At 53.9% G+C, this 57,671-nt stretch carries 47 protein-coding genes and 2 pseudogenes (1 of these 49 running past the window's edge); 28 read left to right on the forward strand and 21 right to left on the reverse strand.

The window, feature by feature from the left end; genetic code table 11:
* Together ACJJU9_RS18850 and ACJJU9_RS18855 are read left to right on the forward strand one after the other, a co-directional pair.
* On the forward strand, nt 1–2,465 hold the 3' portion of the coding sequence (locus ACJJU9_RS18850; RefSeq protein WP_407729289.1) for an STY4851/ECs_5259 family protein. The gene continues 856 nt to the left of window position 1, outside the view; only the last 2,465 of its 3,321 coding nucleotides appear in the window; its start codon lies beyond the left edge, outside the window; it ends in the stop codon at nt 2,463–2,465.
* Nucleotides 2,466–2,474: 9 nt separating this feature from the next.
* Nucleotides 2,475–8,741: a DEAD/DEAH box helicase gene (locus tag ACJJU9_RS18855; RefSeq protein ID WP_407729290.1), complete on the forward strand. Its 6,267-nt coding sequence runs from the start codon at nt 2,475–2,477 to the stop codon at nt 8,739–8,741.
* A gap of 128 nt (nt 8,742–8,869) precedes the next feature.
* Here ACJJU9_RS18855 and ACJJU9_RS18860 read toward each other — a convergent pair whose 3' ends face one another.
* Both ACJJU9_RS18860 and ACJJU9_RS18865 read right to left on the reverse strand, forming a co-directional pair.
* Nucleotides 8,870–10,027: a hypothetical protein gene (locus tag ACJJU9_RS18860; RefSeq protein WP_407729291.1), complete on the reverse strand. Its 1,158-nt coding sequence runs from the start codon at nt 10,025–10,027 to the stop codon at nt 8,870–8,872.
* Between the two features lie 96 nt (nt 10,028–10,123).
* Nucleotides 10,124–10,978, reverse strand: coding sequence for a tetratricopeptide repeat protein (locus ACJJU9_RS18865; protein ID WP_407729292.1), 855 nt, complete (start codon nt 10,976–10,978; stop codon nt 10,124–10,126).
* Nucleotides 10,979–11,072: 94 nt separating this feature from the next.
* Between ACJJU9_RS18865 and ACJJU9_RS18870 the strand changes: the two genes are divergently transcribed.
* Complete coding sequence (locus tag ACJJU9_RS18870) at nt 11,073–12,116, forward strand: helix-turn-helix transcriptional regulator (protein ID WP_407729293.1); 1,044 nt, start codon at nt 11,073–11,075, stop codon at nt 12,114–12,116.
* Between the two features lie 133 nt (nt 12,117–12,249).
* On the opposite strand, the gene ACJJU9_RS18875 is transcribed toward ACJJU9_RS18870, so the two are convergent.
* Complete coding sequence (locus ACJJU9_RS18875) at nt 12,250–14,208, reverse strand: DUF262 domain-containing protein (protein WP_407729294.1); 1,959 nt, start codon at nt 14,206–14,208, stop codon at nt 12,250–12,252.
* A gap of 895 nt (nt 14,209–15,103) precedes the next feature.
* Between ACJJU9_RS18875 and ACJJU9_RS18880 the strand changes: the two genes are divergently transcribed.
* The 3 genes from ACJJU9_RS18880 to ACJJU9_RS18890 all read left to right on the forward strand — a co-directional run bounded on the left by ACJJU9_RS18880 (nt 15,104) and on the right by ACJJU9_RS18890 (nt 17,110).
* A complete protein-coding gene (locus tag ACJJU9_RS18880) occupies nt 15,104–15,730 on the forward strand; it encodes a helix-turn-helix domain-containing protein (RefSeq protein ID WP_407729295.1) in 627 nt (208 codons plus the stop codon).
* 15 nt (nt 15,731–15,745) lie between these two features.
* On the forward strand, nt 15,746–16,636 hold the full coding sequence (locus ACJJU9_RS18885; RefSeq protein ID WP_407729297.1) for a zinc-ribbon domain-containing protein: 891 nt from the start codon (nt 15,746–15,748) through the stop codon (nt 16,634–16,636).
* Between the two features lie 252 nt (nt 16,637–16,888).
* Complete coding sequence (locus ACJJU9_RS18890) at nt 16,889–17,110, forward strand: hypothetical protein (RefSeq protein ID WP_407729298.1); 222 nt, start codon at nt 16,889–16,891, stop codon at nt 17,108–17,110.
* Nucleotides 17,111–17,176: 66 nt separating this feature from the next.
* Here ACJJU9_RS18890 and ACJJU9_RS18895 read toward each other — a convergent pair whose 3' ends face one another.
* Nucleotides 17,177–17,323, reverse strand: a complete 147-nt coding sequence (locus tag ACJJU9_RS18895; RefSeq protein ID WP_407729299.1) for a hypothetical protein — start codon at nt 17,321–17,323, stop codon at nt 17,177–17,179.
* Nucleotides 17,324–17,855: 532 nt separating this feature from the next.
* On the opposite strand from ACJJU9_RS18895, the pseudogene ACJJU9_RS18900 reads away from it, so the two are divergent.
* From ACJJU9_RS18900 to ACJJU9_RS18940, 9 genes and pseudogenes are all read left to right on the forward strand, one after another.
* Nucleotides 17,856–20,230, forward strand: a pseudogene (locus ACJJU9_RS18900) (TOTE conflict system archaeo-eukaryotic primase domain-containing protein).
* 126 nt (nt 20,231–20,356) lie between these two features.
* Entirely contained in the window at nt 20,357–21,487 is a 1,131-nt protein-coding gene (locus ACJJU9_RS18905) for a hypothetical protein (protein WP_407729300.1), read from the forward strand.
* Nucleotides 21,488–21,498: 11 nt separating this feature from the next.
* A complete protein-coding gene (locus ACJJU9_RS18910; RefSeq protein WP_087675343.1) occupies nt 21,499–21,732 on the forward strand; it encodes a hypothetical protein in 234 nt (77 codons plus the stop codon).
* 823 nt (nt 21,733–22,555) lie between these two features.
* Nucleotides 22,556–23,245, forward strand: coding sequence for a Tn7 transposase TnsA N-terminal domain-containing protein (locus ACJJU9_RS18915; protein WP_407729301.1), 690 nt, complete (start codon nt 22,556–22,558; stop codon nt 23,243–23,245).
* Nucleotides 23,230–25,125 (forward strand): hypothetical protein, encoded by a 1,896-nt coding sequence (locus ACJJU9_RS18920; protein WP_407729302.1) that lies wholly within the window; start codon nt 23,230–23,232, stop codon nt 25,123–25,125. The genes ACJJU9_RS18915 and ACJJU9_RS18920 overlap by 16 nt, the downstream gene beginning before the upstream one ends.
* A gap of 5 nt (nt 25,126–25,130) precedes the next feature.
* On the forward strand, nt 25,131–26,075 hold the full coding sequence (locus ACJJU9_RS18925) for a TniB family NTP-binding protein (RefSeq protein WP_407729303.1): 945 nt from the start codon (nt 25,131–25,133) through the stop codon (nt 26,073–26,075).
* Nucleotides 26,072–28,018, forward strand: coding sequence for a TniQ family protein (locus ACJJU9_RS18930; protein ID WP_407729304.1), 1,947 nt, complete (start codon nt 26,072–26,074; stop codon nt 28,016–28,018). The genes ACJJU9_RS18925 and ACJJU9_RS18930 overlap by 4 nt, the downstream gene beginning before the upstream one ends.
* A gap of 791 nt (nt 28,019–28,809) precedes the next feature.
* Nucleotides 28,810–29,091 (forward strand): hypothetical protein, encoded by a 282-nt coding sequence (locus tag ACJJU9_RS18935; RefSeq protein WP_407729305.1) that lies wholly within the window; start codon nt 28,810–28,812, stop codon nt 29,089–29,091.
* Between the two features lie 21 nt (nt 29,092–29,112).
* A complete protein-coding gene (locus ACJJU9_RS18940; protein WP_048367892.1) occupies nt 29,113–29,430 on the forward strand; it encodes a helix-turn-helix transcriptional regulator in 318 nt (105 codons plus the stop codon).
* Between the two features lie 12 nt (nt 29,431–29,442).
* Here the strand turns inward: ACJJU9_RS18940 and ACJJU9_RS18945 are convergent, their stop codons facing one another.
* A complete protein-coding gene (locus ACJJU9_RS18945) occupies nt 29,443–30,495 on the reverse strand; it encodes an MBL fold metallo-hydrolase (RefSeq protein ID WP_123749791.1) in 1,053 nt (350 codons plus the stop codon).
* Between the two features lie 229 nt (nt 30,496–30,724).
* Between ACJJU9_RS18945 and ACJJU9_RS18950 the strand changes: the two genes are divergently transcribed.
* Complete coding sequence (locus tag ACJJU9_RS18950) at nt 30,725–31,798, forward strand: diguanylate cyclase (protein WP_407729306.1); 1,074 nt, start codon at nt 30,725–30,727, stop codon at nt 31,796–31,798.
* Here the strand turns inward: ACJJU9_RS18950 and ACJJU9_RS18955 are convergent.
* Nucleotides 31,795–32,118: a DUF2025 family protein gene (locus ACJJU9_RS18955; RefSeq protein ID WP_048367896.1), complete on the reverse strand. Its 324-nt coding sequence runs from the start codon at nt 32,116–32,118 to the stop codon at nt 31,795–31,797. The two genes, ACJJU9_RS18950 and ACJJU9_RS18955, sit on opposite strands and share 4 nt — an antisense overlap.
* Before the next feature lie 186 nt (nt 32,119–32,304).
* On the opposite strand from ACJJU9_RS18955, the gene ACJJU9_RS18960 reads away from it, so the two are divergent.
* The 4 genes from ACJJU9_RS18960 (at nt 32,305) to alaC (ending at nt 35,905) form a co-directional block, all read left to right on the forward strand.
* Nucleotides 32,305–32,610, forward strand: a complete 306-nt coding sequence (locus ACJJU9_RS18960; protein WP_353231705.1) for a PepSY domain-containing protein — start codon at nt 32,305–32,307, stop codon at nt 32,608–32,610.
* Between the two features lie 192 nt (nt 32,611–32,802).
* Nucleotides 32,803–33,996 (forward strand): ATP-binding protein, encoded by a 1,194-nt coding sequence (locus ACJJU9_RS18965; protein WP_407729307.1) that lies wholly within the window; start codon nt 32,803–32,805, stop codon nt 33,994–33,996.
* Between the two features lies 1 nt (nt 33,997).
* A complete protein-coding gene (locus tag ACJJU9_RS18970; RefSeq protein WP_153350702.1) occupies nt 33,998–34,495 on the forward strand; it encodes an N-acetyltransferase in 498 nt (165 codons plus the stop codon).
* Nucleotides 34,496–34,696: 201 nt separating this feature from the next.
* Complete coding sequence (alaC, locus tag ACJJU9_RS18975; RefSeq protein ID WP_048385420.1) at nt 34,697–35,905, forward strand: alanine transaminase; 1,209 nt, start codon at nt 34,697–34,699, stop codon at nt 35,903–35,905.
* Between the two features lie 117 nt (nt 35,906–36,022).
* Here alaC and ACJJU9_RS18980 read toward each other — a convergent pair whose 3' ends face one another.
* Nucleotides 36,023–37,375: a GntP family permease gene (locus ACJJU9_RS18980; RefSeq protein ID WP_048367906.1), complete on the reverse strand. Its 1,353-nt coding sequence runs from the start codon at nt 37,373–37,375 to the stop codon at nt 36,023–36,025.
* Between the two features lie 85 nt (nt 37,376–37,460).
* Nucleotides 37,461–37,994 (reverse strand): gluconokinase, encoded by a 534-nt coding sequence (locus ACJJU9_RS18985; RefSeq protein WP_048367908.1) that lies wholly within the window; start codon nt 37,992–37,994, stop codon nt 37,461–37,463.
* 228 nt (nt 37,995–38,222) lie between these two features.
* Here ACJJU9_RS18985 and ACJJU9_RS18990 point away from each other — a divergent pair, with 228 nt between their 5' ends.
* Both ACJJU9_RS18990 and ACJJU9_RS18995 read left to right on the forward strand, forming a co-directional pair.
* On the forward strand, nt 38,223–39,254 hold the full coding sequence (locus ACJJU9_RS18990) for a LacI family DNA-binding transcriptional regulator (protein ID WP_153433131.1): 1,032 nt from the start codon (nt 38,223–38,225) through the stop codon (nt 39,252–39,254).
* Between the two features lie 143 nt (nt 39,255–39,397).
* Nucleotides 39,398–39,865: a hypothetical protein gene (locus ACJJU9_RS18995; RefSeq protein ID WP_153336834.1), complete on the forward strand. Its 468-nt coding sequence runs from the start codon at nt 39,398–39,400 to the stop codon at nt 39,863–39,865.
* Nucleotides 39,866–40,009: 144 nt separating this feature from the next.
* On the opposite strand, the gene ACJJU9_RS19000 is transcribed toward ACJJU9_RS18995, so the two are convergent.
* Both ACJJU9_RS19000 and ACJJU9_RS19005 read right to left on the reverse strand, forming a co-directional pair.
* Nucleotides 40,010–40,582 (reverse strand): methyl-accepting chemotaxis protein, encoded by a 573-nt coding sequence (locus tag ACJJU9_RS19000; RefSeq protein ID WP_241486389.1) that lies wholly within the window; start codon nt 40,580–40,582, stop codon nt 40,010–40,012.
* A pseudogene (locus ACJJU9_RS19005) lies at nt 40,562–41,329 on the reverse strand (PAS domain-containing protein); the annotation flags it as partial. The gene ACJJU9_RS19000 and the pseudogene ACJJU9_RS19005, both read right to left, overlap by 21 nt.
* A 391-nt stretch (nt 41,330–41,720) precedes the next feature.
* Here ACJJU9_RS19005 and ACJJU9_RS19010 point away from each other — a divergent pair.
* Nucleotides 41,721–42,173: a GNAT family N-acetyltransferase gene (locus ACJJU9_RS19010; protein WP_048385613.1), complete on the forward strand. Its 453-nt coding sequence runs from the start codon at nt 41,721–41,723 to the stop codon at nt 42,171–42,173.
* On the opposite strand, the gene def is transcribed toward ACJJU9_RS19010, so the two are convergent.
* The 3 genes from def to ACJJU9_RS19025 all read right to left on the reverse strand — a co-directional run bounded on the left by def (nt 42,127) and on the right by ACJJU9_RS19025 (nt 43,983).
* Complete coding sequence (gene def / locus ACJJU9_RS19015) at nt 42,127–42,666, reverse strand: peptide deformylase (RefSeq protein WP_048367913.1); 540 nt, start codon at nt 42,664–42,666, stop codon at nt 42,127–42,129. The two genes, ACJJU9_RS19010 and def, sit on opposite strands and share 47 nt — an antisense overlap.
* 2 nt (nt 42,667–42,668) lie before the next feature.
* On the reverse strand, nt 42,669–43,613 hold the full coding sequence (locus ACJJU9_RS19020) for a YihY/virulence factor BrkB family protein (protein WP_048367914.1): 945 nt from the start codon (nt 43,611–43,613) through the stop codon (nt 42,669–42,671).
* A gap of 178 nt (nt 43,614–43,791) precedes the next feature.
* Entirely contained in the window at nt 43,792–43,983 is a 192-nt protein-coding gene (locus ACJJU9_RS19025) for a CsbD family protein (protein WP_048367915.1), read from the reverse strand.
* A gap of 198 nt (nt 43,984–44,181) precedes the next feature.
* Here ACJJU9_RS19025 and ACJJU9_RS19030 point away from each other — a divergent pair, with 198 nt between their 5' ends.
* Nucleotides 44,182–44,562 (forward strand): hypothetical protein, encoded by a 381-nt coding sequence (locus ACJJU9_RS19030; RefSeq protein WP_407729308.1) that lies wholly within the window; start codon nt 44,182–44,184, stop codon nt 44,560–44,562.
* A gap of 152 nt (nt 44,563–44,714) precedes the next feature.
* On the opposite strand, the gene fadD1 is transcribed toward ACJJU9_RS19030, so the two are convergent.
* Nucleotides 44,715–46,406, reverse strand: coding sequence for a long-chain-fatty-acid--CoA ligase FadD1 (gene fadD1, locus ACJJU9_RS19035; protein ID WP_048367918.1), 1,692 nt, complete (start codon nt 46,404–46,406; stop codon nt 44,715–44,717).
* A gap of 361 nt (nt 46,407–46,767) precedes the next feature.
* Complete coding sequence (gene fadD2 / locus ACJJU9_RS19040) at nt 46,768–48,456, reverse strand: long-chain-fatty-acid--CoA ligase FadD2 (protein WP_273222993.1); 1,689 nt, start codon at nt 48,454–48,456, stop codon at nt 46,768–46,770.
* A gap of 199 nt (nt 48,457–48,655) precedes the next feature.
* Between fadD2 and ACJJU9_RS19045 the strand changes: the two genes are divergently transcribed.
* The gene (locus ACJJU9_RS19045; protein WP_407729309.1) at nt 48,656–49,600 is read left to right on the forward strand and encodes a lysophospholipase; all 945 of its coding nucleotides are present in this window, start codon (nt 48,656–48,658) and stop codon (nt 49,598–49,600) included.
* Between the two features lie 76 nt (nt 49,601–49,676).
* Nucleotides 49,677–50,147 (forward strand): MaoC family dehydratase, encoded by a 471-nt coding sequence (locus tag ACJJU9_RS19050; protein WP_048367923.1) that lies wholly within the window; start codon nt 49,677–49,679, stop codon nt 50,145–50,147.
* Between the two features lie 49 nt (nt 50,148–50,196).
* On the opposite strand, the gene ACJJU9_RS19055 is transcribed toward ACJJU9_RS19050, so the two are convergent.
* On the reverse strand, nt 50,197–50,664 hold the full coding sequence (locus tag ACJJU9_RS19055; RefSeq protein WP_048367924.1) for a PA2169 family four-helix-bundle protein: 468 nt from the start codon (nt 50,662–50,664) through the stop codon (nt 50,197–50,199).
* Nucleotides 50,665–50,871: 207 nt separating this feature from the next.
* Between ACJJU9_RS19055 and ACJJU9_RS19060 the strand changes: the two genes are divergently transcribed.
* Nucleotides 50,872–51,108, forward strand: a complete 237-nt coding sequence (locus tag ACJJU9_RS19060; protein WP_048367925.1) for a DUF3820 family protein — start codon at nt 50,872–50,874, stop codon at nt 51,106–51,108.
* 149 nt (nt 51,109–51,257) lie between these two features.
* Here the strand turns inward: ACJJU9_RS19060 and ACJJU9_RS19065 are convergent, their stop codons facing one another.
* The 3 genes from ACJJU9_RS19065 to zwf are packed head-to-tail and all read right to left on the reverse strand — an operon-like array spanning nt 51,258 to nt 54,110.
* Nucleotides 51,258–51,923, reverse strand: a complete 666-nt coding sequence (locus ACJJU9_RS19065; protein ID WP_390897356.1) for a bifunctional 4-hydroxy-2-oxoglutarate aldolase/2-dehydro-3-deoxy-phosphogluconate aldolase — start codon at nt 51,921–51,923, stop codon at nt 51,258–51,260.
* A gap of 17 nt (nt 51,924–51,940) precedes the next feature.
* Nucleotides 51,941–52,654 (reverse strand): 6-phosphogluconolactonase, encoded by a 714-nt coding sequence (pgl, locus tag ACJJU9_RS19070; protein WP_048367927.1) that lies wholly within the window; start codon nt 52,652–52,654, stop codon nt 51,941–51,943.
* Nucleotides 52,641–54,110, reverse strand: coding sequence for a glucose-6-phosphate dehydrogenase (zwf, locus tag ACJJU9_RS19075; RefSeq protein ID WP_048367930.1), 1,470 nt, complete (start codon nt 54,108–54,110; stop codon nt 52,641–52,643). Before zwf ends, pgl begins: the two co-directional genes overlap by 14 nt.
* 205 nt (nt 54,111–54,315) lie before the next feature.
* On the opposite strand from zwf, the gene ACJJU9_RS19080 reads away from it, so the two are divergent.
* The gene (locus ACJJU9_RS19080) at nt 54,316–55,176 is read left to right on the forward strand and encodes a MurR/RpiR family transcriptional regulator (RefSeq protein ID WP_173430580.1); all 861 of its coding nucleotides are present in this window, start codon (nt 54,316–54,318) and stop codon (nt 55,174–55,176) included.
* 89 nt (nt 55,177–55,265) lie between these two features.
* Here ACJJU9_RS19080 and ACJJU9_RS19085 read toward each other — a convergent pair whose 3' ends face one another.
* Together ACJJU9_RS19085 and ACJJU9_RS19090 are read right to left on the reverse strand one after the other, a co-directional pair.
* Entirely contained in the window at nt 55,266–56,129 is an 864-nt protein-coding gene (locus ACJJU9_RS19085; protein ID WP_048367934.1) for a D-hexose-6-phosphate mutarotase, read from the reverse strand.
* Between the two features lie 141 nt (nt 56,130–56,270).
* Nucleotides 56,271–57,620 carry a carbohydrate porin gene (locus tag ACJJU9_RS19090; RefSeq protein ID WP_407729310.1) on the reverse strand — a complete coding sequence of 450 codons (1,350 nt, stop codon included), beginning with the start codon at nt 57,618–57,620 and terminating at the stop codon, nt 56,271–56,273.
* Nucleotides 57,621–57,671: the final 51 nt, after the last annotated feature.

Here is a 57,671-nt window from a genome sequence, read left to right on the forward strand (position 1 = left end):
AGCTGGCCTTGCCAAAGGAACACTCATTTGACATTGATGCCCAGCAGCTGGCAAGTACTCGGCTCGATCAAGCCTATTACGAAGGTGAGCACATATTAGCTCGTGGGCCTGCGGTGTATGCCCAGCTGAACGAGTCGCGTCTGACGATCCGCTTCTCCAATCCATCAATATCAATAGAACGTCGCCGGCTAGGCGAACCTGTCACGCTGCGCTTACTCGACAATGGACGAGTTGTTCAATGTTACCAGTTCGACGGCAGCGAGTTGGATTACGAAGAAACGCCGTTAGTTTTTGAGCAGCGGGCTGATTGCTGGCAATTGGTCGGAACATCTTCTTGCGGTGTCGCTGGTGAGTCCGCACGTATTCGCATTCCGACCAAATTTAGTTTTTCGTCAGACGGCCTCGCACCATCGCTGCTGACTACCGACAAAGAGAACGGCCAGTGGCTGGATCTACGGGCCGATGTATCGCTCCAAAACGGCCCTGACCTCTATCGAATCGAATTAAATCAGAATCAAAACGAACACCGAAAACCCGCTCTGGCCGGTGTTCAGGGGCTCTATGACAGTAACCCAGGTGTTGTATATTTGGGTTGGCCACGACTGGAGTTGCCCGAAGACTATGAGTTTGGTTTGGGCGATATTCTAGAATTTGCCAATGGGCAACCCCTGGACACTCTTCGCCGTACCGGGCCCTTCGGTGTCGTTCGTTACACCTTGAAAAACCGCACGGGAAAAACGCTTTTAACACGACGCTTTGCCGTCCTACCCAAAGAATTCAGTACCTCGTTGCTTCCCGCAACCACTGAAAAACCTGCTCGATTGCAGGTTAAAGGTGCGCTCCAGCTTGACTTAAAAATCGACAGCTCGCTGCTAATGGCCAAGCGATTGGAGTCTGATCACTCCGCAACCACTTTCAGCCTTATTCATCGAACCGATACACCTCCTGCTGGTTTTACGCTGGAGATCGACCAGAAAAACAGCAATCAGCCACTACGACTTCGCCTCCCGTACCCGTATCAAGGAGCCCGGCTTATTGGACCAGACGACCGGCCCTCACGAGCACACGAACTTACGTTACCTGAGCTGATAGGTCATCGCATCGCATTGACCTCAGGGCAAACTCAAGGGCAAAGTTTCTACATGCAACTGGAACTGGTGTGCGAGGCGCTGCCACATCCAAAACGGCACTATGAGATCAAAGTAGGCTCATCGCCCACGCTGCTAAATTTATTTAGCTACCAAAATGACATGCTGCAAATGCTAGGAGCAGTCGACGAACAAGATGCGTTTATCAGACTCACCCTAGAAACCGAAAAGCGTGCGCTCAGCCTGAATATCAGACGGTACAACGGCCGCTTACAATGGGAAAGTCGAGACACATTCACGATCTGCGAAATAAGTAACGCGACAATTTTGAATGACACCGAAGTTGAAGCAATGTTGCTTTCTGATCCTAAACAAGCGCCAGTCAAAATTGAGGAACTCAAGAGCCAGGATGTTGGCACCGGGCGATTTATTTTACCCAACACCATGCAACGTGATGGTCCATGGCTAATCTATCCAGCCAAAGATAGTAAAACTCAATTTCGCCCGGCACTGTTCGTGTCGGCTTCGTCGATTACTGAAATTCAAGCTGAAGTTTTTTCCCTGCACAGAGCGACACAGGTTTTCCACCCAAAAAACAACCCAAACGCCATCAGCCAACAAATCACCGTCATGGCAAAAGAGTTCGGACACAGTGGTTGGCAATATTTAGCGGATTTGAAGCAACATTACGCGCACCTGCCGTTGTCGTCATTTGAAAGCTGGAAGGCACTGTCAAAGCAACCAGACGCGCTGGCATTCGCGGTGCTCCGACTAGAAATGGACGAAGCGTTCTGCGCTCGAATTCGCGATGAGTTGGCGGTGATCTGGGAAGCAATTCCTCTCCCCATTTGGTTCGAAGCGCATGCACGATTTTTACAAGGGCTGATAGCATGTGGCTTGCCGGAGATTCTTATCAAGAACCTTGAAACGAATCGCGCGGCCGTGTTGCGACTTGTGGTTTCCGGCTTTGATTATTTGGGCGACTACCTAAGTACTGGCAATAAAAGCAGTCTGACCAAAATCCCTCCCCAATTGGTGGTACCAGGCTGGAATCAAGCCTTACGCCAACAACACGCTACCGACAGACAGTGGCCTACCGATCTTACTGCGGAGTTGACTAGCTGGCTCCTTCAGAATCCGATACCTGAATTCTTGAGAGAGATTACCCCTGTTGGTTTCACTAAAGCGGTTTCTTACTTACCAATTTTTTTGGCGTATGTGACGGCAGGCAAAGCCACCCTAAATGATCTTCCTGTGCCGATGGCGTACCTAAAATTCGCCATTCGATTGGTTTCTGATTTTGACCGTCAGGGATGGTTCGCACCTACTCACGCACTGATGGTTTCGTATTTGCTAGCCTCCGAAGACGAGGCATAAGGAGTTCCGATGCGTTTTTTCACGGATTTAATTGAGCAAAGCCTTAACCGCACGCGGGAAGCAACCCTAGGTGTCCTAGGAGTTAACGAACCAGGGCTTCGCCGTCATCTGAACGAAAAAATGGTTGATGAATTGGGGGCCGATGGCTGCTTTTTGGCTCCGCCGGTTTTCGAACATACGTTTGGCTGGAAAGAGTCGGAAAAACGTCTTCTCGACTTAGAGGGGTCATTGCTCTCCAAAAGCCTGCTCAATACATTACAAAACGCCCATGCGTATGACTTTCCTAGAGAAGCACATCCCTATACGCACCAGCTTCAGGCTTGGCGAACGTTGCTTAACGAGAAACCTCGATCTGCCATCATTACCAGTGGCACCGGCTCGGGAAAAACAGAATGTTTCATGGTACCTATCCTTGAAGATCTAATCCGGGAGCGTGAGCGAAATCAGTCATCCTTGATTGGGGTGAGAGCGCTATTTCTCTATCCTCTCAACGCCCTAATCAACTCTCAACAGGAGCGATTAGATGCATGGACCCGTGCGTACGGTAAAGATATTCGGTTTTGTTTATACAACGGTAAAACTGAAGAACGCGAAGGGGTCATTCGTAAGATTCAAGAACAGAAACCCAACCAGGTTTTGTCACGGGAGCTTTTGCGCAAAGAGCCCGCGCCAATATTAATGACCAACGCGACAATGCTCGAATACATGCTGGTTCGTCAGGTAGACAATCCTATCCTGGAGATTTCAAAGCAACAGCATTCTCTACGCTGGATTGTCCTCGACGAGGCACACACTTACGTTGGTTCTCAAGCCGCAGAAATGTCCCTCCTGCTGCGCCGCGTCGTTCAAGCCTTCGGTAAAAATCCTGAGGAAATTCGTTTTGTCGCGACATCGGCCACCATCGCCGGGGGTGAGGCCGAAGAAAAGTTGAAACGGTACCTTGCAGATCTCGCAGGAGTGCGGCTAGAACAAGTCGACGTCATTGGAGGATCTCGTGTTTGGCCGGATATCTTGTTCGACTCGAAAGTCGAAAAGGCCTCGCTGGAGGTCGTGCAGGCTATCGAGGATGAACAAGAAATATCACCGACCCGTTTTGATGCTTTAGGACGCAATTCAATAGCACGCGCGTTAAGGCATGCGATTGTTAACTCGACGAAACCGTTAGATTTAAATGAATTACTGACGATACTGAAATCCGAATTGATGCCTGGTTCGCGGCTGGAGCAGCAACGGGAAGTGTTAGGTTGGCTCGATGTATCAACTGGCACCCGACGCCATAATGACGAACCGCCGTTTCTTAAGCTACGGACCCATCTTTTTCAACGAATGCTTCATGGACTATGGTCCTGCATAGACTCCAATTGCACTGCCAAATCTGCCAGTCTGAATGAATGGCCATTTGGCAACGTCTACGTTCATCAACGTGCACGCTGCGAATGCAACGCGCCAGTGTACGAATTAGGATTTTGCGATGACTGTAAAACTCCGCATTTGATTGCAGAGGATCGCAACGGGGTTCTTCACCAATTGAGCCCGTACGCAGGAGATGAGTTTTCTCTGAGCTACGAAAGCGGCGAAGAAGAGACGTCGCCTGAACGTGAGGTAACCGGCCCCACTACTAGTCGTACTTACGCACAACGTTTGGTAATTGCCGGGTTGCAGGTCGCACAAGATCCCTTTTTCAGCGTCAGCCTCGATCTCGACACCCACGGCTTATGTGCTACTAACTCAGCGCGCCCTATCAACATTACTATCGCTGAAGAGAAAGCGGCTTGCTGTAGTCACTGCGATCACGAACTTCCAAACAAAAAAAGCTTTCTGAGAAAAGCGTACCTGGGCGCTCCATTCTATGTTGCGAATGCCGTCCCGACGGTGCTGGAGTTTTGCCCAGATGCCGACAAAAAAGACAGCAATGAGCGCTCCCCAGAAGAATTACCCGGTCGGGGTCGCAAGCTAATTACGTTCACCGATAGCCGTCAAGGTACGGCACGTATGGCCGTACGCATGCAACAAGAAGCCGAGCGTTCGCGGTTGCGTGGCTTAGTGTTTGAAACGCTTCGGAACGTTCAGGCCAAAGCTGATGCGGAACCTAAAGACGTTCCTACTGGCAACTATGATCTGCTGATGCACCAGGCAGAAGGCTTAGAACAGTCGGGAATGGGTGTAATGGCGGCAGAGCTACGCAGACAAGCGGCCGCGCTACGATCCGGCAGCGCCCCACAAAAACGAATCGTCAACGTCGATTGGGCAAGCATGGTGTATGAGCTAGCGGCCTCCAAAGATGTTGAACAGTCAATCCTGCGTTACAACCGCTACGCCAACCCTGTCCTATTTGACGGGAGCCAAGGTGGCGCAACCATGGCTCGCTTACTTTTAGCTCGGGAATTTTCCCGACGCCCAAAAAATCAAAACAGTACGGAGACTCTCGGCCTCGTAAAAGTAACCTACCGAGGTCTCAAAGAAATTAGCTCTACACCGCCGATGTGGACGGAAACAAACGCGGTACCGTCGACAGGACCATTTTCGGCGCCTGAAACTCGCTTAACGCTTGAGGATTGGCACGACTACCTTAAAGTCGCACTTGATTTTTACGTGCGCGAGAACACCTTTATAAACATGGATCGCGACATGCAATCCTGGATGGGCAGCAGGTTCACCCCAAAATCGCTGTTCTCTCCAAAAACCGAGATGGAAGAAAGCACAACAGTAAAAAAATGGCCTCAAGTAAAGTCTGGAAATCCGCATCGGTTAGTAAAACTACTGGAACAAGCCACCGGATTGAATCGGACAGTCGCTACAGATGCGGACAAAATCAATGCTTGGCTAGAGGCGGCATGGTCTGCTCTAACACAGGCGCTCATCCTGGAGCCCGCAGACCCTGGGCATCGTCTGAAGCTAGAAACACTGACCTTTTCGCTATTAGAAGAGGGGTGGCTCTGCCCGATAACACACCGCATTTTTGACTCAACTTTTCGTGGGCTGACCCCCTATTTACCCATAAAGTTGCGTCCGCAAGACTATCGTTGCCAGAAGATCCAACTCGCCTCGCTAGCTAACCTCCAGATAGACGGTAGCGCCGTGGCCAAGCAATTGCAGATTCGTGCGCAGGTCTTACAAGACCCGGTCATACAGCACCTTCGGTCTGAGAATCTCTGGACCGATATCAGCGACCGTACCGTGGAAGGCGGATTTTACTATCGAACCGCAGAACATTCGGCTCAGCAGTCGGCCCAGAGACTCGATGACTATGTTGATCTGTTTAAGAAGGGTGATATCAACGTACTCAACTGCTCCACGACTATGGAGATGGGCGTAGATATTGGGGGCATCTCTGCGGTGGTGATGAACAATCTGCCGCCCCACCCTGCCAACTATTTGCAACGGGCCGGACGCGCCGGACGCCGTAGTGAGGCACGCGCGATAGCCTACACCTTATGTAAAGCGGACCCTCATAACCAGCGCGCGTTTGCACAGCCTAAGTGGCCATTCATTACCGCCATTCCCGCTCCCACCATTACTTTAAGCTCTTCTCGCATTGTTCAGAGGCACGTCAATTCGCTGCTCCTGTCTATTTTCCTAAAGTCAAAAACCGGTAGTGACGGTGACCGAACCAGGCTGACCCTTCAATGGTTTTTTGGCGGGGACGACTCACCCTGCCAGCAATTCAAAAGCTGGCTGACTAGTTGTCAGACCGAATTCGCAGACCCAATCAAACGCCTTGTCAGCGGAACCTGCTTAGATGGCTGCCTGCTCAGCACAATCTCAGCCGAGACTCAGGAAAGCGTACGTATTCTGGAGGACCGGTGGCTTGAAGAGGCTCGAAAGCTCAACGCTAAGCTGCAAGCGGCGACAGATTTACCGTACAAGAAAGCGCTAGAGCTGGAGAAAAAACGTCACGACGGTGAGTACTTGCTGCGCGATCTCGCGTCCCGTGCGTTCCTTCCAGGATATGGATTCCCTACCGATGTCGTGACACTCAATACCTACAATATTGAGGACTTCAAGCACCAGCGAACTCATCCTGAGAGTCGTGAAGACAGCATTTTCAACAACAAAGAGCTACCGTCTCGCGGTTTAAACATTGCGATCCGAGAGTATGCACCTGGGTCGCAAGTGGTAATCGATGGGAGAGTCTATCGTTCGGCAGGAATCAGTTTGCAATGGCATGCATCAGGCCAAGTAAACGAAGCACAAAAATTTGATATCGCCTGGCGATGCTCAAATTGTGGCGCGACAGGCGTAATCGAAAACGCCTACACCAACAGCTCCGAGCTAACGTGCTCACACTGCATGCACGCAATTCAACCAAACGAGCGCCGAACCGTCCTTCGCCCTGGCGGCTTTGTAACCGACTTCTATGAGTCCACAACAAACGACATCACTTCTCAGAAGTTCATCCGAGTCGAACGACCTCGCATCCAACTGACTGGCGAGACGATCTCGCTGCCCGACAAGCGGTGTGGTTTCGTTCGATTTGGTCACGATGGCAGTGTGTTCCATCATTCATCCGGTGAACACGAAAAAGGTTACGCCGTGTGCCTAACCTGCGGACGTGCAGATTCAATGCTCGCCTCCGGTGACATTCCTAAAAATCTCCTTCCAGATCAGCTACACCGGCCAGTGGGCGGGATCACAGGCAGTCGTAAAGAGTTCGACTGCCCCGGCACGGCAGTTAAGCCTAACCTGTTCTTGGGCTATCAAATTCGCACCGACGTCATGGAGCTTTACTTGAGAAGTCCCCAGACAGGCCTGTGGCTCGGAGATAGTCTGGCAGAGCAAACCATAGCCACGACTCTTGCCGTTGCGCTACGCGACGTAATCGCCGAACTCTTAGGTATTGCCAGCACAGAAATGGGCTTTGGTTTCCGTCTTGATCGCGATATCGAAAGTGGACAAGGGCGAACGGTCATTCAGCTGTTCGATGAAGTCAGCGGAGGAGCCGGGTTTGTCCTGGCTGGCTTAGCGAATACAACCGAGCTATTACGTAAAACGTTAGGGAAGCTGCATTGCCCGGTTAATTGCGAAAACGTCTGCTCGCACTGTCTTGCAGGTCAAGACAGTCGAGTGGAGCGAGAGGAGCTAGACCGTGGACGCACCTTGGAGTGGCTGACTGTGTCGGGCCTAATCGAACATTTAGACTTGCCCAGCGAGTTTGAAACTGTGGTGGGGGCTAGTTATTGTTCAACCGGCCCGATCCGCTATTTGTCCTCTGCGATCAATTCAGCGGATCGTGGTGAAAACGACACCTCTATTTGCCTGGTGATGAGGGGAGATGCAGAGGACTGGGACCTAGACCACCCTTACTTCCGTGAAAAGATCCTCACTTGGGCAATCGCTGACAAACTCAAGGTGAAACTGGCAATTCCTTCAGGAGCGTCGCTAAGCAAAGAACAGAAGAACACCCTCTTTGACCTGGCTAGCCTTGGGGTTGGGATTGAGGATATCGACAACACCCTCCCACTGATCAAGCCTTACCTAGTGGCTCAAATTCACTCCAAGTCGGGTATCAAGAGTCTTTTTAGCAGTGATGCCTCCGCTGCGATTCCCGGAGCCGGATGGCTGAGTAGCAACGACGGAATAGTATGGGCTGGAAGCGACTGTGTTTCTGCTTGCGGTGGTCAGTCTATCGACGTCCGGACCTGGCGCCAATTTGAGCAAGGTGCACGGGTCATCGAAATCACCCACGAACTTGACGGGCCTATTAGCAGCTTGCATAGACGTCTCGCTACTCTCATTGAGAAGCACGCACCCGAACTGACTGAGTTGATTGCCACGGACCAAGCAGCAGTGGTCAGCTATTCCGACCGGTATTTGAAATCTCCCTGGTCGTTAATGTTGTTAAGCGGTTTTCTTGAACTTTTCAAAAATGAAAAACTTGAGTCGCTTCGAATTCAAACGCTAGCATCCAGTGGCGATCAGTCCAGCAATCAAATTAGTCATGACTGGAGGTTTCAACCTGATCAAGAAGCACTTCTTAAGCTTTGGTTGGGTAGCCAGTTCTCTATCTCACCTGAAATTGAAATCAAAGAACGAAGCCGGGAGCTTCAACACGCGAGAGTGATAACAGTAGATTGGGTATCGGGTAAGCGCAGCAAAGTTTTCCTTGATCAAGGAATGGGATACTGGCGAGGTAGAATGCCGTATCGCGACCAGATGGGGTTTGACTTCCGCGCTAACCACGAGAGCCAAGCGCTACAAATGCTGGAGAAATATAAAGTGGCGCAAATGTGTCCTAGCGGTGAGTGGCCCACTTACATGAGCCTGCTCGTGAGCTAAGCCAAGCACCCAATGAGCCAGAGAACGGTGTCCACCTAAGACAAAGTGGACGCCACTTTTCTGTCTTCAAAGGCACTCGAAAATAAGGTGCGTCAAATTTCTTTAGGCCTAGACCTCTACTCCAGCTGTCACGTATGGGGTATGTCGAGGTCAACATAAGCGAACAACGGCAGGTCATACAGATCACCGAACAGCTGATAGATCTTCGCAGAGGCGTTGATCAGTTTTTTTACACTGCCAGCGTGATGCGTCAGGTTTATACGCTTATTGTGGTCCCGGCTCATCGCACTTAACGCATCATAGACCCGAGCATCCGGTACACAGCAGAACTCGCCTGGAATTGATGGATAAAGCTGACAACGCAACTCTCGCATGACCAGAGGGATCTTTATCAGCATGCTTTTCTGGCCGGTCCCCAAGCCTTTTAATGAACGCATAAAGTCGAAAAACGCAACGTATTGGCGAGTCGTGATCATGACGTCGATGGCACTTTTGATGCCGTCCCAGTTGTGGGCAAGGACTTTCACACTTGCGTAAACATCTTTCCTGAAACTGACCTGCTTCCTGGTGTCGGAATCGAGGCACTGACCTAAGGTCTGCACCATGGAGGCCTTACAGTTACTGCGCTCTATTTCGACAAACGCGTCGTTTGTCCATAAAGCGGGTGCGTCTTTGTGAGCCAGCTTCATCCAGGCCACAAAATAGACGGCATTCTCCCAAGGGCCTGTCCGAGACCACACCACCGCCAAGACAAACAGGAGAAACAGGAGAAACAGATCCTTCTCCTCTCGTAGGTCCAGCTTCAGTGAACGACCATCCAACAGAGGAATTTTGAAGTCAGCAACCCATCCTCGATAACTTCCAGCCTCGTTGAGGTTGGCATAGGCGAGGTTCGGCGACGCGGCCTTGAAGCGGTCGATCAGCCATGCGGCCGCATCCATTTCTTCATTTCCAGGCACAGTGATCGGGGGTGCCTGAGTCTGTTCGTAGCGCGGTTTGGAAATCACACTCAGCCCAGCGCAACGATACCCGGTTGATGGAAATTTCATTTCTACGCGGTCAAAACGACCAGAAGCAAGCAACTGATCAACCACTTGCGTTTCCGCTTGCATCTGGTCTTTTCGATTGGCTCCATTGGTTCTAATCCAATAATCCAACGAGTCCGGCTTCTTGTGATCGGTCAACCCTACTTTGATGGGACCCAATACCATGGAGCCACCCAACCCCTCTACTTTTGTAACCAAAGCATCAATGCTGAATGAGCCGCCATCTCTCAACGTAATCATTACGCGTCCTTAATTTTTTCATTTAAAACACTGTTGAATACTAGGGTCACCAGTGGATTTCCAGGTAAACCAGGGTTTCCCCTTACGAACCCTACCTCAACGTTCCCAGCACTCAAACGCGTCTCGCAGACCTTCGGCATACGAGGCCCAAAATAAACGCATACGTCCCTGAGGATCCGGCATGTACAGCGCATCCTCATAAAAATACTCCAAGGCATCAGCCGCTGCGGCATCACCGCTGAGCGCAGCTCGCTGCAACCAAAAAAGCCCCTTTGAGACGTGACGCGAAACACCATTGCCCTCTAGGTAACTCTTCCCAAGGCGTGCAAACGCCGCAATGTCGCCGGCACGAGCGGCTTTTCGATACCAACGAAACGCCTTCCGGTTATCGGCCTCAACCTGTGAAGCTTCACAAATGCCTTTTCGATCCCGCGCGTCGTAAAACCATGCGACCTCCAAAGCAGCCTCGCGGATCCCACCTTTAAACGCCTTTTTCAGCCATCGCTGGGCCATTTGCTCATCGACGGCGACACCTATTCCGTAGGTATACAGCTGCCCTAGATTGAAAAAGGCTTCAGATAAATCGTCCGCCGCAGCCAGCCGGAAAAGATGCAGAGCAATCGCTGGATCCTCGATCAACGTGCGCCCATCCAGCCATAACCAACCGAGGTCATTTAGCGCATCTGCATCATGTTCGAGCGCTGCTCGTCGAAGCTGCGCATATAGCAGGAGAAATGATTCTCGTGCCAAGGCCGCTTTTAAAGGATTCATGGCCTTCACTTCAGCGTATGACACCGCCCCATGACGCTCAGACATTTCAACAATCCGCAGAGTCGGCATGCCCAATCCCGCCTCCAGGCCCTCATGTTCACTGGATTCACGGAACTCCAGCATTTCAGGCTCGGGCAGAAAAGCTTCAAGTATGTTGACGACATTTGCAGGCTTGGGCATCGCCGTTTCTCGGCTCCGGCATCAGATTGATTTCTCGAAAGGAATCATCCACCCTCTGAACGACAAACTGTGTCGCAATAGAGGAAGCATGGAGATGTCAGGAAAACGCCTGGAAGAGAGGTTTCGCCTAGATCTACTCCTGGCAATGATTCCCACACGGGGCGGCACGGCAACGCCGTCCGGCTTGCGCGTGGCACAGTTCCAAGAAAGACTTCGAGCCCAGTCCATCGAGGTGGACGACCGGACGATTCAACGCAACCTCAAAGCCCTGCTAGAGGATAAACGCTACGGTGTTAAGCGAAAAAAAGAAGGTCGGGAATACGTGTATTGGGCCGACAAGGAATTGTCGAGGTTCGTGCTCAAACCCACTGACGCAATGAATTTGATCATGGTCATCGACCATGCCCGCCCGTACACCAGCCGCACGCTAGGCGGTAATCTTCAGGAGCTGTACGAGCACGCCCAGTCGATTTTGAACAAACATTCCCACCGACTGTATGACTGGACCAAGAAGGTGGTCAGCAACACCCGTTTTCTGAATTTACAGCCGGGATTGGTCGAGCCTCAGGTCTTCCAAACAATCCAGGACGCCTTGCTGGAGGGGAGCATGCTGGATGTGCTGTACCAGCCACGCGGCGCGCCATACCCCAAGCCTTACCGGTTGACACCATTGGGCCTGTCCTTTCAGGACGCCAACATCTACCTGTCACTCGTCGTGGATGGCAGAGACCCGGACACGCCTTATGCCTGGCCAGTACACCGTTTCAAATCCGCGAAAGCGGCAGGGTTTGAACCCGCTCAGGTACCCGCTGAGTACGACATTCGTAATACGAGTTCATTGAAGAGCTTGATTGGGCTGGAGAAGGAACACCCCATCCAGCTGGAGTTGCTGATCGATGAAAAAATGTTTCAGCGCCTGAGCGAGAACTGGCTCAGTCCGCAACAGCTTTTACAGCCCTACGACACGAAACGCTGGCACCTGAGTTGTGAACTGCATTTGAGCCAAGGGTTGCGACTTTGGATTTTGAGTCAAGGCGCCAGCGTTGAGGTTCTTAAGCCGTCAGTACTCAGAGGGGAGATCCTTGCAGAAATCGAACAAATGTCGGCGCTGTATCGTGTCAAAAGCGCGGATACCTAACGCTTGTTCTATCTACGCCGGACCGCGCCTGCACCACAGCAAACAACACGGGCAGAATACTTTCACCTTGCGGGCGTACCACCCCTCCCGCAAGTGGGTCCGGTACGCCCTTCGGCTCATTCAAACGCAACCCTCAGCTTTCTTCGTGCGCGGCGGCCGCTTCCCGCTGAATTTGCGCGTACCCAATGAAAGGCTTCAACGACCAACGTGCTTGGGCAAACTTGATGAACCGTTGCTCTTGATGGTCATTAAGCTCGCCATGAAGGTCGTGATAAAAATTGATCGTCCGCCTTCTGCCATCGAAACTTTCGATCAGCGAATGCGTGTCGAAAGCCATTTTTCGAACTTGATGAAGCTCTGTAGGCGGTTCTTCCCCCAGTCCCTCACAGTAGCGTGGAAGCTTGTCTTCCAGGTCATCGTTATTTCCCTGAATGTTCAGGCGCAGTTCCAGTAAGACAAAATTGCCTAGCCGGCGCCGCTGGTACTTATCTTGTTTACGGTTGTTCTCCCCCTCACGATTTCTATTTTCAGAAGCCCAGAGGTGCTCCACCGAGTAATAGTCTGAGGTTTTACCCTCCGAAACCCCGAGAAGGATTTTATCAATTTGAATCGTTTTTCGCGGTTGGAGCTTAGCCTCGTAGTTCATGAGGAAGTACCGCAAGCCACGCCATTTGTAAAAATCATCGGGGCTGTCAGGGTCCAGAGAGAAGGACTTAATAAACCGGTGATCCGCCGCTAGCCAATTGATAAAATTAACGAGCCGGTATTCCAACGCATCCTCATCGGTTTCCAAATGGATGCGCCCGACCTTAAGCTCTTCGGGGGGAAGCGCGGCCAAAAGCTCAGAGTGGTAGTAACGTGCCGCGTACCAGTAAAGATCGCCTTGTCCGGTGTCATTACGTGATGTCATGTTCCGCGCCATGTAGACCCGAAAATTAAGGATCTCCAATAACCGAAGCAGTTTATGCAGGCGCTCTCCCGAGCCCTGCAATTTGATCACCATCGCCAGGAACAGGGGCATAACCGACGCATGACGGGCCTGCGCCCGGATTTGATCAAGAATCGCCACCATCTCAGGCTCTAAACCTGCGTGATCACGTCCATACAGACGTTGATACCAGAGCGCGGCGGTTTTCATAAATTGCACAAAGGCGGCAATTTTTTTGATCACCGGCTCGCGGGGTAAATCCTCAGTCAGACAGCTGTCGAGGTTTACTCGCTTTTTCAGCTCATCATAACCGTATTGGCTATCGGTTTTATTCAGTTTGAAATGGACGACCAGGCAGTAACGAAGGAATGCACTTTCGTCGCCGGCTGAGGTTTTGCCTGCGATGTTCAAGGCCCTTAGGATTTCTGACCAATCCTGATCGATTGTGTCCCTAAGCGAAGCCGCAGAAAGCTTCACACAGCAGTAAATCAAATAGTTTTTAACCTTCTCCAACTCGCTAAGCGCTTTCCCCCTGTTGTTGATGACCTCGAACATGATCCCCGTTTCAGCATCTTCTTCAGGCGCGAACACCAGAAAACCGAGCCGGGACTCAAGGATTTCCCTGATCCGCTGCGGCTCAATTCCCAGAGCGATTTTGTCCTCAAGCCACTTCTTAATCGAACCTCTAGCGCCGAGTAATCGTTGGTGTGCCTCAAGTTTAATCGGACTGTTATCGAGATTGCCTTCAGCCATCACCACACGTTCGAAAAACAACCGTGTATCCGAGTTTAAGCGCAAGACAGCGCGATCATTGCCAAGCTCACCACGGCGTAAATACAGCGCGGAAAACGCTGCCCGTTCGTCGATAGGCAGCGACTCACAAAGCAGGTACAGAAAAATGGCAAGCGTGGTCAGCCGCTGCTGGCCATCCACGACGTGGAAGGCGTTGTCTGTCGCATGTTTCGGACGACTGAGGACGAGTGTGCCGGTGTAATGACGCAATGCGGCACCATCCTGCATCAGATGATCGACGTCCTTGAGCAGTTCATCGACCTGCTTTTTGTCCCACGCGTAGCCACGCTGATAATCCGGAATGGTGAAAAGTCGGTCCGAAAAGATGCTCGGCAGCGTCAGCAGTTGAGCGCCAAATCCTTGTGTGGTCATTGCGGTGTATCGCTCCTTGAATGGGGGGGCGCGCAGAGAGCGCGAGAGATCACGTGCCAACTCAACGCCATCAGTAACCTTAAGCCTGCTCGATCCGCCAACGACTGAATGATCGTTATAAGCAGTAAAATTGGCCCAGTTGAGCAAACCCGACGTGGAGGGCGAACCATGATGCCACTATGCCGCTATCGCACTCAGCGGTAAATTTTTATTACGGATAGGGCTCAAGTGTTCGCTAGACGCGGCGGCCAAGCGGCGACCAAAACGATTTCACACCAGCCCAACGTAAACCGGCATTGACCGTAAAACACCCCGCTTTGCGGTCAATGAGGTTCAGCCAGCCCACACCGGCAAAGGCGCCCCCATGACACACAACGCTGGCACCTGAGTTGCTAACTGCACTTGAGCCAAGGATTGCGGCTCTGGATTTTGAGTTAAGGCGCAAGCGTTGAAGTCCTCAAACCTTCAGTGCTAAGACGTGAAATTTATGCCGAAATCGAAAAGATGATGGCGTTGTATAGAGCGCAAGACGCACAGTCCTAGTGCTTTCTCGCTCCTCCTAATCAAGGCGTTACACGTGAACAAAAACAAACAGCTAGTGTCGGCATTGTTAAATGCCACGCCTGATTGAAGTAGGTAAGCAGCAACCCCGCCTACCTGAAAAACGCTCTGGAGCAGCTGTCTACGCAGAGCATGAGTCAGATTTCAGAATTTCCTCCAGATAACTGGGCACCTTCACGCAACCTCTGATGCTGGCCGTTTACGCAGAATGGCAACATCAGACATCCAACCTGCGGAATCAAGACGAGCCGATTATTGTCCTCTCACACGGACAAAATCCCTTGTGATGGCCTTTTGCCCCAAGTAAAGTCCTGCAACCAAAAGGGAGATTGCCATGCAGGGAACGGAGCCGAAGTCTACTGGTACGTTGAGCGCCACTGCGAATAGCTTTAGTCACAGTATTATTAGAGCAATGCTCGTGGCCTCTGAAGACGAAAATGGTGATCCGAAGAGGATGACTCAGATGGAGTTATCCGAGCGCTCAGGCGTGGCACGATCAACAATTGCTAAATATAGCGCCCCCGGTGATGTGGGGGTAATTAACCCTGATCTAACTACAATTTGTCGTATTGCTGACGCACTTAATATTTCCCCCGCATTCTTGTTAATGAGAACTGAGGATTGGAGCCATCTCGGACAAGGCGCCATGTACCTAACTACAGCGCTGAATGATCCAAAATTTCTTTCCACCGCCATCGCGCTTTCCAACTCGCGGTGTGTAAGTGCCGATGAGACGTCAATTGCTGGACTGAGGCTCGCAAACATCTTTGGACTCTATGACGAAGAGGGTCAACAGCCTGGTGGCCACGAACTCATTGATGCGGAAATACGCGCGAGAAAGAAAAGGACCAAAAAAGGAATTTTAGCCATGGCTGCGCTCCCTCCCATGGGAAAACTTAATAAATCCGCTTTGATTCCACTTCTCTCATTTTGCGCCATTTTAGGTGCGCACCTACAATAGTCACCGGAGACCACCATGAGCTTAGACTTTCTCTCGAAACCCAATGACCTCGTAGCCTTGCTCCAAGTTAGCGATGCTGAAGACATCCATGTTCTGGTTGACTATATTACAGATAAAGGCAAGGGGCGGATTGCCCTCGCTAGTGACGTATGCGCCAAGCTGACAACCGCTAAAGAAATGGGCAGGTATGATCGTTCTGATCTTGTTGATATCGGATACGAGATTAGACGCTTTGGGGGGAATACCCTGACCAACCTGTATCGCGATGCGCGCTGGGCATTGTTCGGGCACACAAATCCTATTTCCTCGGTTCTGGATAAAGTCTTGCCTGACTCATCTCCTGCGGTGGACTACGATGAGGTAGTAAGAGATGTCGCATCCAATCTGAAGGTCAACTTCAACAAGAACGACAGCTTGCTGATAATCGAGGACGGCATACTGAGGAAGCTACTCAAAGACTCCTTCGAAAAAATGTCGCCTGAAGAGCGTAAAACAGTCTTGGACGAACTGGGCGTTACTGACCTTTCACTTCTGGCACCGGCCGCTACAGCCGCGACTCTTCTTGCAGGAAAAATGGCTGGATTCGCCACATACAAAATCGCCCTGATGGTTGCCAACGCAGTTGCGAAGGCCCTATTAGGCAAAGGTCTCTCCTTTGCGGGAAACGCAATGCTTACCCGCAGTCTTAGTGTTGTCCTTGGGCCTGTGGGTTGGGTGGTAGCAGGATTGTGGACTATTGCTGACATGGCAAGTCCTGCATATAGAGTTACGATGCCTTGCGTTGTACAAATTGCCTACATGCGGCAAAAAGCGATCATGAAAGCATCCGCTGTTATCTGCCCAAAATGTGAAGAAACCAATGCTAAGGGCAGTAAGTTCTGCTCAGGATGTGGGGCACCGCTGTGATGCTGTCAACCGTCTAAAGGCTGATACGTTATTTAGCCATGTTTGGCAGACTTTACACCCTGGTTTCCACTCGAAATATGTGAGCTAGACGGAAAGTCTACGCTCACAAAGGGAGCAAGAATTTTTCTGCTAGCTTGCCATGGCAAACTATTCAGTAATAGGCGTAATAGGCGTAATAGGCGTAATAGGCGTAATAGTTTAAAGAAATCTTATATGTGAACATCCTCCCACAAGTATAAATAGAGCAGAAACATGAATAGGCGTTGGCAGAAAGCAGGAAAAGCCGGATTGATTGGTGGTGGCAGCGGCGCGGCAACAGGTGCTGCCGTAGGTGCATTATTCGGCCGCATCGTCCTTTTTTCGGGGACACTCACAGGCTTTGGTCTGCCTGCGGTTGTAGGTATGGCGGCAATCGGACTCGTCGTTGGAGCCGTCGGAGGTGCCGCTAGCAATGCGGCAGTAAACGACGATTAATCATTACCAGTTAAGAGCCGCGGCACATCGTCGATATGTTAGATGAGACTGTAAATGGTGCCCGCATCATTTGAACAGCCCGTCCAGTTGGAGTTGCTGCTCGATGAGCAGATGTTTCAGCGTTTCAACGAAAATTCGCTCAGCCCACATCAGCAACTGCGGCCCCATGACACGCAGCGCTGGCACCTGAGTTGCGAACTGTACTTGGGCCAAGGCTTACGGCTCTGGATTCCAGTCAAGGCGCCAGTGTTGAGTTCCTCCTACCTTCAGGGTTAAGACGTGAAATCCATACCGAAATCGAAAAGATGATCGCGCTGTATAGAGCGCAAGACGCACAGTCCAAGTGCTTGCTCGCGCATCAACACCAAGGCGTGACACACGGACAAAAACAAGAAGCGGTTGTCGGCATTGTTGGCGGCCACACCTGATCGAATTCATTGATTTCAAAAAACGGGTGTTCTCGTCGTGATGCTCGGCTTGCGTGATGCCATCTCTACGTTAGGTAAACGAATTTTCAGCGTAAAGCGCCAACGTTTACGATAAATTCTGGTTTACGACCTGAAGACCAAACCTCTAGACGAGGGAATCGAACCGCTGTGCGCAGATCACCGTATCGGTTAAACGCCGGACGACTCGCGGCTTGGCGCGGCCACCGGCCCGCACCCGGCCCGGCGGTTTGATCCGCCCCCCCGCCGACTGATAGCCTAACCCCACAGGTCATTCCCCAACACCGAGGCTCGATGCGGTGACCGACACCCAGTTGTTGGCGACTCTCCAGGCGGAGAACGCGCGCTTAATTGCCTTGCTCGACGCGCACGGCATCGATTGGCAGCCGCCTGCCGAACCGGCGCTGATCCCCTTGGCGCCCGTTGATCCGTCGTCTGCCCTAGACACCCGCAGCAAGGTCGCCCTCTTTCGACGCTTGTTCAGAGGCCGTACCGACATCTACCCGCTGCGCTGGGAAAGCAAAAGCGGCAAGTCCGGCTATGCGCCCGCCTGCGCGAAAACGAGTGGCGTCCGGGGATCTGCGAGAAACCCCGGATTAAATGCGCCGACTGCCACCAGCGCCAACTGCTGGCCGTGACCGACGACGTCATCTTTCGCCACTTGGCCGGCGCGCTCGTCGCCGGTGTCTACCCCCTGCTGAAGGACGATACCTGCTACTTTCTGGCGGCGGACTTCGACGAGGCCGAATGGCGCGATGACGCCCGTGCGTTCGCAGAATCCTGCCATACGCTGGGCGTACCGGTCGCCTTGGAAGTCTCACGCTCGGGCAACGGCGCGCACGCCTGGATCTTCTTCGAGGACAAGGTGCTGGCCAGCGATGCGCGCCGTCTCGGGGCCGCCATCATCAGCCACGCCTGTGAGCGCACACGGCAATTGTCGCTAAGTTCCTACGACCGGTTGTTTCCCAACCAGGACACCCTGCCCAAAGGCGGCTTTGGCAACTTGATCGCCTTGCCGCTGCAAAAACGCGCCAGTGCCCAGCATCACAGCGTGTTTGTCGACGACGCCCTGGAGCCCTATGCCGATCAGTGGGCGTTCCTCGCCACCCTCCAACGCATGAACCCCGAGCGCCTCCACCCCGTCATTACCCTGGCCATGGGCAACCGCGACCCCCTTGGCGTGGCGTACGTCGATGAAGACGAAGGTGCCCAGCCATGGAAAGCCCCCTCGCCTCGACCACAAAAGCTCAACGGCCCGATGCCGGCCACCCTGAGCATCACCCTGGCGAATCTGATCTACTTCGAAAAGGCCCAGCTGCCTCAACCCTTGGCCAACCAGTTAATCCGCCTCGCGGCGTTTCAGAATCCCGAGTTTTATAAAGCGCAGGCCCAGCGCCTGTCGGTGTGGAACAAACCCAGAGTCATTGGCTGCGCGCAGAATTTCCCCCAACATATCGCCTTGCCCCGTGGCTGCTGGGACGCGGTGCAGGCGCTGCTGGCGCAGTACCAGATCACGCCATTGGTGGAAGACGAGCGTTTCGCGGGCAATCCCCTGAATGTCAGTTTCCTCAGCACGCTGCGCCCTGACCAGGAAGCAGCCGTCACCGCCATGCAAGCGCATGACACCGGTATCCTCTGCGCGCCGACAGCCTTCGGCAAAACCGTGAGCGCCGCCGCACTGATCGCCCAACGCGGGGTGAACACCCTGGTGTTGGTGCATCGGACCGAGCTGCTCCGGCAGTGGCAAGAACGCTTACAGGCGTTTCTGGGCGTCGGCAAGGAGGTGGTCGGCACCCTCGACGGCGGTAAGCCCAAGCTCACCGGCCAGATCGATATCGCCGTCATGCAATCGCTGTCGCGCCAGGGCGAGATCAGTGACCTGGTGAAAAATTATGGCCAGATCATCATCGACGAATGCCATCACCTGTCGGCGGTGTCCTTCGAGGCCCTGTTGCGCAGTTCGCCCGCGCGTTACGTGCTCGGGCTGACGGCGACCCCGATCCGCCGCGATGGGCAGCAGCCCATCATTTTCATGCAGTGCGGACCGATCCGCCATACCGCCGCGCGCCCGGCCAGCGCCCCTCACGACTTGTCCGTCATCCCGCGCATGCTGTCCGGCCCAATCCTCGTCCCCGAGGGTGCGGGCATCCAGGAGGTATTCAGGCGACTGGCCGCTGATGCACAACGCACGGCGACCATCGTTTCTGCTGTGGTGCAAGCTTACCGCCAAGGCCGAAAAGTCCTGGTGCTTAGCCAGCGCACAGAGCATGTTGATACGCTAGATGTTGCGCTCAGGGAGCAGGTCGCGAATCTTTTCACGCTCCATGGCCGCATGCCGAAGAAACGGCGAGCGTCGCTGATCAGTACATTGGAGTCTCTGCCCGAAGATGCGCCTCGGGTGCTCTTGGCCACCGGTACGCTCATTGGCGAAGGGTTCGATCACCCTGCACTTGATACCTTGGTGCTGGCCATGCCCATTTCCTGGCGCGGCATCCTCCAGCAGTACGCCGGACGCCTGCATCGCCTACACACCGCCAAGTCCGACGTACAGGTGATTGATTTCGTAGACGAGGGTAACGTCGCCGTGTTGAGAATGTGGGAGAAGCGCAAGGCCGGTTACAAAGCCATGGGCTATCGACTGGTCGATTCATCCAACACACTGTCGCTGCTGTAGGCCTGTCGCGTGAAAGGAAAGAACTGGCATCAGCCCGATTGAAGAGCTGCCATCTGAACGAACCGACGTCCGCTACCCTGATATCGGTTTCGAACTGAGATTCGACTCGCTGAAAGGACCTTCGCAATGCTGGAACAGTACGACCGAGCCAAACTGTTGGATGAGGTTTGGACAGAAGCGGTGACGATAGTCGCACCGCGCTACCAGCTCTCTGACGTAGGCCTTAAGAAACTCTGTGGACGGCTACAGATCCCAACCCCGCCTCGTGGCTACTGGACACGACTGAAGGCTGGCAAGTCGGTGCCGCCGCGCCCCAAACTTCGCGAATACGTTGGCCACCCGATGAACCTATTTCGCACGCAGGCCCCGCACACCGAGGTTGAGCCCAAGCCCATGGATGAGCGGCTGGTGCCGCTGCTGGCCTTCGAGCGAGCACCTGGCAACCAGATTATCGTCCCTGATCAAGTGAAGCGTTGGCACCCGATGACCAACGCTGCCCGCGTTGCGTTGAAGAAACCCGTCATTGATTCACGCGGCCAGCCCAGCACGCGCGCGCCTGCGCTAAGTATTTGTGTTTCGCCCTCCTTGCAGGATCGCGCGCTAAGGCTCGTGGATACCCTCCTCAAAGCACTGGAAACACGTGGCTATCGTATCGAGCAGAGCAAAAAGCAGGTCGACATCCTGATCATGGGCCGAGGCTATCATCTGCGCGTGTTCGAACCCTGCAAGCGCAGCCCATATGTGCCAACGCCAAAACAACTGGAGGACAAGGCTCGCGGGCGCTGGAGCTACTGGCCTAATTGGGCATATCAACCGACAGGGAAACTCCACCTGCTAATAAATGAAGGGTATGCAGGCAAAGTTATCGACTCGCCGAGCCTCCCGGTCGAGATGCAATTGAACAAGCTGCTTGAACAGGTCGTTACAAACGCTGTCGGAGCGCTGGTGAATGCAGAGCAGCAGGCCATCGCCGATGAAAAGCGTCGCCAGCTGCGCGAAAGCGCTGCCGCGCGACAACGCATACAGAATGACGAACGAAAACGCTTAGCAGCCCTAGAGTCCGATGCACAGAACTGGCGCCGCGCCCAGGTCATCCGCGACTATATCGACGCCCTTGAGCGCAAGTCGCTATCGGCAACCCACGGCATAGAGCACATGAGCTATTTTCAATGGGCGCGCGCCAAAGCCGATTGGCTAGATCCACTGGAACGAAATGTGACCGATCTACTGGACGAAGATATAAAGATCCCCTATTAGGCAGCACTTTCATGACTGATGAAACGAAAAAAACCGAAGATTTGATACATACATTTGACGAGATAGTCGCGTTGAAAGACGCACAACAGCGCCAAAAACAGGAAGACTTGCGCGAATGGCGCTTGCGCTATGAAGCCTTAGATGAAGAAACGCGAAAAGCGCTCGACGAAAAAATTAAAATCTATTGCGACAGCATTAGCGTGCAATTTGGAAAATCTCGACCGTTTCATCCGCGCAGCCGCTAAGCGTATATGAGTGATTTGTACGCCCTCTCCCATTATTTAACTTCTACCGTAACGCATTTATTTTGCGTAACACTCCAGTGTTACGCAAAATAAATGCGTTACACGAGAACATCGTTTACTCCTCGTAATAAAGTCAGCACCGCTAGAAGTGGCGCCCTTCGACAGCGAAAGCAATGTGCAAAATTTGCATATTGCCTCCTGCCGGTCAGTGTTATGTACAAATGGATAGTGCTCCGCTCCCTCGGTGTCAGGAGAGGTTTCCGTCTAGGAGGCTACTCCTACCGCACATTTTGAGCGACATCGGCCAAATGAGGTCTCGTCGGACGGAACCATCGCTCACTGAAATGAAAAGTGGAACAGGGACTCAGTTTCGCCACTCGGAGCTGATGGCGAACATGACCAACTCAACCAGGCAGCTCAAAGGCACTCCCTAGCCAAACCATTAACGCCAATCCCCACTCAGAAACGCACCCATATTAGGTGCAAACCATGTTCTCGATACCGTTTCTCCCAAGGATCGCGGGCCTGCATGAAACTGCCGCCGCGGGTTAATCGCCCCCACGCACGCCCCCCATAGCCGGTGCCAGCCGCGCAGGCCAAAAAACATCGGCAGCAGTGATTTCGAAAAAAAATTTGCACGCTTTCACTCGGGCAATGAAAGCAAGAAAATCAATTTAACATTATGATATTTATAGTTTTTATTTAACTTGTCAGCCACATAAACATTTTTTGTCAGAACCATTGACACGCCAATAAAAATGTGCGTTTACGAATAAAAAAGCTTTCACTATGATGCCCGAAACTCCCATTTTGGACGCATCCCATGAGACCACCTACCGCCTTCGAGCAGAGCCGAACCCGGACACCAAGCCGCATCCTGAAGAAGGGAAAATACGGCAAGCACATCACCCATTTTCCGTCCTTCAAAAACAAAAAGGTCGTGGTTTGCGAAAGCGAGCTTGAAGCGGATTTCTGTGTCTGGCTCGAATATGAAGATCAGGTGGTGGCCTATGCCCCTCAGCCCGGAACCTTCTCGTTTGCCATGGAAGACCGTGCAGTTCGGTATACCCCCGACTTTGAAATCAGCTATGGCACTGGCGAAATCAGATACGTCGAGATCAAGCCCGATCATATTGTCGAGGACGCCAGCTATCTCCGGAAAATAGGCGAGTTCAGAAAGGTTTGTGAGCAAGCAGGCTACGGATTCGACCTCATCACGGAACGGGAAATTCGCATTCAACCAAAGCTGAGAAATCTCCAAAATCTCTATAACCGAATGCATCTGGTCACGGACACGGAGTTGAACTACGTCCTCGACAGCCTCAGGCAAACATCCATGTCTGGCAGTACCGTGCGCTCACTGTTGGCGCTACCGTATCCACCCTCGATGAAATCAATCGCCAAGGGCGTATTTAATCGGCTGATTTCGGCTGATCTCGACCAGCCATTTACGCTGGAGTCACGCGTTTCATCATCGGCTAACGAGGGCCGCACGCTATGTCTAATGCCATAGTCAATGAACGTTACCGCTTGAATGGCGCGGAATTTGAAGTCGTATCGACCGATTTGAAATACGCTCAATTCAGTGCCGTCATCGGACAACGGCAAGTATCGTTTACCCACTTCCAGGTGAGCGAAATGATAGCGAATGGAAGCTTGGTCAAATCTCAATGCGCACCTATCGACCAGAGCAAAGCTCCAATTCTTTTGAGTATGAGCACGGCTGAAAGAGCGGAGCATGACAGGAAAACTGGATATACCGTAGGCGCGTTGCTAGCGCTTGGCAACCGCCTGCCTCGTGACGCAGCGCAAGCCTATATCAGAGAGCACGCGGAAAAAATTGGGGACTCTTCCCCCCCTAGCTATTCGACATTGTACAACTGGGCAGCAAAATATAGGCAATCCGGCAACAGCCCCTTGGGACTTATAAAGAACAAACACTACCAACTGCCACGTGGAAAAAAACTGGACAACAAAACGATCGAAATTGCAGAAGACATCATTAACCAGCACTATCTGATCAAAGAACGCCCGAGTGGACAACTCGCTTATAACATACTGATAACTCACATCGAAAAAGACAATGAGCATCGCCCTTTAGATGAGCAAATCAAGGCGCCCTCACGTGCGACGTTTTATCGTATGTTGTCCGCAATTGACGCATATAAATTCAACATCATGCGCGAAGGCCGAGCATACGCTGAAAAAATAAATAAATATGGACGTAGCATCCAGAGGCCCCATCATATGTACCAGAGAATAGAAGCAGACACTCAACAAATTGACATTATCGCTGTGGACACGAACGGAAATGTCATCGGCAGGCCCTACCTGACCGCATTTATCGAGTGCAAAAGCAAGATGATTATTGGGTGGGAACTTTCAATGACGCCACCTTGCGCGGCGAAAACAATGAAAGCCCTCAAGATGTCGCTGCGCAGTGATAACCCTATAGCGGAAAAAGGGGAAACATACTACATTGACAATGGATCAGAATTTCTTAATGACTCATTTTTCAATTTCTTCAGTATATATGGCTCGAAGGTATTACCGCTGCCACCTGGGAAGCCCGATCAAAAAAGCTTTATTGAGCGATTTTTCTTAACTTTGAACCTGACAATTATGCATCACGCCAAAGGTACGACTAAATCCAATCCGACAGAACGTAGAGATTATAACTCCGAAAAAAATGCGTGCCTGACCGTAGAGAGCATCAGATTAGTATTCACACGCTGGCTCGACGAGTACTACCATGAAAACTCTCAGAAAGGCTTATCCGTAGCCCCACGAAGTGCTTTTGAGAAGGCCATGATGACGGAGTTGCCGCCCGACACCTACGCAATTGAACAGCTAGATATTACTTGCCGCAAAACCAAAGCAAGAACAATTTCAAACGGCAGGATCACAATGTTCAACCTTCAGTGGTACGGCCCTGGACTAGCAAGATTGAATGACAAAGCCCGAAAGCACAACTGTAAACCTTTGGTGCATTACGACGAGTCTGACCTATCAACCGTGTGGTTATCCATACCGCAAGAACCTGGGGTAATGGTTCGAGCAGATGCTGTAGACCCTGATTATCAAAACAACCTAACGCTTTACGAACACCAACTGGCCTGTGACGCAATTGACAAAGAAGGCCTGACTTTTAGCAAGAAAAAAGCAGCTCGCGCGCTAGCAAATATTTACCTTAGCCTAAGTGAACTAGAATACAAAAAACCTAAAAAGCAAAAACAACAACGACCGATCACTTTGGCAACTCAGGATGATGAAGGTGATGCAAGAGCAGAACTCGAAGACGATGTATACCATACCCAAACAGATTTCAATGTCACCGAGATGAAAAATATAGAAGACTCCGATGATGACTTAGAAACCTTTAAACTAGAGTAATTCATATGACTCCTGCAATTGAAAATAAAATGACAGAGTTTTCCAAACATATTGTTGTTCACTGCTATTATAAAGACGCGTTAGAAAAAATACATAAAAGCATCATAACCACCGCTACTCGCCGTGAGCCTTCATCTGCGCTACTGACGGGACTCTCCGGAGTTGGAAAATCAACAGTCTGCAAATATGTAGTACAACAAATCGGTGGTCGGAAGGAAATAGAGACCGAGTGGGGTATCATTGAAACCGTCCCTGCATTTTATTGCGAACTACCAGCTGGGCCTACACTGAAATCCCTGACTATGGGTATGCTAGCTCAATTAGGGTGCGTACATCTAAATGGCGACGCCACGGCCTTACTTTATCGATTGATCACTCTCCTAAAGACCTGCCAGACCCAGGTCATCCTACTAGACGAGTTTCATCACTTGCTGGGAAAAGGGGCCGAAAAAACGAAAGGTCTCGTTTGCGACTGGGTTAAAACGCTTATGAATCGAACACTGATACCCGTGGTCATAGCGGGTACATCAGAGTGTGAATCAATCGTAGACGAACACCCACAGCTTGCCCGACGGTATCCATTCAGAACAAATCTGCGGCCTCTCGAATACACGTCGCTGGAGAATCAGTCAAATTACTTGAAGGTCCTAAAATCGCTGGGCGCACAAATTAACAAGATCGGCGAGTTCTCGGAGTCTATCTATCTCACCGACCAAGCGTTGGCGGCCAGAATATTTGTTGCCAGTGGCGGCAATATGAATTCGCTTCGACAGTTGCTTCACGAAGCCTTCCGGATTGCGCTAGAAAGAAACACAAGCACATTTTCTGAGAAAGACCTTGCAGCATCCTATGACTCGCAATGCCTGGAGGGAGCCTTAGTAAAATTCAAAAATCCCTTTGCATTGGATAATCAAGAAGTCCGGGGTATCATTTCTAGGAACTCACGATGAATGTCTTGAGCTTTGTACCTCGCGCACGTCCTGAGGAAAGCCCTCGTAGCCTGCTTATCAGAACCGCATACCATAATGGCTTTAAGTCTGTCACCAAAATGATCGCGTCGTTACAGCGCGAGAACAACGCACGACCATTCGATTGGCAGCTGCACCACTCAAGCATGGCCAAACTATTCGAGACACTTGATCCAAAAACAACTACTCCCCTGCCATTTTACCGCAGCACGTCTGAGGTTACGCGCGGCGCGCCGGTGTATATCAACAACATTGCCGTGCCTCTGACGCTGCTTAAGACGAAAAAACATCTAATTTGCCCTGAATGTTTATTAGAAGGCTGGCAGAAATATATTCAGGACTTCGACATTATAGACGCCTGTCCATACCATGACTGTGCCTACATTGATCACTGTCCGTCTTGCGAGCAAGAGATAACATGGACTGACTGCAATGGAGCATTGTGTAAATGCGGTTATGATTTGCGGAATAACCCACAACAGCCTAAGCATTCACAGCTCTCGACTAGCCTTCTTTCTATTTTTAGAAATAAAGATCAAGAGAGCTTCGACTCATTCTTAATCAACCTCCAAGTACTCAGATACTATTACAAAATCAACGACGAAGAAAAGAAACACACAGCTGACCTTGCAGTTAGCATAGCTGACAGTCCTAGCTGCGAAAAAATCACAGCTGCTATTTGTCACTCGATCGATGAGCACGAGCCTGCACCAAACCTATTTTTTATTGCCCCATGGTTACTATCTAGCGATGAAGAGGTCCGACAGATTGCCAACAACTTAATAACTAAGCCGCTCACGCCATCCAAAACACAACAAAAGCGCAATCCTAGAAAAGCACTATGGCTACGCCGAGATGAGCTGGCAACCATTGGAGTAAACCAACTCAAACTACAAACCCTTATACGTTCAGGACTAATAACGAAAGTTAAAATAAAAACAAATACGCCTTTCCAATATCATTCACACAATTGGGCTGCCGTTGAAGCTTGGCTGGGGTCAGCCGGTACTCAAAAAATTGCTACAGGAATCCCATCTCACTTTGACGTAGAGCGCGCTGCTCTGCATCTGGACGTCTATCCTGAGGTTGTCAGGCGAGCAGTCAAGGCTGGATTTATCGCTAATAATTTGAAAACTGGAGCTTTTGGAAAAATGCTTTTGGATGCCAACGAGGTGTCTGCATTTCATAACAGATACATTTTCGTCGGACCACTTGCAAAGCAACTCAACACACCAAACACTACACTGACAGCACGTCTGACAACGGTAGGAATTATGCCAGTCTCGGGTCCAACTGTGGATGGAGCGCTGGTCACAATTTACGAAAGACACGCACTTGAAGAGTCGAGAGTCGCGAGAGCTTTGGAAGCCGAAACCTACTCAAATAAGGCGGGCCGCAGACTACACAAATTGATGCCTAACGACACACATATCAGCTCCACCGAGACCGCAAGAATTTTAAATATCGAAATTCAACGGTTGAAATATCTAGAACGGATGGGCTTTCTTGTGCAAGAGATACCAGCAGAATTTCTATGCGAAAATCGGCGTTTTTTTACTAAAAAATCTGTCCTCTCGACAAAAAACAAATTAGATCGCTGTGTAACAATTGATTCCCTATCCCGTGAGTTTGAGATCCCATCGCTTACCTTCGCACGTCGTTTCATAAAAAGCGGTTACGTGTCCCCCATAGTGATCGGTAAGTGTCAATTAATCTGTGAAAAAGATGCAATTCAGATTCGCAAAAACCTCGAACTGTACTGTAGTTGCGATCAGGCGGACAAATTCCTGAAAGCGCCGATAGGACATGCATCCAATCTAATTTCCACAGGTCGGATCCGGGTCGTTCCAGTTTCCGAATCCAAGATCACTACTGTCCGACTCATCGGCTGGGCTGATATTCAAGCACTAAGCGTAGCTCACTAAGCTTTATCCCGTTTCAGTCTCATACTCCCTCCTTTTCACTCACCCCGGTCTACACTCGGGGAGTTGACACAACCTCATTAAAAAATATAATATCTACTAATAATCAGCAATACAAAACGCAGCTCTATTGCCCCCACTAAATTTGATGCATTTTAATACTGTAGAAAATTCATTTTTAATTGAGAAAAGCATCATACATTTTAGTTTTTATTGAGATGGGGTTTTAAACTTCATGAGACACAACGGTTGTCCTCCAATGAATACGGATAGCCCGTTTCAGCTTTTATTGAGACTCCACGGCTTGAACTGACTGCTGATAGAAGGGGCTGCCGCGAGGCGGCCCTTTTTGTTTTCAAGATGTCGCCCCCTGTAGTCGTTGACGAGCCTTGCGAGGCTACGTCCGGCTGCGCAGCAGTCGTAAAACCTCAAGGCCAGATCAAAAGATCGCGAGCAAGCTCGCCCCTATCAAAAACAAATTAAGTGATTGATTTTAAAGGCTTTTTAGGATCTAGCTTGCTCGCGATCTGTTGATCTTGATCTAAGAGCCCCCCTCTCCCTAGCCCTCTCCCGAAGGAGAGGGAACCAATTGGGGGATGCTGACGATATTCGCTGTCCTGTTTGATGCGCGACAGCGCGGCGTCGAAGACGGGGCGGCCACTCTTATCAAACATAAAATAAGTGATTGATTCCAAAGGCCTTGTAGGAGCGAGCTTGCTCGCGATCTTTTGATCTTTATCTAAGAGCAACCCTCACCCTAGCCCTCTCCCGAAGGAGAGGGAACCGATTGGGGGATGCTGAAGATACTCGGCGGCCTGTTTGCTGCGCGACAGCGCGGCGTCGAAGACGGGGCGGCCACTCCTACAAAAAAGTCGCGCCCCAGCCCTGTAATTGTTGAAGAGCCTTGCGAGGCAACGCCGGCTGCGCAGAATGGTTTATATCGAAGTTTTCGACCGTTGCTTACCGCGCAAACGGGCTTGAATCACGGGTTCTCTGCGACCGCACTGATTCAAAAAATGAGTTTGATCGACCTCGAAAACAACTGTATAAAAACACAGTATATTTTCAAGCACTGACTCAGCCCTGGAGATCTCCCCATGCCCAACTCAGCCATGCGCAACACGTTTGAACGCATCATCATCAACCAATTCACCCCGCTGCACTGTGCGCAAGCCCGGGAACTGCTCGGCTGGAGCCTCGAACAGCTGAGCGACAAGTCAAAGGTCTCGGTGCCGGCCATTCAACGGTTTGAAGCCTCCGAACGGGTGCGCGATGTCACTCTCCTAGCCCTGGCTTACTCCCTTGAAGCCGAAGGCCTGGTGTTTTTCCCGGGCTTTGCGCCAAGTTGGGCCAGTAACTTTCGGGGCACCACCCCAGACCCTATGGGCCGGGAGGACTTCGCCCTGATCGAGTAAACCGCTCGCACCTCAGAGGCTGGCCTGTTTGGCCGGCACTTCGTCGGTGGCTTGCACGCCAAGCCACCAGGCGCGGCCTTTGTGGGGTTGCATCAGGTTAAAGGCTTCCCCCATGGCAGGCGTCGAGATAAGCACATTACGTTCTGCTGCCAACGCCACAATGCGCTCAAACGGTTCGTACCAGGCATGAAAGGCCAAATCAAAGGTGCCGTTGTGAATCGGCAACAACCAACGGCCTTTCAAGTCGATATGGGCTTGCAGGCTGTGTTCAGGCTGCATGTGCACATCGGGCCAGTCAACGTTGTAGGCCCCCGTTTCCATGAGGGTCAGGTCAAAGGGGCCGAACTGCTCACCGATCACTTTAAAACCGTCGAAGTAACCTGAGTCGCCACTGAAGAAAATCCGCACGTCATCAATAATCATGACCCACGACACCCACAGGGTCTCGTTGTGGTCAAACAACCCTCGACCCGAAAAATGCTGGCACGGCGTGGCAACAAATCGAATGCCGTCACGTTGTGTTTCTTGCCACCAATCCAGTTGCTGTACTTTGTTTGCAGGCACACCCCACTTGATCAGCAGGTCGCCCACCCCTAGCGGGGCCAAAAAGTGCTCGGTCTTGGCCGCCAGTTGCAACACGGTTTTCTGGTCAAGGTGATCGTAGTGGTTATGCGACAGGATTACGCCTTGCAACGGTGGCAGTTCATCCAGGGTGATCGGCGGCGCATGAAAACGCTTAGGCCCGGCCCACTGAAACGGCGAAGCACGCTCGGCATACACAGGGTCGGTCAGCCAGAATTTGCCCTTGAGCTTGAGCAACAAGGTGGAGTGCCCCAGCCGGAACACACTGAAGTCAGGCGCTTTATCCAACGCTTCGCGGCTCAACGGGGTGACCGGGATCGCTGCGGCGGGCCGAGTGTTTGAAGGCTTTTGGAACAGCATCTTCCAAAAAATGCCCAAGGTTTTGCCCAGGCTTGCGGCGGGCCTGACACCCTGATTTCGAAACTTCCCTTGATGCTGCTCGGCAGGCTTAAGCTCAGCCTTTGTCGAAGACTCGATTGGCATGCTTCAAAGACTCCAGAAGACAAAGTGCAATTATTACGCTGGTTTTTTGGGCGGTAGAAGGTCAATCGTCATTTTCTAACATCCAGGTGTTAGTTTTAAGGTTATTCCCCTTAAAGCTCAGGCAGAATGCCAGCATCGATGATCGACATTACCTGCACGTTAAACCGACACGTCTGTGTTTAACGAGCGGGGGTGGCATTCCGTGCCTCAACACCTTGCGCAGATACCTATGAACACTCAAAGAGGTAAAGGTCTGTCATTCTCACGGCGCATTTATGTGCCGCGAACCTTTGGCCTGGGGATTGGTTGCCTGTGCGTGATGCCTGTTCTGTACTCTCTGAACATGCCCACCTGGGTCTGGGTGCTATTCCTCGCCTCGGGTTTTGTCTGGCCGCATTTGGCCTACTTGCGCTCTTCCCGCTCGCCATACCCGTATCGTGCTGAACGCCGCAACATATTGATGGATTCTGTGTTGGGCGGCTTTTGGGCTGCCACCCTGCAGTTCAATCCTCTGCCGGCCATCATTATTGTGTCGATGATGACCATGAACAACGTGGCGGTCGGCGGTGCAAAAATGCTGCTTCGCGGGCTCGTGGCGCAATGCGTGGGCATTGTCATCTCATGGCTGATGTTCGGGATTGCCTTCAACCCTGAGACCACATCGATACAACTCTATGCGTGCCTGCCCATACTGGTCCTCTACCCGTTTACCGTGGGCATAATCAGTTATCGAATGGCCACCACCCTGGCCGCGCACAAGCGCGCCTTCAGCGCCCTCAGCCGTACCGACAGCCTGACCGGCCTGCTCAATCACGGCTCCTGGAAAGACCTGCTGCAACTCAGCTTCCATACCTGCAAGCACACTCACGTGGACGCGACGCTGGCGCTGATTGATATCGACCACTTCAAGCGTATCAATGACACCTACGGGCACATTGTCGGCGACAGCGTGCTGCGCCAGTTCAGCATTGCACTCAAGGAAAACCTGCGCGCAGAAGACCTGGCCGGGCGTTATGGCGGCGATGAGTTTTGCGTGATTTTGCCCAACCGCTCGCTGGCGCAGACGCAAGAAATCATGGAGCGTCTGCGCCACCGCTGCTGCGACTTTCGCTACCCCGATGCACCCGAGCTGCGCTTTAGCCTGAGCATCGGTCTGGCCTCATGCCAGGCGGTCTTCACCGACGCCTCGATGTGGCTCAACGAGGCCGACAAAGCGCTGTACATCGCCAAGAACACGGGCCGCAATAAAATCAGCATCGGCTCTGGCGACCTGCTGGCAAACACCGTGCTGGGCGAGCCTTAGCTGAGGCAGCGACGCACCGCTGAAATTTCCGGTACATCTTCGCGCCGCATGTACACCCGCAAGGGTTCTGTGATGTTCAGGCGATCGTCGATATTTTGATCCAGCAACAACTGGATCAACTCGCGCTTGAGGGTCATGGTGTCGGCCCCGACGGCTTGCCAGACAAACTCGCTGGTGGGGGTGATGGCATCGTCGGCAACATCCATCCCGAATGAGTCTTCACTAAAACGTACGATGTACTGCTGCGTCTTGCGATTGAATCCGACAAAACCGTGGAGGTCGTCGGCGGCCTGGCAGATGAGTTGCGAAGTGATGCGCATGGTAAACCTCTCTCTGGAAACGATGGTTTACACACAAGGTGAATGCTCATCCCTCTGACGGGGACGCTAATGACCCAAAGGGTACGTCACACCTTTGGTTTCAGGCAAAGGGCAAAATTAAGGGTGAGTTAAGTTGCCATGGTTACTCTGATCCCACCTAAACAGATCACCCCAGAGGGATTAACCATGAAAGCACTTAACGTCATCTTCGCCGCTACCGCCCTGACCCTGACTGCCGGCCTGGCTCAAGCCGATGTGCGCCCTGACCATATTCCGGGCTTGCTCAAATCGGGCGAAATTGCCGCTTTTGAGAAACTCAACCAGACGGCAATAGACAAACACCCTGGCGCGACCATCCTCGACACCGAGCTGGACCATTCCTACGGCAAGCTGGTGTATGAAGTTGAATTGCGCGACACCAAAGGCGTGAAGTGGGATGTAGACATGGACGCCAAAACAGCCGAAGTCCTGCAAAACAAACAAGACACCTGATTCCCGCTGTCCATCGCCTGTAGGAGCGAGCTTGTCTCGCGATCTTTTGACCTTCTAAAAGATCGCGAGGCAAGCTCGCTCCTACAAGGGTTTTGTGGAGCAAATGCATACAATATTTATACAAATTTGTACCGATATTCCCAGACTGGCTAGAATCATCTTTTTATAACATTCAAGCCGAGATTCTCTTCTATGAGGCCAAGTGCCGCTGCGGATATCGCCACGATTAACCGGATCAGCGCAGTCCCGGCAATCCTTCAAGTCGTTACTGAAATGACCGGCATGCGCTTTGCTGCCGTTGCCCGGGTGACGCCTAACAGTTGGACAGCCTGCGCCGTGCTCGACAACTTGGGGTTTGGCTTGAAACCCGGAGGTGAACTGGATCTGGTCACGACGCTGTGCTTTGAAAGCATGAACTCGCATCTGCCCATTCTCATCGACAAAGCCAGCCAAGACCCGCAGTACCACGACCACCCAACGCCCAGAATCTACCGGTTCGAGAGCTACTTCACGATACCGGTGTACCGCACCGACGGCCGCTTGTTTGGTTCGTTGTGCGCATTGGACCCTGAACCCGCGACGCTTAAAAACACCTCTATCCAGGCCACCATGGAGTCTTTTGCGCGCCTGCTCTCGCTGCAAATTGAAGCCGAAGAAAACCTGGAGCAGGCGCAATCCGAGCTGGCTCTGGCCCGTGAGCACGCAGAGCTGCGCGAGCAGTTTATTGCAGTGCTCGGCCATGACCTGCGCAACCCTTTGTTTGCCATGACGACTGCGGCTGATCGCTTGCTCTGCAAGTACCCGAACCCTCAAACCCACGATCTTGTGCAACACATTAAAACCTGCGGCCTGCGCGCCTCGCAGTTGGTCGAGGATGTCCTGGATTTCGCCCGTGGAAGGCTCGGCAGCGGGATCCCGGTGCTACTGAGCCCGTGCCCGGACCTCACGCAAGTGCTCGAACATGTGATCTCGGAAGTCCGCCATATTTACCCTGACCGGCAGATCAACTCGGCAATCGGCTCGCTAGAAAGCATTGAATGTGACAGCAGCCGCCTGGCTCAGTTGCTTTCCAATCTGCTTGCAAACGCCATCGCCCATGGCTCTGCCACAGGGCCGGTGCACATCACCGGGACGACGCAAAACGCAATGTTTGCCCTAAGCGTGACTAACCAGGGCCAGCCGATTCCAGCTGAAGCGCTGCAGCATTTATTTCAGCCTTACTCGCGCCCTGCCAGCAACACGCCGCAAGCCGGTCTTGGCCTGGGTTTGTACATTGCCAGCCAGATTGCCCTGTCTCACAATGGCCGCTTGAGTGTGATGTCGGACGAACTGCACGGCACCACGTTCACCTTTACCATGCCGCTTTCCCTGCCCCCTGAGGCCTAGCATGACCCGCCTCTGCCCCTACGAAGACCTAAACGCTGAGCAGCGCGAGCAACTGCTCGGCATTGAGGTGCTGCCAGAACAGTTACCGTTCAGTGGTGACATCGCGTGCGCCTTGTACTCATTGCCCGCGCAATGCCAACCGGGGATCAGAGGCTTTGCCCTGTTAATCGATGAACGACCTGTGGCCTTTATGCTGCTCAAGCGGCATCCGCTGTTGGCCCACTGGGCTGACGCCGGCAGCGCCACGCTGCACGCCTTGCAGGTGCACAGACAAGTGCAAGGCCAAGGGCTGGGCAAGACCTGTTTGCGCTTGCTCGCGCAGGACATCCACCACTACTGGCCCGACGTTAGTCAGTTGATGTTGTCGGTGAGCCCCGACAACACGTCAGCCCTGGCTTTTTACTTAAGCCAGGGCTGGTCTGAGCGCGGCGAAGCCTACCGGGGTGAGCGGCGTTTGGTGTTGCCTCTCACGCCCTTGCAGGCAAAGCCTGCGGCTTGACCGCCCCCCGTTGAAACGAGCCTTTGGCAAAGTGCGGAGTTGGCCATAGGAAAAACGCCTAAATAAATCTACTTTTTCAGAAAATTCTCTCGCCAGACATCTAGACAAAAGGCCATTACGCCGTTTATTGTCTCGCCGCAGACCACCGCAGTGGTCAACGTCGCTCGGACGGTTCCGGGCGCTTACGTATCAGAGGCATACATGGCAGACCAAGGTTCGCCGCGCCGCTTTGCGCGCATAGATCGACTCCCCCCTTACGTGTTCAACATCACTGCTGAGCTGAAGATGGCCGCCCGACGTCGTGGCGAAGACATCATCGACTTCAGCATGGGCAACCCTGACGGCCCGACGCCGCCCCATATCGTTGAAAAACTCTGCACTGTCGCACAGCGTGAGGACACTCACGGCTACTCGACTTCGCGTGGCATCCCACGACTGCGCAGGGCTATTTCTCGCTGGTACGCCGATCGCTACAACGTTGAGATCGACCCGGAAAGCGAAGCCATCGTCACCATTGGTTCCAAAGAAGGCCTGGCGCACTTGATGCTCGCCACCCTCGACCAGGGCGACACCGTGCTGGTGCCGAACCCCAGTTATCCGATTCACATCTACGGTGCCGTGATTGCTGGCGCGCAGGTGCGCTCGGTGCCTTTGATTCCGGGCGTGGACTTTTTTGCAGAGCTGGAAAAAGCCATCCGCGGTTCGATCCCGAAACCCAAGATGATGATTCTGGGCTTTCCGTCGAACCCGACGGCGCAGTGCGTCGAACTGGATTTCTTTGAGCGCGTGGTGGCCCTGGCCAAGCAGTATGACGTGCTGGTGGTTCACGACCTGGCCTACGCCGACATCGTCTATGACGGCTGGAAAGCGCCTTCGATCATGCAGGTTCCGGGCGCCAAAGACGTCGCCGTCGAGTTCTTCACCTTGTCCAAAAGCTACAACATGGCGGGCTGGCGCATCGGCTTTATGGTCGGCAACCCGGAACTGGTCAGCGCCCTGGCGCGGATCAAGAGCTACCACGACTACGGCACCTTCACCCCGCTGCAAGTGGCGGCCATTGCCGCACTTGAAGGCGACCAGCAGTGCGTCAAAGACATTGCCGAGCAATACCGCCAGCGTCGTAACGTGTTGGTCAAAGGGCTGCACGAGTTGGGCTGGATGGTCGAAAACCCGAAAGCCTCGATGTACGTCTGGGCCAAGATCCCCAAGGCTTACGCCGAGATGGGCTCGCTGGAGTTTGCCAAGAAACTGCTGGCCGATGCCAAGGTGTGTGTCTCACCGGGCGTAGGCTTTGGTGAGTATGGTGACGACCATGTGCGCTTCGCCCTGATTGAAAACCAGGACCGTATCCGTCAGGCCTTGCGCGGTATCCGCGCGATGTTCCGCGCGGACGGTTTGAGCGCCAGCTGAACAAATACCTGTAGTCGCTGCCGCAGGCTGCGATAAGGGCCGAAGGACCTTCTGCTTTTGAGGGTTGCTACGCAACCCATCGCAGCCTTCGGCAGCGACTACAAGGTTTCACAACGCTTAAACCACCAACGACAACAGCATGATGAAGATCAGGCCGACAACCGAAAGGATGGTTTCCATCGCGGTCCAAGTCTTGAAGGTCTCAACCACGGTCATGTTGAAGTACTGCTTGACCAGCCAGAAACCCGCATCGTTGACGTGCGACAGAATCAACGAGCCTGCGCCCGTTGCCAGCACCAGCAGTTCGCGGTTCACGCCCGGAATCATATCCACCACCGGCAACACAATCCCCGCCCCGGTAATGGTCGCCACGGTTGCCGAACCGGTTGCGATACGAATCACCGCCGCCACCAGCCACGCCAGCAAAATCGGCGAGATATTGGCGTGCACCGCCATATGGCCGATCACATCACCCACGCCGCTGGCCACCAGCATCTGCTTGAAGCCACCGCCCGCGCCAATGATGAACACGATCGCAGCCGTCGGCGCCAGGCTCGCATCGAGCAGTTTGAGCACGCGCTTGGAGTCGATCCCCTGCCGCGCACCAAAGGTGTAGAGCGACAACAGCAACGCCAGCAACAGCGCGCTGATCGGGTGGCCGATCATGTCCATCCAGCCGCGGAAGAAGTTGCCCGTTGGCAATGCCACGTCGGCAAACGTCTTCAGCAACATCAGGAACACCGGCAACAGCACCGTGGCCAGGGTGATGCCAAAGCTCGGCAGGCTGCTGGACTCAGGCTCGCTGGCCAGTTGGTCGACGAGTTCCTGAGACGGGTTGCCCGGTATGTATTTGGAGATGAACGTGCCGTAAATCGGACCGGCAATGATCGCTGTCGGCAGCGCCACGATCAGACCGTACAGGATGGTTTTACCGATATCCGCCCCGAACACGCCAATCGCCAGCAACGGGCCAGGGTGCGGCGGAACCAGACCGTGCACCGCCGACAAACCGGCCAGCAACGGAATACCGATCTTGATCAGCGACACGCCGGTACGCCGCGCCACGATAAAGACCAGCGGAATCAGCAAGACAAAACCGATCTCGAAAAACAGCGGAATGCCGACCAGGAACGCGGCAAACATCATCGCCCACTGCACCCGCTCCTTGCCAAAGGCACGGATCAAGGTGCGGGCAATCTGATCGGCGCCGCCCGAGTCAGCCATCATTTTGCCGAGCATCGTGCCCAGCGCCAAAATGATCCCGACAAAGCCCAGTACGCCACCAAAACCTTCCTGGAACGACTTGAGGATCTGGTCGGTTGGCATACCGGTGGTCAGGCCCAAAAAGGCCGACGCGATAATCAGGGCAATAAAGGGATGTATTTTGAACCGAGTGATCAGCACGATCAGCCCGATGATCGTCACCACTGCATCAAGCAGCAGAAAGGTGTGTTGGGACATGCCTAGCATGGGGCGTCTCCTGCCTTGTTTTTGTTATCAACGACGAATGAACAGCCCGGGGTCAAACAGACAGCGCTGTCTTTTTGAAACAAAATCATGACGTTGCCAGTAAAGAATGTTCACGCCACCACTCATGAGAAGCGAGCGCCAACTGGTCAATGTTCAGGGCCGCCGCATTCAGCGTCAGCACCAAGGGTTCCTTGCTCGGCGATTCGAGCGCCGCAAACTGGCTGTCGATGAGCGTCTTGGGCATAAAGTGCCCCGGGCGATGCGCAACACGGTCAGCGGCCACTTGCGGCGTCAGTTCCAAAAATACGAAACCCAGGCCATCAACGGCGGCACGCAAACGCTCGCGGTAACGCAGTTTAAGCGCCGAACAGGTCAGCACCGGGCGCTGGCCACGGGCAATCGCCGTGCGCAGTTCATCGCACAAGCTGTCCAGCCAACCAGAACGGTCTTCATCGGTCAGGGGAATGCCGGCGCTCATTTTTTCAATGTTGGCCGCCGGGTGAAAGGCATCGCCTTCAATCGGCGTTGCACCATTAAGATGGCACAACGCCTGGCTCACACTGGATTTGCCGCAGCCGGCAACACCCATGATGACCAGGGCAGTGATAGGTTGGTTCATGAAACACCTCAGTCCGTAGACAGCGCTGTCTTAGTCAAAGCGTTCACTAGCTGAAAGCAAAGCACAAAGACCAGGCTACCGACGTCTATTTCTCATTTTTATGGGGAGACGCCGTGACGCTCTCGACATACAAAGATCTTGAATAATCCCACAGACAATTAGGCAATTGCCGACAGACAAGGACAGCGCTACCTTAGTGACTTGTTTTTTGTTTGGCAAGCCGCCCTGATGACCTCCTCTAAAAACGATAAAAACCCCCGTACCACGGGCCGCCCGACCCTTAATGAAGTCGCCCGACTGGCGGGTGTCAGCCCGATTACCGCCTCCCGCGCCTTGCGCGGTATCAGCAGCGTGGCCACAGAGCTGGCCGAAAAAGTACGCCAGGCTGCCGACGAACTGAACTACGTGGTCAACCCTGCCGCTCGGGCACTGGCCTCGGCGCAAAGCCACTCGGTAGTGGTGCTGGTGCCCTCGTTATCCAACTTGCTGTTTATCGACACCCTCGAAGCCATCCACGAGGTCTTGCGCCCCAAAGGTTTTGAAGTGCTGATCGGTAACTATCACTACTCCCGCGAGGAAGAAGAAAACCTGCTGCGCAACTACATGGCGTACCAGCCGCGCGGCCTGTTGCTGACCGGCTTTGACCGCACTGAAAGCTCACGGCGCATGCTTGAAGCGAGTAATACACCTTGTGTGTACATGATGGAACTGGATGCCGGTGCTGGCCTTAATTGCGTTGGGTTCTCGCAGTTAAAAGCCGGTGAAACAGCAGCCCAGCACTTGATCTCACGCGGGCGTCGACACCTTGCCTACATCGGCGCACAACTCGACCAACGCACGCTCTTGCGCGGCGAAGGTTATCGCCGCGCCTTGCAGGAGGCCGGGCTGTACAACCCGGACCTGGAGGTGCTGACACCACGCCCTTCTTCCGTGGGCCTGGGCGGCGAGCTGTTCTTACAGCTGCTGGCCACTCACCCTCACGTGGACGCGATCTTTTTTGGTAACGACGACCTTGCCCACGGCGCCTTGCTCGAAGCCGCCCGCATCGGGATTAAAATCCCGGAGCAAATTTCCATTCTGGGCTTCAACGACCTGCCTTCTTCCGAGTTTATGGTCCCGCGCCTGAGCAGCATTCGTACGCCACGAGAAGCCATTGGCCGTCGCGCCGCAGAGCAGATGCTCACATTGATGGCGGGCAACAAGGTGCAACAGCCGGTGCAAGACATGGGCTTTGAGTTGATGCTGCGCGAAAGCACCTGAGTTCGCCGCCGAGCGGCAAGAATTGTCCGCTCGCGCTGCCCCCTCCACCCTCGCCCAGCCTGCGGCCCTTTAAAAATGGGTGATTGCGACTGGGCACGGTTATTGCCCTGCTAATAGTCATCACCTTTTAGAGGGGCACATTCATGTTGATCAACACGCAGCATACGTCTGCAATTCAAAAGACCCAGCGCACCGACCTCGACCCGGCGAACGCTGCCGCCAGCGCGTTGTACAGCGCGGCCCAGCAGAATGCTCAGCCACTGACCAACCTCCAGGCAACCCCGGCATCCGTGGCCGGGAATGCGCAAGCGGATAACGTCAACGCGGCTTTCGCCAAAACCCGCGTCATGCTGCAGGCCAGTGCTTCAAGCACCGGCACGGCGACCAAGACCTCGGCCACCGACGAGTTCAAGGACTACATGAGCAAGTCACCGGCGCAACGGATTCGCGAGCAATTGCTCAAGGAAATGGGCCTGACGGAAGACGATTTTAAAGCCATGCCGCCCGAGAAGCAGCAAGCGATTACAGACCAGATCACCGCGCTCATGCAGCAAAAAGAAGCGATCAAACAGGCTGCCGCCCAGCAGCAGGTTGCTGAGAAGCAGGTGTAATCGAGTAGTAGCGTGAACGCGAAACCTGTAGGAGCCGAGCTTGCTCGCGATCTTTTGATCTTGCTCTGCAACCCGGCACTGCGCCGGGTTGGCCGCCAAACTCAGCCTTCGTGACTCGTCAGCGACCACAGGTTTTTTGCAGACTTAACTGATCTGCAACGTCGAATTGAACTGGCTGATGGCGTCGACCACATGCCGGGAGCCCTGCTGGATCTCCAGAATCGCCTCCCCCGCCTCATTGGCCAGTGAAACCCCCAGCCCGGTTCGGCTCAAGCTCGATTGCATGCTGTTTACCGCGCTCAACGACAGGTCATGGTTTTTACGCACCACCTCGACAATTTCAATGGTTGCCGCACTGGTGCGCGCCGCCAGGCTCCTGACCTCGTCAGCCACCACCGCAAACCCACGCCCGTGCTCTCCGGCCCTGGCCGCTTCAATGGCCGCATTGAGTGCCAGCAGGTTGGTTTGATCGGCAATGCCGCGAATGGTCTGGACGATTTTGCCGATGATTTCCGACTGCTTGCTGACCGCATCGATACTGCTCGCGGCCTCGTTGAGGTCTTTGGAAATGGCCTCGATGGTTTGCACCGTTTGCTGAACCACTTGCGAACCTTTCTGCGCGCACGCGTCGTTTTGCACTGACGTCGCGTGGGCCGATTCAGCGGCGGTTTGCAGGTTGCTGACTTGTGCGGTGATGTCGCTGGCAAACTTCACCACTTTATACAGGCGGCCTTTGGCATCGAATATCGGGTTGTAGGAAGCCTCCAGAAAAACCGTGTGGCCATATTTATCGACTCGTTCGAAACGTCTGGAATGGTATTCACCGCGATTAAGCGACTCCCAAAAGGCTTTGTACTCGGCGGACTCGGCTTCGCTGCGGCGGCAGAACATGCTGTGGTGCTGGCCTACGATCTCTTGCAACGAATAATGCACAGTGTTGAGAAAGTTCTGATTGGCATTGATAACCCGGCCATCAGGGGAAAACTCAATCATGGCCATGGAGCGGCTTAAGGCGTTCACGATGCTCTGGTTTTCGTGTTCTTTATTGACCCGGTCGGTGATGTCGGCCGCCACTTTCATCACACTGAGCACCTGCCCGCTGGCATCGGTGATCGGCATGTAGCTGGCCTCTAGCCAGATTTCACGCCCTGCTTTGTCGAGCCGGGTGAACGTCCCGCTCAGCGGTGCACCACTGGCCAGGGTCTTCCAGAATTGCGCGTATTCAATGCCGCGCTGGTAAGCGTCTTCGCAAAAAATCCGGTGATGCTTGCCGCGAATCTCGTCGACGGTATAACCCATCACCCGGCAAAAATTGTCATTGGCCTCAAGAATGATCCCTTCAGGGGTGAACTCGATGATGGCCATTGAACGACTGACGGCCAATGCCTTGGCCTTCATGTCCTCCAAAGAACAACTTAAGCGCTGATTCTCGAGCAGGTCGGCTTTACGACGCGAATTAAACATGACTCAACCCCTGATGATGCTTTCTTGTGATGATGTGTAATTTTCAAGGCACAACAAAACCTCAGCCCATGTAACGCTTGCTGTTTGCATTACAACGAATCAGGGGAAAAGCCACTTCATATTCGGGCCCCTATGGTCCCAAGCATAGACAGGCCTAAACAGGGTGCAAGCAAATTGCCAGCAAGGGGCGACGAAACGCACAGCACGGGCTGCACGCATCTGCTCGATTCAGTTAGCTGGCTAACTTATGTTTAAAGGTGAATATTCAAAAAAGCTCGCAAAGTGCACTTTCCAATGACCAATAAACACTCAAACGAATACAAATCGAGAGACTTAAATGATTCAGCGCTGTGTATATACTGCGCGATTATTTTTAACGCCCGTGGACGACATGACCGCCATTGTTTACGCCCCGCTCGAAGCGCCATTGTGGCCATTAATGAACAAGTTTTACCGCGCGCATCAGTCGTCGATGAAGGCCAGTAAAGACGCACAACTGTGGGTTGCACGTCAGCAAGACATCATTGGCGGGTTGTGCCTGCGCTCAATGGCTCATGGTTATTGGCTGACCGGGTTATTTGTTGCGCCCGCGCTGCGTGGGCAAGGGGTTGCCGGGGCATTGGTGAAGGCGTCGGTGGCCGCCTGCGAGGGGCCGGTGTGGCTGTTCTGCGACCCCGAGTTGCAAGGCTTTTATGAAGGGCTGGGGTTTAGCGTAGAAGTCGACTTGCCCTATGTGTTGCATGAGCGGCTGGTTCGCTATCAACGCAATAAAGCGATGATAGCGATGGGCCTTGAGCCTACTCTTGCGTGCCCGGCGCCAGCTCCGGGAACAACACCTCAATAAAGCCGAACTTGCTGAAGTCCTTGATGCGTGACGGGTACAGACGGCCGATCAGGTGATCACACTCGTGCTGCACCACGCGCGCATGAAAGCCATCAGCAACGCGTACGACGGGATCACCCTTGGGGTCAAAACCTTCGTAACGGATCTTCTCGAAGCGCTCGACCACACCGCGCAGCCCTGGCACTGACAAGCAGCCTTCCCAGTCTTCTTCAACCGCAGGGCTCAAGGGCGTGATCAGCGGGTTGATCAAGATGGTTTGCGGCACGGGTTCGGCGTCCGGGTAACGTTCACTGTGTTCGAAGCCAAAGATCACCAGTTGCAAATCAACGCCAATTTGCGGAGCCGCCAGCCCTACGCCCCCGGCGTGCTCCATGGTCTGCAACATGTCGTCGATCAACTGCCACAGCTCTGGCGTATCAAACATCTCGGGAGGCACTGGCTTGGCAACTCGCAGCAGGCGCTCATCACCCATTTTCAAAATTTCACGAATCATAATCAGGCTTCATCTGAAGTGGATTTAAGGGAGTGGTCGCGCCCAAGCCCGGACACATGCGGTGTGTCGTCGGACTCTTCGAAGGTTTTCTCACCCGGATCTTTGCCTTCAGCTGACATGTGCTCGATAACAGCGTTCATTTCAGCCCCCAACAACAATACGGCTGACGAAATATAGAAATACAGCAACAGCACAATGATCGCCCCGATGCTGCCATACATCGCGTTGTAATCGGCGAAGGTTTTCACATAAAACGCAAAACCCAACGACGCAGCGATCCACACCACCACGGCCAACACCGAGCCTGGCGTAATAAAACGAAACTTCTGCTCAACGTCAGGCATCACGTAATAAATGACCGCCACCGCCACCATCATCAGCAGGATGATCACCGGCCAGCGCAGGATGGTCCACAACGTGACCACGAACTCCTCAAGCCCCACCTGCCCCGCCAGCCAGCCCATCACTTGCGGCCCAAGCACCATCAACGCGGCAGCAGCCAGGAGCATCCCGGCAATGCCGATAGTGTAGAAAATCGACAGCGGAAAACGCTTCCAGATTGGCCGCCCTTCCACCACATCGTAGGCGGCGTTCATGGCACTCATCATCAAGCGCACGCCCGCCGAAGCGGTCCACAGCGCGACGACAATACCGAAAGACAGCAAGCCACCCTTCGATTGCTCCAACTGGTCAATCACCGGGTTTACCTGCTCCAGCGCTTGTGGCGGCAGGACCAGTTCGGACTGCAAACGCAGCCAGCTGAAAAAGTCGGGTAAATGCAAAAAGCCGATCAGTGCAATCAGAAACAGGATGAACGGGAACAGCGAGAAGAGCATTTGATAGGCCAAAGCCGAAGCATAGGTCGACATTTCATCGTCGATAAATTCTTTGACCGTACGCACCAACACTTTGCCTAACGGCAGGCCATTCAAGACCGGAAAAATCATAGCGTCTCCTTTCGCCGCTTATAAATTGAGTTCGACACACCCTCTGCAACGGGTTCAGTACGGGGGTTTTACCTCAAAAGTAGTTCAAATGGCGACTTTGGAAATACTTAACCGCAAAACCCATAAAAACGGCCACCTCAAGGATGGCCGTTTTCAGGGCAAGTGACGAAGTACCCGATTACGCTTTATCGACGGTGTTCTTCACTGCATCTTTGGCTTTACCGACAGTCTGCTGCGCTTCGCCCTTCAGTTCCTGGGCTTTGCCTTCTGCGCGCAGCTTGTCGTTGTCGGTGGCTTTACCCACCGCTTGTTTGACATTGCCTACTGCTTCGTTCGCCATGCCTTTGATCTTATCGCCAGTGCTGCTCATGGGATTTCTCCTAGTGAAAGTTCGGATGTCATTCTCGACATCTAGGTTGACCCGCAGACGTCGAGCAGAGTTTCATTTATTTTCTGTGGCTCATTTCGTCGCGCAGCGCAGGTTGAGCTTTATGTTTGCCCGCTAACCCCTGAGAATGCGCAACGTATTCAGGCTATGGCGCTGAAGATCCGCAATTGTAGGAAGGTTATGAAACTCGATAAAAAGCAGGCCATCGCCCGCAGAAACCAGGAACTTGGCGGCGCGGTGCTGGGCATCAACAACTGCCATCTCGCTACGCTGAACACCAACAAGAACATTTGGTGGTTCGATATTCCTTTGGCCCGCCTGGCCATTGGTCAATACGAATGGGTGCACCTGCTGTTGCACACCCCGAGCACCGATGAGTTGCTGCATTTGAAGGTCACTACCGCTTTCCTGCGTGAAAAACGCGAAGGCATGGTGGTCCGCGCGACGCACAAACGCACGCCGACCATGAGCCTTGAACTGAGCGCAGACAAAGACTCCTTCCTGCAGGACGTGCGTCCGACAGGCACCGGCGTCAATTTCGCGCAGTTCCTGCAGAAGTAATTGAGTTCACCCCTCTGTAGGAGCGAGCTTGTCTCGCGATCTGTTTAAAAGATCAAAAGATCGCGAGACAAGCTCGCTCCTACAGAGGGTGTGTAGCCGCTGCAAAAACAACAAAGCCCCGCAATGCGGGGCTTTGTTGTGTCTGGGCGAGGTTACTTTTTGAGGCCCAGTTTTTTCAGCTCTTCATCGCGCAATTCGCGACGCAAGATTTTGCCCACGTTGGTCGTTGGCAGGCTCTCACGGAACTCGATGATCTTGGGTGCTTTGTAAGCCGTCAGGTTGGCCCGCATGTGCGCCATGACCTGTTCTTTGGTCAGGGTCATGCCCGGCTTGACCACGATGAAGACCTTGATCAGTTCACCGGTTTTTTCATCCGGAATACCAATCGCCGCCGACTGCAAAACACCTGGCAACGAGGCCATGACGTCTTCCAGCTCGTTCGGGTACACGTTGAAGCCCGACACCAGGATCATGTCTTTTTTGCGGTCAACGATGCGCATATAGCCATCCGGCTGAATCACCGCAATGTCACCGGACTTCAACCAGCCATCGCTGTCCATGATTTCGGCGGTGGCGTCAGGGCGCTCCCAGTAGCCTTTCATGACCTGCGGGCCTTTGATGCACAGCTCGCCAATTTCACCCAACGGCAACTCTTCGCCCGCATCGTTGATGACTTTGCACAAGGTAGAAGGCATCGGGATCCCGATGGTGCCCACCTGGATGTTCTGGATCGGGTTGACCGACGCCACCGGGCTGGTTTCGGTCATGCCGTAGCCTTCGCAGATAGGCGAACCGGTCACGGTCTTCCAGCGCTCAGCCACTGACAATTGCAACGCCATACCGCCCGACAAGGTGACCTTGAGGTGCGAAAAGTCCAGCTTGCGGAAAGCCTCGCTGTTACACAGAGCAATAAACAAGGTGTTGAGCCCGACAAAGCCGGAGAACTTCCACTTCGACAGCTCTTTAACCATCGCCGGCAGATCGCGCGGGTTGCTGATCAGGATGTTGTGGTTGCCCAGCAACATCATCGCCATGCAATGGAAGGTAAACGCGTAGATGTGGTACAGCGGCAACGGGGTGATGAGGATCTCGCTGCCTTCATTGAGGTTGGAGCCCATCAGCGCTTTGCACTGCAACATGTTGGCGATCAGGTTGCGGTGGGACAGCATCGCGCCCTTGGCCACGCCGGTGGTACCGCCGGTGTATTGAAGCACCGCGACATCACTGCTGATCGGGTTGGCTTCCTTGACGGGCTGGCCATGACCTTTGCTGAGGATGTCGTTGAACTTGATGGCGTTCGGCAAGTGGTACGCCGGGACCATTTTTTTCACGTACTTGATGACGCTGTTGATCAGCACACGCTTGAACGGCGACAGCATGTCGGCCACTTCGGTGACGATCACATACTTGACCGAGGTCTGCGGCACGACCTTTTCGGCCAGGTGCGCCATGTTGGCCAGGCACACCAACGCCTTGGCGCCGGAGTCATTGAACTGGTGTTCCATTTCCCGCGCGGTGTACAGCGGGTTGGTGTTGACCACGATCAAACCGGCGCGGATGGCTCCGAACACAGCAATCGGGTATTGCAACAGGTTGGGCAGTTGTACGGCGATACGGTCGCCAGGTTGCAAGTCGGTGTGCTGTTGCAACCAGGCAGCAAAGGCGCCTGACAGCTCGTAAAGCTCACCGTAGGTGATGGTTTTGCCGAGGTTAGTGAAGGCCGGCTTATCGGCGAAACGTTGGCAAGATTGGCGCAATACCGTCTGAATATTTGGGTATTCGTCAGGATTGATTTCAGCAGCAATCCCAGCTGGGTACTTATCCTTCCAAAAGTCTTCAATCATGGAAGCCCACTCCTCAGCGTCGCGAATTCTTCACCGCATTTGATGCGGTTATTATTTGTTTGATTTTTGTAATGGTAATTCTGGCTTTTTTACTTACCGAGAAGTCACAAAGCGCGCCGAGAGTAGCAGCTTTGCCAGAGGCCGCCTAGAGCCAAAAAAGGCCCTTAGCGTCACTTTTCTGACTGTCCTACAATCCTAAGTCACCATTAGAGCCATAACTCTATTTTTGTCAAAACCCGTCTAAACAAGGGCTTACAGCGCCATCAACGGCCTTTTCAAGACGCGACCCGGTTGATTTAAGGCTCAATAAAAAAGCCCGCGTGCCAAAGGCACACGGGCATTTGTCGCCTGACTGAACGAATCAGACGGTATCTCGTAACTCGCGGCGCAGGATCTTGCCCACCGGCGTCATGGGCAATGAATCCCGAACCACAATCTGCTTGGGCACTTTGTAGCCGGTGAAATTGTCTTTGCAGTACGCCTTGAGCTCTTCAACACTCACCCCGCCGGCACGCGGCACCACGAACAATTTGACGGCTTCGCCTGTCCGTTCGTCGGGTACTCCGATAACGGCACAGTTCGCCACCTTTGGGTGAGCCATCACGATGTCTTCGATTTCGTTGGGGTACACATTGAAACCCGAGACGATGATCAGGTCTTTTTTACGGTCAACGATGCGCACATACCCATCGGGATCAATCACCGCGATATCGCCGGTTTTGAACCAGCCCTCGGCATCCAGCACCTCGGCCGTGGCCTCGGGGTTTTTCCAGTAGCCTTTCATGACCTGCGGGCCTTTGACACACAGTTCGCCGCGCTCCCCCAGCCCCAATTCAGCCCCGTCATCGCTGATGACTTTCATGAGCGTGCCCGGCACCGGCATGCCCACTGTGCCCAGCCGGGCAAACCCGCCGTAAGGGTTGGCACTGGCAACCGGCGACGTTTCGGTCAGGCCGTAGCCCTCGACGATGCGGCAACCGGTGAGTTTTTCCCAACGCTCAGCGGTGGCCTTGACCAGCGCCGTGCCGCCCGAGTTGGTGAGTTTGAGTGAGGAGAAATCCAGGGTCTTAAATTCCGGGTGATCCATGAGTGCCACAAACAGAGTGTTCAGGCCCAAAAATGCAGTGAACCGCCAGTTTTTAAGCTCCTTGATAAAGCCTGCGATGTCACGCGGGTTGGTGATCAGGATGTTGTGGTTGCCGGTCACCATCATGCACATGCAATTCGCGGTGAACGCATAGATATGGTAGAGCGGCAACGGCGCCACCATGATTTCCTGGCCTTCCTTGAGCAGCGGCAAACCATCTTCGGCATGCTGGGACAAGCAACCACGAATCTGCTGCATGTTGGCTACCAGATTGCCATGGGTGAGCATGGCGCCTTTGGGCAAACCCGTGGTGCCGCCGGTGTATTGCAGCACAGCTATGTCGTCCAGCCTGACTTGCAGCGACCGCAACGGATGCCCTGCTCCCTGCTGCAACACCTGCTTAAAAGGGATGGCCTGCGGCAACCGGTAGGACGGCACGAGCTTTTTAACCTTGTCGACCACCAGGTTAGTGACCCAGCCTTTGACGGTGGGCATCAGGTCGCCCATTTTTGCTTCGATCAGGTATTCGATTTCGGTGTCCTCGAGCACCTCCTGCACGCGCTTGCCAAACATGTTCAGGTAGACCAATGCACGTATGCCCGCACTCTTGAACTGATGGCGCATTTCACGCGAGGTGTACAACGGGTTAGTGTTGACCACCACCAGGCCCGCACGCAATGCACCAAACACCGCAATCGGGTACTGCAGGATATTGGGCATTTGTACCGCGATGCGATCACCGGGCACCAGGTTGGTGTGCTGCTGCAAATAACCGGCAAACGCCGCGCTATGACGATCAAGCTCGGCATAGGTCAGGGTGACCCCGAGGTTACTGAAGGCAGGCCGGTCTGCAAATTTTTTGCAGGAGCGCTCAAAGACATCCACCACTGAGGTGAAGGCAGTCATATCAATGTCCAGCGGTACGCCTGCGGGACGTTTGTCGTTCCAGAAATCAGGATGCATTGTTTTTATCCTCTTACCTGAGCATGTCTGGCTGCATCGTGGTGCAGTAAAAGCACAGCATCCGGACGTTAACAGTTATCAAGTAGTAGGCAAATAAGGCGATCTTCGCCATTTACATCTTGAATCTTATTACTGTGATTTCGCCTGTGGTGCCGTTAATGCGCTATACAGTGCTACGACACCGTGTAAAGGAACTGCCATGAACCCACACACCTTTTGGCTGGAGACGAATGACCGCACAGGGCTTTTCGTGCACCAGTGGCTGCCTGAAGGTAAGCCCAAGGCGATTGTCTTGCTGGCCCATGGCATGGCCGAGCACAGTGGGCGCTATTCACGTTTGGGCCAGGCCTTGAGTGAGGCCGGTTTTGGGCTGTATGCCCACGACCAGCGCGGGCATGGCAAGACGGCAGAACGCGGCACGCTGGGCTATTACGCCGATGAAGACGGCTGGTGCGCCGTAGTCAGCGATGTGGCGACCCTTAACCGCCACATTGGCCAGATTCACCCCGGCACACCCGTGTTTATTCTCGGTCACAGCATGGGCAGCTACATCGCCCAGGCGTACTTGCTGCATCACAGTGCCAGCGTACAGGGTGCGATTCTCAGCGCTTCGAATTTTCAGCCGGTGGCGCTGTATCGCAGCGCCAGCCTGATTGCCCGTTTCGAACGCTGGCGCCAGGGGCCTAAAGGTCGCAGCGCGCTGATCGAGTGGCTGTCGTTCGGCTCATTCAATAAAGCCTTCAAGCCCAATCGCACACGTTATGACTGGCTGAGCCGCGATCCGGTCGAGGTCGACGCCTACGCCAATGACCCGTTGTGCGGTTTTAGGTGCACCAATCAGTTGTGGGTCGACCTGCTCGGTGGCTTGCAGCAAATCAGCAAAGCGTCCAATCTCGTCCAGATTGACTCTTCACTTCCGGTTTTGGTTATCGGCGGCACCTGTGACCCGGTCAATGAAGGCAAGCGTCTGGTAGATCTGAGCGACGCTTTGCGCAAAGCGGGTATTCAACAGGTGCAACTCAACCTGTACCCCCACGCGCGTCATGAGCTATTTAATGAAACCAACCGCGACGATGTGACGGCTGATGTCATCGCATGGCTGAATCAGGCGCTAAGCTGTTCACGCCCGCCGCGCAGCGAATAATCGAACCACCCATTTTAGAAAAAGACTTTAAAATCAAAACTTTGAAACTAAACACCCGTCACAGGACATGCGCTAGATGACCCAGGTTACCAACACCCCGTACGAAGCCCTCGAAGTCGGCCAGACTGCCAGCTACAGCAAAACCGTCGAAGAGCGTGATATTCAGCTTTTTGCGGCCATGTCTGGTGACCACAACCCGGTGCACCTCGACCCTGAATTTGCCGCAGCCACCATGTTCAAAGAGCGCATTGCCCACGGCATGTTCAGTGGTGCACTGATCAGCGCTGCCGTAGCGTGCGAGCTGCCTGGCCCGGGCACTATTTATGTTGGCCAGCAAATGAGTTTTCAGAAGCCGGTCAAAATCGGCGACACCCTGACCGTGCGTCTGGAGATTCTGGAAAAGCTGCCAAAGTTTCGCGTGCGCATTGCCACTCGTGTATTCAACCAACGCGAAGAAATCGTGGTCGACGGCGAAGCCGAGATCATTGCGCCACGCAAGCAACAAACCGTGAACCTGCCGGTGTTGCCAGCCATCAGCATTGGCTAACCCATAAAAAAACGCCGGCTAGCCGGCGTTTTTTTATTACATCACGTACTTACGCACGGGCACGCGCCTGGTTACGCAGTGCTTTAACCTGGTCGTGGTTGCGCTGTACGTTCAAGTACTGGCGCTCAACCACATCACGGATGCCGACCAGATTGTGCTTGGAGATTTTCTCCAGCGCTTCTTTATAAGCTTTCAGCGCATGGTCTTCACCGCGCTCGGCTTCGTTGAGCACAGCCTCTTCACCTTTGCCGGTAAAGATCGACTTAACGTCGACCCAACGACGGTGCAGGTCACCGGCTACGCTGGTGCTGGTTTCCGGGTCACCGCCAAGCTTGCGCACTTCGGCCTGAAGCTCAGCTGCGGCCGTGCCGCAATCTGCAGAACGCTTTACAAACAGCGCTTTGAGCTCAGGGTTCTTGATATCTTCGGCGCAGGTCTTGAAGCCTTCCTGGCCATCTTTGCTGGTTTCGATCAGGTCGTTCAGGACAGAGATGGCTTCTTTATTAAGGTCAGTCATTTTTCAATTCCTTGCTGAGTTGAGGATCGTGCAATAGAGATTGCAGTCCTCGTGCCAGCTTTTTAATAAAAATAAAACCTTATAAATCAATAAGTTATCTAATTATAGAAAATCAGCTTCCGGCTGTTTTGCATGATCTGTCAATTGGCCTGCATGCAAAATGCCTGTATTTTCCACCCTGTTGCTGCACGCACTGAAGGCCCAGGAATGAACCCCGAAAAACTCGAACTGCTGATTACCCACGAAATGCCCTTCGGCAAATACAAAGGCCGAATCATCGCCGACCTGCCGGGGCAGTACCTGAACTGGTTTGCCCGCGAAGGCTTCCCCAAAGGTGAGCTGGGTGGTTTATTGGCGTTGATGCAAGAGATCGATCACAACGGCCTCTCGGACCTGCTGGACCCGTTGCGGGCCAAACATGGCAAGCCCAAGCCACGGCATTAACGCCACAAATCCTGTAGGAGCGAGCTTGCCTCGCGATCTTTTGATCTTGATCCGAAAGGCTATAAGTCCCCAATCGACAGGCAAAAAAAAGGTGCGCCGACCAAGCGCACCAAAAACCGTAGAACACACAACAATTCGTTACAAGGTCATCAATCCAGCAGTGCCAGTGCTTCGGCGGTGCATTCTTGAATGCGCGCCCAATCACCGTTTTTGATCCACTCGCTGTCGAGCATCCAGCTACCGCCCACGCACATGACATTTTTCAACGCCATGTAGTTGCGGATGTTCGCCGGGCCTACGCCGCCGGTCGGGCAGAATTTCACTTCGCCAAACGGACCGCCCAGCGCCTTGATGGCGGCGACGCCACCACTGACTTCAGCCGGGAACAGCTTGAATCGGCGATAACCCAAGCCATAGCCTTCCATGATGCCGGAAGCGTTGCTGATGCCCGGCAGCAGCGGGATATCGCTGGCCACGCTTGCTTCGAGCAGATCACGGGTAATGCCCGGCGTGACGATAAATTGCGAACCGGCTTCTTCGGCAGCCGCCAGCATGTGGCGATCCAGAATGGTGCCAGCACCGGTCACCAGCTCAGGGCGCTGATCACGCAGTACGCGGATGGCTTCCAGGCCGAACTCTGAACGCAAGGTGACTTCCAGGGCTGTCAGGCCACCTGCCGCCAGCGCATCGGCCAACGGCAAAATGTCCTGCTTACGCGCAATGGTAATCACCGGCAAAATGCGCGCCTTGGCGCACAAATCGTCGATCAGGGCGACTTTTTGCGCCATCGAGACGTTGGCAATGCGTGTTGTCATGGCAGCTGATCCTTGGCTCATGGGCACCAGTAAATCTCTAACGTAGGTTGCAGAAAGGCACGAATCGGCAAGGCGGCAATGTCGGTGCCTCCCAGCGCATCGTTGAGGGTGTTCAATTTGCCCTGCCCGCTAATCGACAGGACCTTGTTTTTTGCGCTCGCCAACAGACTGCGGCTCATGCTCAAACGCTGATGCGGCACAGTCGGCGCCAGCATCGGCCAGCAGCGACGGGGGTTGTCCAGCGTCAACGCTTCGGCCAGGTTCGGGCTGTTCGGGAACAACGACGCGGTATGCCCGTCATCGCCCATGCCCAGAATCAGCACGTCAATCGGCGGCAGCTCGGCCAAGGCTCGATCGGCCTGTTCTGCGGCGTCTTCAAGATTGGCAGCAACGTTGTACAAGCCCACAAAGCGCGCTTTGGCAGCCGGGCCCTGAAGCAAATGTTTTTTCAGCAAACCGGCATTGCTGTCGGCGTGCTCTACCGGCACCCAGCGCTCGTCAGCCAGGCTGACGACCACTTTCGACCAGTCGAGCGGTTGTTTGATCAAGCTCTGGAAAAACGCCACCGGGCTACGACCGCCGGAAACCACCAGCGTTGCAGTACCTTGCGCCTGAATGGCGTCATTCAGTTGCCCGGCCACCTTAATGGCCAGCCCTTCGGCCAGTACCGCCGGGTTTTTGAAGGTGTGCGCAGTGACACCTTCGGGCAGTTTCAAATCAGATATCGCCATACCAAGACCTCCCGTCTCGTGTAATCAGTGCAATGGAGCTCATCGGCCCCCAGGAGCCCGCCGCGTAAGGCTTGGGCACATCACCGGACTTTTTCCAGCCGGCGATCAACTGGTCGCACCACTTCCACGCCGCTTCGATTTCATCTTTGCGTACGAACAGGTTCTGGTTGCCGCGCATCACTTCGAGCAACAAACGCTCGTAAGCGTCCGGTACCCGCGCGCTGTGATACGTGTCGGAAAAATTCAATTGCAACGGGCCGCTGCGCAGGTGCATGCCTTTGTCCAGGCCTTGGTCCTTGGTCATCACCCGCAGGGAAATGCCTTCGTCCGGCTGCAAGCGAATGATCAGCTTGTTGCCGATTTGCAGGCGCTGCTCAGGAGCGAAGATGTAGTGCGACGGCTCCTTGAAGTGAATGACGATCTGCGACAGCTTTTGCGGCATGCGCTTGCCGGTACGCAGGTAAAACGGCACACCGGCCCAACGCCAGTTACGAATATCTGCACGCAGGGCGACGAAGGTTTCGGTGTCGCTCTGGGTGTTGGAGTTTTCTTCTTCCAGGTAGCCCGGCACCGACTGGCCTTCGCTGTAGCCGGCGATGTACTGACCGCGTACCACCTGGGTGGTCAGGCCTTCGGCGCTGATCGGCGCCAGGGCCTTGAGCACTTTGACTTTCTCGTCACGGATGCTGTCTGCCGACAAGTCCGCAGGCGGGTCCATGGCGATCAGGCAGAGCAACTGCAACAAGTGGTTTTGAATCATGTCGCGCAGTTGGCCAGCCTTGTCGAAGTAACCCCAACGGCCCTCAATGCCGACCTTCTCGGCCACGGTGATTTCCACGTGGGAGATGTAGCGTTGATTCCACTGGGTTTCGAACAGGCTGTTGGCAAAGCGCAGGGCAATCAGGTTTTGAACGGTTTCTTTGCCCAAGTAGTGGTCGATGCGGTACACGCGGTTCTCGGGGAAGAACTGCGCCACGGCGTCGTTAACCTTGCGCGAAGACTCAAGGTCCGAACCGATCGGCTTTTCCAGCACCACACGGGCGTTGTCAGCCAGACCGACTTTGGACAGGTTTTCGCAAATGGCGCCGTAGACCGCTGCCGGGGTGGCGAAGTAAGCGATGACTCGCTGTTCGGTCCCCGCCAGTTCGGCCAGCGGCACGTAATCTTCGGTCTTGAGAAAATCCACATGCAGGTAGCTCAAGCGCGCCAAAAAGCGCGTGAGCACGTCATCTTCGATTTCCTTGGCACCGACATACTGACGTAGCTGACTGTCGATATGCGCCAAGTGGCTCAGTGCATCGCCGGGCTCACGGGCCAGCGCCAGAATGCGCGTGTCGGCATGCAGCAAGCCGGCACGGTCCAGTTGATATAAGGCAGGGAACAGTTTGCGCAAGGCCAGATCGCCCAGGGCGCCGAACAAGGCAAAGGTGCACGGTTCAACCGTAATCGAAGGCATGATGTTTGTTCTTTTATCAAGTTAAGCTACAAATACCTTTTTTCAAGGCATCACTCAAGGAAAAATGTAGTAATAAACACAACATTTTCTCTAAATACAGATTCCCGCTAGTGGTCATCTCAGGCCACCAGTAGGATAGGCCACCTCACGAACCGCTTTAGCACGGTTGATTGCATCGCCGACCCAAGGAACACAAATGGACCGCGTGCGAAATTTACTCGAACAGATCAAAGGCCGCCTCGAAGAGCTGAACAAGGCTGAGCGCAAGGTAGCTGAAATTATTCTCCAGAACCCGCAACAAGCGACCCGGTTCAGCATTGCTGCCCTGGCGCAGGCGGCGTCGGTCAGTGAGCCGACGGTCAATCGCTTCTGCCGCTCGTTTGGTGTCAGCGGTTATCCGGAATTAAAACTGCAACTGGCACAAAGCCTGGCCAGTGGCGCAGCTTACGTGAGTCGGGCGGTTGAGGCCGATGACAATCCGGCGGCGTACACGCAAAAGATTTTCGGCAGTGCGATTGCCTCGCTGGACAGCGCCTGCCAGGCCCTGGACCCGAACCTCATCAGCCGCGCCGTTGATTTGTTGATTCAGGCGCGCCAGATCCACTTTTTTGGGCTGGGTGCTTCGGCCCCGGTGGCGCTGGATGCGCAGCATAAGTTCTTCCGTTTCAACCTCGCGGTCACGGCCCATGCTGACGTGCTGATGCAACGCATGATCGCCTCGGTGGCCCACACCGGCGAGTTGTTCGTGATCATTTCGTACACCGGGCGTACCCGCGAGCTGGTTGAAGTGGCGCGCATTGCCCGCGCCAACGGGGCTTCGGTGCTGGGTCTGACGGCTGAGAACTCACCGCTGGCCAAAGCCAGTACCTTGAGCCTGAACATCCCGCTGCCCGAAGACACGGACATTTACATGCCCATGACCTCGCGCATCATCCAGCTCACGGTGCTGGACGTGCTGGCCACCGGCATGACCCTGCGCCGGGGCGTGGATTTCCAGCCGCATTTGCGCAAGATCAAAGAAAGCCTGAATGCCAGCCGTTATCCGGTGGGGGATGAGTTCAACTGATCACTATCTTGTAGGAGCGAGCTTGCCTCGCGATCTTTTAAAAGGTCAAAAGATCGCGAGGCGAGCTCGCTCCTACAGTTTTTGTGGGGTCAGGCGTTACACAGCCCTGCCCGCGCCTGCAGGCTCAGGTGCGCTTGTTCGCCGGGGGCCAGGCTTTGAGTCTGGGCGCCAGTGCTGGCGGATTCGACACAGACAAACCCCATCACTTCATTCCAGCTCACGCCCAGCAAGGGCCGCTTGCCCGGATGCCAGACCACGGTGTTGGCATGATCGCCGGTGTCGATGCTCAGGGCGCGCTGCCAAGCGTGGTCGTTTAGCTGCATTTCACCTTCGTGCTGGAACACGCGCTGGCATCCACCCACCACCCGCAGTTCGCCTTTTTGTTGGCAAGCCTCGCGATTGAGCTGGTCGTAACCGCGCACACCATCAAGGCCGGACAGCGCTACCTCAGCCACGTCTCCAATCCGCCAATAAGCCCGCAATGCCTGGCTGACCTGGCAGGGTTCGTCGTCCTGGTGCTCGGTGCTCAGGCGCAGTTCCATGCTTTCGCCCAGCCGGGCGTGCAGATCAACCTGCCAGTCGCACAACTGCAAACGCCAGTGCAGCGAAACACCCTCTTCATCGGTGCTGCTGTCCAGCAGTTTCCAGTCGATCAGCCGCGCCCAGCCATGGGACGGCCAGGCATTTTCGCTGGGATGGCGACCGTACCACGGCCAAAAGATCGGCACGCCACCACGGATCGCCCCCACTTGAGGCCATTTAGCCGCGCACCACAACCAGGGCTTTTGCCCGGTCGGCTTGAAGTGCAGCAACTGCGCACCTTGACGACTGAACACGGCCTGACAGTGCGGGTGGTCGATGACCAGTACGTCGCGCTGCTGAAAACGCTCCCACTGGAAAATCGGCTGCTCACGCTTTGATTTGAAAAAACGGTGAAGCGGATGCTCATGCATGTCCCACAGTCCTGAAAATCATGTCGTCCAACCCTTTGGAAACGGCCTCGTCTGCATCAAAGCGCCCTCCCCAAAAAAAACCGGATAGCACAGGCTATCCGGAAAATACGCATAACGAAAAGGAGCTTATCGCAACAACCGTTAGAAGACCGACTGAATTTTCAAACCGGCCACCAATGCGTTATCCACTTTGTCCACGCCACCGGGGTGGGTGATGTACTGCAAGTTGGGACGCACGGTCAGCCAATTGGTCACGTGGATACCGTAGTTGAGCTCGTAGTTGTACTCGGTGTCGCGCAGCGGCGAGTACGACAGGCTGTCGTAGTTGGTGACATCATTGGCGACGTTGGCCAGCTCAGCGTTTTTCTTCACTTGGTCGTTAACGTGGATGCGGGCAAAGCCAATGCCGATGTCATCTTTTGGACGCGCATCGAACGGGCCTTTGTACACGAACATCAACGACTGGTAGTTGTCGACGATGTTGGTGGCCTTGTCATGGAAGGTTGCGTTGGCGGCAACGTTCAGGCCGCGCGACGCATCACCGTTGTGGCTGGTGAGTTGTTGCTGCACAACCAGCCAGTAACCGTGCTTGCTGTCATGCATGCGATACGGTTGGCCAGTGGTAGCTGCGTCCTGGCCGTTGATGTCTTCACGCAGGTCAGGCGCTGGGGCCGAGCTTTTGTAGTAACCGACGCGGTATTCGCCCGGCAGGTTGTTGACCTTGGGCGACCAGACCAGCTCGACCGGCAAGACCGTACCTTTGGTGCCGCTGCCGTTGAGTTTGAAGCCGTTGCCATGCTCCAGTTGCGACGGGTTCTGGTTGTAGGCACCGATCTGCGCGTAGAACTCAGGCGTGATGTTGTATTTCACGCGCAGAGCCGCCTGGCTGACCGGCCAGTTGTACCAGATGTTGGTTGCCCAGTTACCCACCTGAGACCCGCAGAACGCCAGGTTCTGGAATTCGCACGGGAAGGTGTTGAAGTCTTCGCCTTCACCAAAGTAACCGGCTTTGACGTCGAGTTTGCCGTCGAGGAACTGATGCTGGATGTACAACTGGGTCAGTCGCACCATGTGCCCACGGCCGTAGACTTCTTGCGACGAACTCAAGGTGCCGGCACGCGGATCGCCGATACGGTCGTTGGAGATGTTCTCACCGTTACGGTTGGTGAGCTGGATCTTGGCCTGGGTGTTATCCCAGCCCCAGAGCTTTTGCAGGTCCAGCGCCACGCCCAGGCCAAACTGGTCGCTGTAACGCGCAGTTTTATTGTTGTTGTAGCCGCCATGCAGGTTGGCGCCTACTTCACCGACATAATCAGCCTTGATGTCGATGCCCTGTTCGATGAGCTTGGTCCGCTCGCCCCCCCAATCCCCGGTCATCCATTTTGAATCGGCACTGAACGCTTCGTCTGCCATCGCATTGGCAGACATAACCAGCACGGCGGCCGCTGACAGCTGGCAGAACAACCGGGTATTGCCGTGTTGCTTTTTCATCCCAAAATCCTCGTCTTTTGTTATTAACTGTTTTTATCTAACGCGGTTTAC

It is taken from the genome of Pseudomonas helleri (assembly GCF_045830615.1).
Taxonomy (GTDB): Bacteria; Pseudomonadota; Gammaproteobacteria; order Pseudomonadales; family Pseudomonadaceae; genus Aquipseudomonas; species Aquipseudomonas helleri.

What these genes read in the sequence shown, in the direction of transcription:
- ACJJU9_RS18855 (WP_407729290.1), top strand. Translation starts at nt 2,475, where the DNA reads ATGCGTTTTTTCACGGATTTAATTGAGCAAAGCCTTAACCGCACGCGG.
- ACJJU9_RS18860 (WP_407729291.1), bottom strand. Translation starts at nt 10,027, where the DNA reads ATGATTACGTTGAGAGATGGCGGCTCATTCAGCATTGATGCTTTGGTT.
- ACJJU9_RS18865 (WP_407729292.1), bottom strand. Translation starts at nt 10,978, where the DNA reads ATGCCCAAGCCTGCAAATGTCGTCAACATACTTGAAGCTTTTCTGCCC.
- ACJJU9_RS18870 (WP_407729293.1), top strand. Translation starts at nt 11,073, where the DNA reads ATGTCAGGAAAACGCCTGGAAGAGAGGTTTCGCCTAGATCTACTCCTG.
- ACJJU9_RS18875 (WP_407729294.1), bottom strand. Translation starts at nt 14,208, where the DNA reads ATGACCACACAAGGATTTGGCGCTCAACTGCTGACGCTGCCGAGCATC.
- ACJJU9_RS18880 (WP_407729295.1), top strand. Translation starts at nt 15,104, where the DNA reads ATGCAGGGAACGGAGCCGAAGTCTACTGGTACGTTGAGCGCCACTGCG.
- ACJJU9_RS18885 (WP_407729297.1), top strand. Translation starts at nt 15,746, where the DNA reads ATGAGCTTAGACTTTCTCTCGAAACCCAATGACCTCGTAGCCTTGCTC.
- ACJJU9_RS18890 (WP_407729298.1), top strand. Translation starts at nt 16,889, where the DNA reads ATGAATAGGCGTTGGCAGAAAGCAGGAAAAGCCGGATTGATTGGTGGT.
- ACJJU9_RS18905 (WP_407729300.1), top strand. Translation starts at nt 20,357, where the DNA reads ATGCTGGAACAGTACGACCGAGCCAAACTGTTGGATGAGGTTTGGACA.
- ACJJU9_RS18910 (WP_087675343.1), top strand. Translation starts at nt 21,499, where the DNA reads ATGACTGATGAAACGAAAAAAACCGAAGATTTGATACATACATTTGAC.
- ACJJU9_RS18915 (WP_407729301.1), top strand. Translation starts at nt 22,556, where the DNA reads ATGAGACCACCTACCGCCTTCGAGCAGAGCCGAACCCGGACACCAAGC.
- ACJJU9_RS18920 (WP_407729302.1), top strand. Translation starts at nt 23,230, where the DNA reads ATGTCTAATGCCATAGTCAATGAACGTTACCGCTTGAATGGCGCGGAA.
- ACJJU9_RS18925 (WP_407729303.1), top strand. Translation starts at nt 25,131, where the DNA reads ATGACTCCTGCAATTGAAAATAAAATGACAGAGTTTTCCAAACATATT.
- ACJJU9_RS18930 (WP_407729304.1), top strand. Translation starts at nt 26,072, where the DNA reads ATGAATGTCTTGAGCTTTGTACCTCGCGCACGTCCTGAGGAAAGCCCT.
- ACJJU9_RS18935 (WP_407729305.1), top strand. Translation starts at nt 28,810, where the DNA reads ATGCTGAAGATACTCGGCGGCCTGTTTGCTGCGCGACAGCGCGGCGTC.
- ACJJU9_RS18940 (WP_048367892.1), top strand. Translation starts at nt 29,113, where the DNA reads ATGCCCAACTCAGCCATGCGCAACACGTTTGAACGCATCATCATCAAC.
- ACJJU9_RS18945 (WP_123749791.1), bottom strand. Translation starts at nt 30,495, where the DNA reads ATGCCAATCGAGTCTTCGACAAAGGCTGAGCTTAAGCCTGCCGAGCAG.
- ACJJU9_RS18950 (WP_407729306.1), top strand. Translation starts at nt 30,725, where the DNA reads ATGAACACTCAAAGAGGTAAAGGTCTGTCATTCTCACGGCGCATTTAT.
- ACJJU9_RS18955 (WP_048367896.1), bottom strand. Translation starts at nt 32,118, where the DNA reads ATGCGCATCACTTCGCAACTCATCTGCCAGGCCGCCGACGACCTCCAC.
- ACJJU9_RS18960 (WP_353231705.1), top strand. Translation starts at nt 32,305, where the DNA reads ATGAAAGCACTTAACGTCATCTTCGCCGCTACCGCCCTGACCCTGACT.
- ACJJU9_RS18965 (WP_407729307.1), top strand. Translation starts at nt 32,803, where the DNA reads ATGAGGCCAAGTGCCGCTGCGGATATCGCCACGATTAACCGGATCAGC.
- ACJJU9_RS18970 (WP_153350702.1), top strand. Translation starts at nt 33,998, where the DNA reads ATGACCCGCCTCTGCCCCTACGAAGACCTAAACGCTGAGCAGCGCGAG.
- alaC (WP_048385420.1), top strand. Translation starts at nt 34,697, where the DNA reads ATGGCAGACCAAGGTTCGCCGCGCCGCTTTGCGCGCATAGATCGACTC.
- ACJJU9_RS18980 (WP_048367906.1), bottom strand. Translation starts at nt 37,375, where the DNA reads ATGCTAGGCATGTCCCAACACACCTTTCTGCTGCTTGATGCAGTGGTG.
- ACJJU9_RS18985 (WP_048367908.1), bottom strand. Translation starts at nt 37,994, where the DNA reads ATGAACCAACCTATCACTGCCCTGGTCATCATGGGTGTTGCCGGCTGC.
- ACJJU9_RS18990 (WP_153433131.1), top strand. Translation starts at nt 38,223, where the DNA reads ATGACCTCCTCTAAAAACGATAAAAACCCCCGTACCACGGGCCGCCCG.
- ACJJU9_RS18995 (WP_153336834.1), top strand. Translation starts at nt 39,398, where the DNA reads ATGTTGATCAACACGCAGCATACGTCTGCAATTCAAAAGACCCAGCGC.
- ACJJU9_RS19010 (WP_048385613.1), top strand. Translation starts at nt 41,721, where the DNA reads ATGACCGCCATTGTTTACGCCCCGCTCGAAGCGCCATTGTGGCCATTA.
- def (WP_048367913.1), bottom strand. Translation starts at nt 42,666, where the DNA reads ATGATTCGTGAAATTTTGAAAATGGGTGATGAGCGCCTGCTGCGAGTT.
- ACJJU9_RS19020 (WP_048367914.1), bottom strand. Translation starts at nt 43,613, where the DNA reads ATGATTTTTCCGGTCTTGAATGGCCTGCCGTTAGGCAAAGTGTTGGTG.
- ACJJU9_RS19025 (WP_048367915.1), bottom strand. Translation starts at nt 43,983, where the DNA reads ATGAGCAGCACTGGCGATAAGATCAAAGGCATGGCGAACGAAGCAGTA.
- ACJJU9_RS19030 (WP_407729308.1), top strand. Translation starts at nt 44,182, where the DNA reads ATGAAACTCGATAAAAAGCAGGCCATCGCCCGCAGAAACCAGGAACTT.
- fadD1 (WP_048367918.1), bottom strand. Translation starts at nt 46,406, where the DNA reads ATGATTGAAGACTTTTGGAAGGATAAGTACCCAGCTGGGATTGCTGCT.
- fadD2 (WP_273222993.1), bottom strand. Translation starts at nt 48,456, where the DNA reads ATGCATCCTGATTTCTGGAACGACAAACGTCCCGCAGGCGTACCGCTG.
- ACJJU9_RS19045 (WP_407729309.1), top strand. Translation starts at nt 48,656, where the DNA reads ATGAACCCACACACCTTTTGGCTGGAGACGAATGACCGCACAGGGCTT.
- ACJJU9_RS19050 (WP_048367923.1), top strand. Translation starts at nt 49,677, where the DNA reads ATGACCCAGGTTACCAACACCCCGTACGAAGCCCTCGAAGTCGGCCAG.
- ACJJU9_RS19055 (WP_048367924.1), bottom strand. Translation starts at nt 50,664, where the DNA reads ATGACTGACCTTAATAAAGAAGCCATCTCTGTCCTGAACGACCTGATC.
- ACJJU9_RS19060 (WP_048367925.1), top strand. Translation starts at nt 50,872, where the DNA reads ATGAACCCCGAAAAACTCGAACTGCTGATTACCCACGAAATGCCCTTC.
- ACJJU9_RS19065 (WP_390897356.1), bottom strand. Translation starts at nt 51,923, where the DNA reads ATGACAACACGCATTGCCAACGTCTCGATGGCGCAAAAAGTCGCCCTG.
- pgl (WP_048367927.1), bottom strand. Translation starts at nt 52,654, where the DNA reads ATGGCGATATCTGATTTGAAACTGCCCGAAGGTGTCACTGCGCACACC.
- zwf (WP_048367930.1), bottom strand. Translation starts at nt 54,110, where the DNA reads ATGCCTTCGATTACGGTTGAACCGTGCACCTTTGCCTTGTTCGGCGCC.
- ACJJU9_RS19085 (WP_048367934.1), bottom strand. Translation starts at nt 56,129, where the DNA reads ATGCATGAGCATCCGCTTCACCGTTTTTTCAAATCAAAGCGTGAGCAG.
- ACJJU9_RS19090 (WP_407729310.1), bottom strand. Translation starts at nt 57,620, where the DNA reads ATGAAAAAGCAACACGGCAATACCCGGTTGTTCTGCCAGCTGTCAGCG.